The 56,845-nt window shown below is 61.4% G+C and carries 52 protein-coding genes (1 of these 52 running past the window's edge); 27 read left to right on the forward strand and 25 right to left on the reverse strand.

What is annotated here, in order from left to right:
- Positions 1-191, reverse strand: a 191-nt coding sequence (locus tag BLT00_RS00605; RefSeq protein ID WP_039012768.1) for a hypothetical protein, incomplete at its 3' end; no start/stop codon positions are given.
- Between the two features lie 194 nt (positions 192-385).
- Here BLT00_RS00605 and BLT00_RS00610 point away from each other — a divergent pair.
- Positions 386-1,015: a glutathione S-transferase family protein gene (locus BLT00_RS00610; RefSeq protein ID WP_092145492.1), complete on the forward strand. Its 630-nt coding sequence runs from the start codon at positions 386-388 to the stop codon at positions 1,013-1,015.
- A gap of 1 nt (position 1,016) precedes the next feature.
- Here BLT00_RS00610 and BLT00_RS00615 read toward each other — a convergent pair whose 3' ends face one another.
- The 5 genes from BLT00_RS00615 to BLT00_RS00635 form a co-directional block, all read right to left on the reverse strand.
- Positions 1,017-1,553 (reverse strand): PqiC family protein, encoded by a 537-nt coding sequence (locus tag BLT00_RS00615; RefSeq protein ID WP_092145494.1) that lies wholly within the window; start codon positions 1,551-1,553, stop codon positions 1,017-1,019.
- Positions 1,554-1,570: 17 nt separating this feature from the next.
- On the reverse strand, positions 1,571-3,229 hold the full coding sequence (locus tag BLT00_RS00620; RefSeq protein WP_092145496.1) for a PqiB family protein: 1,659 nt from the start codon (positions 3,227-3,229) through the stop codon (positions 1,571-1,573).
- Positions 3,210-3,854 carry a paraquat-inducible protein A gene (locus tag BLT00_RS00625; protein ID WP_063325133.1) on the reverse strand — a complete coding sequence of 215 codons (645 nt, stop codon included), beginning with the start codon at positions 3,852-3,854 and terminating at the stop codon, positions 3,210-3,212. Before BLT00_RS00625 ends, BLT00_RS00620 begins: the two co-directional genes overlap by 20 nt.
- Before the next feature lie 11 nt (positions 3,855-3,865).
- Entirely contained in the window at positions 3,866-4,462 is a 597-nt protein-coding gene (locus tag BLT00_RS00630; RefSeq protein WP_092145498.1) for a paraquat-inducible protein A, read from the reverse strand.
- A gap of 69 nt (positions 4,463-4,531) precedes the next feature.
- The gene (locus BLT00_RS00635) at positions 4,532-4,972 is read right to left on the reverse strand and encodes a CBS domain-containing protein (protein WP_072349035.1); all 441 of its coding nucleotides are present in this window, start codon (positions 4,970-4,972) and stop codon (positions 4,532-4,534) included.
- Positions 4,973-5,294: 322 nt separating this feature from the next.
- Here BLT00_RS00635 and BLT00_RS00640 point away from each other — a divergent pair, with 322 nt between their 5' ends.
- Complete coding sequence (locus tag BLT00_RS00640; protein ID WP_092145500.1) at positions 5,295-7,658, forward strand: DNA polymerase II; 2,364 nt, start codon at positions 5,295-5,297, stop codon at positions 7,656-7,658.
- A gap of 132 nt (positions 7,659-7,790) precedes the next feature.
- On the opposite strand, the gene BLT00_RS00645 is transcribed toward BLT00_RS00640, so the two are convergent.
- Positions 7,791-8,612, reverse strand: a complete 822-nt coding sequence (locus BLT00_RS00645; protein WP_092145502.1) for an aldo/keto reductase — start codon at positions 8,610-8,612, stop codon at positions 7,791-7,793.
- A 101-nt stretch (positions 8,613-8,713) separates the two neighbouring features.
- The gene (locus tag BLT00_RS00650) at positions 8,714-9,865 is read right to left on the reverse strand and encodes an aldose epimerase family protein (protein ID WP_092145504.1); all 1,152 of its coding nucleotides are present in this window, start codon (positions 9,863-9,865) and stop codon (positions 8,714-8,716) included.
- Positions 9,866-10,162: 297 nt separating this feature from the next.
- Here BLT00_RS00650 and BLT00_RS00655 point away from each other — a divergent pair, with 297 nt between their 5' ends.
- From BLT00_RS00655 to BLT00_RS00665, 3 genes are all read left to right on the forward strand, one after another.
- The gene (locus BLT00_RS00655) at positions 10,163-10,912 is read left to right on the forward strand and encodes a hypothetical protein (RefSeq protein WP_057447798.1); all 750 of its coding nucleotides are present in this window, start codon (positions 10,163-10,165) and stop codon (positions 10,910-10,912) included.
- 107 nt (positions 10,913-11,019) lie between these two features.
- The gene (locus tag BLT00_RS00660) at positions 11,020-11,805 is read left to right on the forward strand and encodes a sulfite exporter TauE/SafE family protein (protein WP_063322060.1); all 786 of its coding nucleotides are present in this window, start codon (positions 11,020-11,022) and stop codon (positions 11,803-11,805) included.
- Between the two features lie 270 nt (positions 11,806-12,075).
- The gene (locus BLT00_RS00665) at positions 12,076-12,624 is read left to right on the forward strand and encodes a DUF4174 domain-containing protein (protein WP_063322059.1); all 549 of its coding nucleotides are present in this window, start codon (positions 12,076-12,078) and stop codon (positions 12,622-12,624) included.
- A 155-nt stretch (positions 12,625-12,779) separates the two neighbouring features.
- Here the strand turns inward: BLT00_RS00665 and ampC are convergent, their stop codons facing one another.
- Entirely contained in the window at positions 12,780-13,928 is a 1,149-nt protein-coding gene (gene ampC, locus BLT00_RS00670; RefSeq protein ID WP_092145506.1) for a class C beta-lactamase, read from the reverse strand.
- Between the two features lie 228 nt (positions 13,929-14,156).
- Here ampC and BLT00_RS00675 point away from each other — a divergent pair, with 228 nt between their 5' ends.
- Both BLT00_RS00675 and BLT00_RS00680 read left to right on the forward strand, forming a co-directional pair.
- Entirely contained in the window at positions 14,157-15,035 is an 879-nt protein-coding gene (locus BLT00_RS00675; protein WP_072348903.1) for a Dyp-type peroxidase, read from the forward strand.
- Between the two features lie 79 nt (positions 15,036-15,114).
- Entirely contained in the window at positions 15,115-15,861 is a 747-nt protein-coding gene (locus BLT00_RS00680; protein ID WP_063322056.1) for an SDR family oxidoreductase, read from the forward strand.
- Between the two features lie 109 nt (positions 15,862-15,970).
- Here BLT00_RS00680 and mapR read toward each other — a convergent pair whose 3' ends face one another.
- The 3 genes from mapR to BLT00_RS00695 all read right to left on the reverse strand — a co-directional run bounded on the left by mapR (position 15,971) and on the right by BLT00_RS00695 (position 19,514).
- Positions 15,971-17,380: a GntR family transcriptional regulator MpaR gene (gene mapR, locus BLT00_RS00685; RefSeq protein ID WP_092145508.1), complete on the reverse strand. Its 1,410-nt coding sequence runs from the start codon at positions 17,378-17,380 to the stop codon at positions 15,971-15,973.
- A gap of 130 nt (positions 17,381-17,510) precedes the next feature.
- Entirely contained in the window at positions 17,511-18,923 is a 1,413-nt protein-coding gene (gene ccoG, locus BLT00_RS00690) for a cytochrome c oxidase accessory protein CcoG (protein ID WP_092145510.1), read from the reverse strand.
- 354 nt (positions 18,924-19,277) lie between these two features.
- Positions 19,278-19,514, reverse strand: coding sequence for a DUF3203 family protein (locus BLT00_RS00695; RefSeq protein ID WP_092145512.1), 237 nt, complete (start codon positions 19,512-19,514; stop codon positions 19,278-19,280).
- A gap of 137 nt (positions 19,515-19,651) precedes the next feature.
- On the opposite strand from BLT00_RS00695, the gene BLT00_RS00700 reads away from it, so the two are divergent.
- On the forward strand, positions 19,652-20,152 hold the full coding sequence (locus BLT00_RS00700; protein WP_092145514.1) for an MgtC/SapB family protein: 501 nt from the start codon (positions 19,652-19,654) through the stop codon (positions 20,150-20,152).
- A gap of 76 nt (positions 20,153-20,228) precedes the next feature.
- Here BLT00_RS00700 and BLT00_RS31745 read toward each other — a convergent pair whose 3' ends face one another.
- On the reverse strand, positions 20,229-20,393 hold the full coding sequence (locus BLT00_RS31745; RefSeq protein ID WP_170842385.1) for a hypothetical protein: 165 nt from the start codon (positions 20,391-20,393) through the stop codon (positions 20,229-20,231).
- Positions 20,394-20,604: 211 nt separating this feature from the next.
- Here BLT00_RS31745 and BLT00_RS00705 point away from each other — a divergent pair, with 211 nt between their 5' ends.
- From BLT00_RS00705 to glgB, 3 genes are all read left to right on the forward strand, one after another.
- Complete coding sequence (locus tag BLT00_RS00705; RefSeq protein WP_092145516.1) at positions 20,605-22,602, forward strand: alpha-1,4-glucan--maltose-1-phosphate maltosyltransferase; 1,998 nt, start codon at positions 20,605-20,607, stop codon at positions 22,600-22,602.
- 225 nt (positions 22,603-22,827) lie between these two features.
- Positions 22,828-26,172, forward strand: a complete 3,345-nt coding sequence (gene treS, locus BLT00_RS00710) for a maltose alpha-D-glucosyltransferase (protein ID WP_063322047.1) — start codon at positions 22,828-22,830, stop codon at positions 26,170-26,172.
- Positions 26,173-26,183: 11 nt separating this feature from the next.
- Positions 26,184-28,418: a 1,4-alpha-glucan branching protein GlgB gene (gene glgB, locus BLT00_RS00715; protein WP_072348887.1), complete on the forward strand. Its 2,235-nt coding sequence runs from the start codon at positions 26,184-26,186 to the stop codon at positions 28,416-28,418.
- A gap of 196 nt (positions 28,419-28,614) precedes the next feature.
- Here glgB and gudD read toward each other — a convergent pair whose 3' ends face one another.
- Entirely contained in the window at positions 28,615-29,958 is a 1,344-nt protein-coding gene (gene gudD / locus BLT00_RS00720; RefSeq protein ID WP_092145518.1) for a glucarate dehydratase, read from the reverse strand.
- A gap of 19 nt (positions 29,959-29,977) precedes the next feature.
- Positions 29,978-31,327 carry an MFS transporter gene (locus tag BLT00_RS00725; RefSeq protein WP_092145713.1) on the reverse strand — a complete coding sequence of 450 codons (1,350 nt, stop codon included), beginning with the start codon at positions 31,325-31,327 and terminating at the stop codon, positions 29,978-29,980.
- A 337-nt stretch (positions 31,328-31,664) separates the two neighbouring features.
- Between BLT00_RS00725 and BLT00_RS00730 the strand changes: the two genes are divergently transcribed.
- Positions 31,665-32,375, forward strand: a complete 711-nt coding sequence (locus BLT00_RS00730; protein ID WP_063322044.1) for a FadR/GntR family transcriptional regulator — start codon at positions 31,665-31,667, stop codon at positions 32,373-32,375.
- A 795-nt stretch (positions 32,376-33,170) separates the two neighbouring features.
- On the opposite strand, the gene BLT00_RS00735 is transcribed toward BLT00_RS00730, so the two are convergent.
- Genes BLT00_RS00735 through BLT00_RS00745 form a run of 3 tightly spaced genes read right to left on the reverse strand, consistent with a single transcriptional unit; the run spans position 33,171 to position 35,763 of the window.
- A complete protein-coding gene (locus BLT00_RS00735; RefSeq protein WP_092145523.1) occupies positions 33,171-34,352 on the reverse strand; it encodes an acetyl-CoA C-acetyltransferase in 1,182 nt (393 codons plus the stop codon).
- An 11-nt stretch (positions 34,353-34,363) separates the two neighbouring features.
- On the reverse strand, positions 34,364-35,029 hold the full coding sequence (locus tag BLT00_RS00740; protein WP_003180355.1) for a CoA transferase subunit B: 666 nt from the start codon (positions 35,027-35,029) through the stop codon (positions 34,364-34,366).
- 35 nt (positions 35,030-35,064) lie between these two features.
- Complete coding sequence (locus tag BLT00_RS00745) at positions 35,065-35,763, reverse strand: CoA transferase subunit A (protein WP_063322042.1); 699 nt, start codon at positions 35,761-35,763, stop codon at positions 35,065-35,067.
- 168 nt (positions 35,764-35,931) lie between these two features.
- On the opposite strand from BLT00_RS00745, the gene BLT00_RS00750 reads away from it, so the two are divergent.
- A complete protein-coding gene (locus BLT00_RS00750; protein WP_092145526.1) occupies positions 35,932-36,837 on the forward strand; it encodes a LysR family transcriptional regulator in 906 nt (301 codons plus the stop codon).
- A gap of 19 nt (positions 36,838-36,856) precedes the next feature.
- Here the strand turns inward: BLT00_RS00750 and BLT00_RS00755 are convergent, their stop codons facing one another.
- Positions 36,857-37,696, reverse strand: a complete 840-nt coding sequence (locus tag BLT00_RS00755) for an NAD-dependent protein deacetylase (protein ID WP_092145528.1) — start codon at positions 37,694-37,696, stop codon at positions 36,857-36,859.
- 193 nt (positions 37,697-37,889) lie between these two features.
- Here BLT00_RS00755 and BLT00_RS00760 point away from each other — a divergent pair, with 193 nt between their 5' ends.
- The 8 genes from BLT00_RS00760 (at position 37,890) to BLT00_RS00795 (ending at position 44,225) form a co-directional block, all read left to right on the forward strand.
- Complete coding sequence (locus BLT00_RS00760) at positions 37,890-38,399, forward strand: ferritin-like domain-containing protein (RefSeq protein WP_092145531.1); 510 nt, start codon at positions 37,890-37,892, stop codon at positions 38,397-38,399.
- A gap of 73 nt (positions 38,400-38,472) precedes the next feature.
- Complete coding sequence (locus tag BLT00_RS00765) at positions 38,473-38,745, forward strand: hypothetical protein (protein WP_092145533.1); 273 nt, start codon at positions 38,473-38,475, stop codon at positions 38,743-38,745.
- A gap of 33 nt (positions 38,746-38,778) precedes the next feature.
- Entirely contained in the window at positions 38,779-39,027 is a 249-nt protein-coding gene (locus BLT00_RS00770) for a metallothionein (RefSeq protein WP_092145535.1), read from the forward strand.
- A 423-nt stretch (positions 39,028-39,450) separates the two neighbouring features.
- Positions 39,451-39,828, forward strand: coding sequence for a con-10 family general stress protein (locus tag BLT00_RS00775; RefSeq protein ID WP_092145537.1), 378 nt, complete (start codon positions 39,451-39,453; stop codon positions 39,826-39,828).
- 264 nt (positions 39,829-40,092) lie between these two features.
- Positions 40,093-40,974: a manganese catalase family protein gene (locus tag BLT00_RS00780; protein WP_072347677.1), complete on the forward strand. Its 882-nt coding sequence runs from the start codon at positions 40,093-40,095 to the stop codon at positions 40,972-40,974.
- A 104-nt stretch (positions 40,975-41,078) separates the two neighbouring features.
- Complete coding sequence (locus BLT00_RS00785) at positions 41,079-42,008, forward strand: ZIP family metal transporter (protein WP_092145539.1); 930 nt, start codon at positions 41,079-41,081, stop codon at positions 42,006-42,008.
- Between the two features lie 177 nt (positions 42,009-42,185).
- A complete protein-coding gene (locus tag BLT00_RS00790) occupies positions 42,186-42,686 on the forward strand; it encodes a YciE/YciF ferroxidase family protein (protein WP_072407072.1) in 501 nt (166 codons plus the stop codon).
- Positions 42,687-42,818: 132 nt separating this feature from the next.
- Positions 42,819-44,225 carry a saccharopine dehydrogenase NADP-binding domain-containing protein gene (locus tag BLT00_RS00795; RefSeq protein ID WP_092145541.1) on the forward strand — a complete coding sequence of 469 codons (1,407 nt, stop codon included), beginning with the start codon at positions 42,819-42,821 and terminating at the stop codon, positions 44,223-44,225.
- Here the strand turns inward: BLT00_RS00795 and BLT00_RS00800 are convergent.
- Positions 44,212-44,619 (reverse strand): YkvA family protein, encoded by a 408-nt coding sequence (locus BLT00_RS00800; protein ID WP_092145543.1) that lies wholly within the window; start codon positions 44,617-44,619, stop codon positions 44,212-44,214. The genes BLT00_RS00795 and BLT00_RS00800 overlap by 14 nt on opposite strands.
- A 140-nt stretch (positions 44,620-44,759) precedes the next feature.
- Here BLT00_RS00800 and BLT00_RS00805 point away from each other — a divergent pair, with 140 nt between their 5' ends.
- On the forward strand, positions 44,760-45,779 hold the full coding sequence (locus BLT00_RS00805) for a hypothetical protein (protein WP_092145545.1): 1,020 nt from the start codon (positions 44,760-44,762) through the stop codon (positions 45,777-45,779).
- A gap of 9 nt (positions 45,780-45,788) precedes the next feature.
- Here BLT00_RS00805 and BLT00_RS00810 read toward each other — a convergent pair whose 3' ends face one another.
- Entirely contained in the window at positions 45,789-45,983 is a 195-nt protein-coding gene (locus tag BLT00_RS00810; RefSeq protein WP_092145547.1) for a hypothetical protein, read from the reverse strand.
- A gap of 288 nt (positions 45,984-46,271) precedes the next feature.
- Between BLT00_RS00810 and glsB the strand changes: the two genes are divergently transcribed.
- Positions 46,272-47,180: a glutaminase B gene (glsB, locus tag BLT00_RS00815; protein WP_092145549.1), complete on the forward strand. Its 909-nt coding sequence runs from the start codon at positions 46,272-46,274 to the stop codon at positions 47,178-47,180.
- A gap of 62 nt (positions 47,181-47,242) precedes the next feature.
- On the opposite strand, the gene BLT00_RS00820 is transcribed toward glsB, so the two are convergent.
- The gene (locus tag BLT00_RS00820; protein ID WP_063322033.1) at positions 47,243-47,572 is read right to left on the reverse strand and encodes a hypothetical protein; all 330 of its coding nucleotides are present in this window, start codon (positions 47,570-47,572) and stop codon (positions 47,243-47,245) included.
- Between the two features lie 672 nt (positions 47,573-48,244).
- On the reverse strand, positions 48,245-50,191 hold the full coding sequence (locus BLT00_RS00825) for a DNA topoisomerase III (protein ID WP_092145551.1): 1,947 nt from the start codon (positions 50,189-50,191) through the stop codon (positions 48,245-48,247).
- Between the two features lie 242 nt (positions 50,192-50,433).
- Between BLT00_RS00825 and BLT00_RS00830 the strand changes: the two genes are divergently transcribed.
- The 4 genes from BLT00_RS00830 to BLT00_RS00845 all read left to right on the forward strand — a co-directional run bounded on the left by BLT00_RS00830 (position 50,434) and on the right by BLT00_RS00845 (position 55,008).
- Entirely contained in the window at positions 50,434-50,841 is a 408-nt protein-coding gene (locus BLT00_RS00830) for a response regulator (protein ID WP_063322031.1), read from the forward strand.
- A 114-nt stretch (positions 50,842-50,955) separates the two neighbouring features.
- A complete protein-coding gene (locus BLT00_RS00835) occupies positions 50,956-51,477 on the forward strand; it encodes a sigma-70 family RNA polymerase sigma factor (RefSeq protein ID WP_092145553.1) in 522 nt (173 codons plus the stop codon).
- Complete coding sequence (locus BLT00_RS00840; protein WP_092145555.1) at positions 51,474-52,433, forward strand: FecR domain-containing protein; 960 nt, start codon at positions 51,474-51,476, stop codon at positions 52,431-52,433. The genes BLT00_RS00835 and BLT00_RS00840 overlap by 4 nt, the downstream gene beginning before the upstream one ends.
- Positions 52,434-52,530: 97 nt before the next feature.
- Positions 52,531-55,008, forward strand: a complete 2,478-nt coding sequence (locus tag BLT00_RS00845) for a TonB-dependent siderophore receptor (protein ID WP_092145557.1) — start codon at positions 52,531-52,533, stop codon at positions 55,006-55,008.
- 41 nt (positions 55,009-55,049) lie between these two features.
- Here BLT00_RS00845 and BLT00_RS00850 read toward each other — a convergent pair whose 3' ends face one another.
- Positions 55,050-56,672: an MFS transporter gene (locus BLT00_RS00850; protein ID WP_092145559.1), complete on the reverse strand. Its 1,623-nt coding sequence runs from the start codon at positions 56,670-56,672 to the stop codon at positions 55,050-55,052.
- Between the two features lie 135 nt (positions 56,673-56,807).
- Positions 56,808-56,845, reverse strand: partial view of a GMC family oxidoreductase gene (locus tag BLT00_RS00855; RefSeq protein ID WP_092145561.1) — the 3' portion only. It continues 1,606 nt past the right edge of the window; only the last 38 of its 1,644 coding nucleotides appear in the window; the start codon falls outside the window, past its right edge; it ends in the stop codon at positions 56,808-56,810.

Consider the following 56,845-nt stretch of genomic DNA (forward strand, 5'->3'; position numbering starts at 1 on the left):
TTTTCGATCAGGCGATCGGAGCCACCTTCGGCGACACGACGTTCCAGCAGGCGATCGGCACCGCCTTCGGCGACGCGGTTTTCGATCAGGCGATCAGAACCGCCTTCGGCGACGACAGGTTGGGAGGAGGCGGCAAATACGTTGGCGGCCAGTACAGAGAAAGCGAGGCTGAGGATGACTTGGCGTTTCATGATGGTGTGCTCCGGGGGTGCAGTGGTTTGTGTGGGGCCATTGTTGTCCCGGGTGATCATCAAGAGAACTTCATTGACATGATGGTGAACATCGATGGCAGTGATAGCTCGTTGGCCCGCTACCGGTCAGCTCGATGGAACACTGATGGGCTCGCGGGCTCTACCGGCATAACGCTTATGCAGGAGGTACGTTCATGTATCAGTTATTCGGTTGCAGGCAATCGGGCTCTTCGGCGGTGGAGGTTGCCCTGTGTCTCTGTGAGGTGGCTTATCGGCGGGTCGACGCCTATTCGACGCAAGACAACGATGCGGCGAAAGAGCTTGAGACACTCAATCCTCTGAAGCAGGTGCCGACCTTGCAGTTGCCGGACGGTTCGGTGCTGACTGAAGCGGCGGCGATCCTGATTCACCTCGGGTTGACCTTCCCAGCCTCGAAGCTGCTCCCGCAAGACCCGGCCCAGTGTGCCCAGGCCATACGGGGCCTGGTCTACATCGCGGCCAATTGCTACACGCCCATCGGCATTATCGATTTTCCGGAACGCTGGCTGGACGAGGCGGACGAAGCGACTCGACAGCGATTGATATCCGGCACGCAGCAACGGCTGTATCGCAATTGGGCGCTGTTTGCCGACCAGTTCCCGGCCCGACCTTTTCTAGGCGGTGACGAACCCGGAGCGCTGGATATCCTGGCGGCCGTGATCACGAAGTGGAGAAATACGCGGGAGGCGATGCTGAGCGCCCGTCCAGCGTTCCATGAGCTGTTGGAGCGCATTGACCACCATCCGCGCGTTGCGCCGGTGCTGTCGCTGCATTGGCCTGAGTGAATCAAGGACACGCCTTGCGTGCAGCCGCTTGCTCGACAAGGCCGGCAAATTGCCGGACATTCTCCTGATGCGCCGTCACCAGTTCGTCGATACTGGCGCCCGCCGGCGTTTGCAGGCTGCTGCGGCACGTGATGGGACGGGCGTCATTGCCCGGGTTGCGCAGTCGCCATTGCACGTCCATGCGGGCATAGCGGCCAGGGATCGAGTCAAAGCGTTGCACCTCTACCCGCAGCAATGATTTGGGGGCGCCAGGGTTGCTCAGTTGTTCGTCCAGGCTGCTGTGCAGTTCATCGGCCAGGCTGGCGCCCCACCATTCGGTTTCCATGATCGCCAACCCGCTGTTGCCTTGGCGAATGACCATCTGGGTGCGATCCACTTGGGGTGGGACACTGACCTGTTCGATCTGGATGTCCACGCTGGAGCGCGATTGGCCTGCCGGTTGGGCCGGGCTCAACGTGTGATAGTGGATCGGATCGCTGCGGCAGGCGCCGAGCAGCAACGCCACGGCAACCAGGGTGAGTTTCAGCGTCAGTGGCATGGGGCGGGCTCCTGTGATCATTCTTTCACCGGCAATGTGAGGTTCTGCGCCGGTGCGTCCTTGGGACGCCCGCGAAGCAGCGATTCGGGATGGCGGCTCAGGTAGTCCGACAGTTCGCGCAGCGAGCGCGACATGCGCCCCAGGTCGTCCAGGGTCTGGGTCAGTTGTTCGCGCTGCGGTGAATCTTCGGCCAGGGTCGAGTTAGCCGATTGCAGGGTCTTGCTGACGTCTTGCAAGGTGCTTTGCACGCCCGGCAGGGTCTTGCTGTTGAACTGGGCCAGGCCTTTGCGCAGCTCCACCAGGTTGCCATCCAGGTTGCCGGCAATGCTCTCCAGTGGCAGTTTGTTGATCCGCTCGATCATCGCCTGCAGTTGTTCCTGCAGTTGCTGGAGACTGCCTGGGATGGTTGGAATGCGCACGGGCCGGGCGCTTGGGTCGAAGGCGACTTTTTCAGCCTTGGGGTAGAAGTCCAGCGAGATGTACAACTGCCCGGTCAGCAGGTTGCCGCTACGGGCCTGGGCACGCAGCCCGCGCTCGACGAAGCTGCCCATCAGGCGGGCACTGGCGGCTTCGTCTTCGGGGTCGTGGTTGAGCGACTTGAGCAGTTTTTCATGGGCCTTGCCCAGGCGCTGAGGGTAGATCACCACGCCGACGTTAACCGGAAAGCTGCGTTGCTTCTCATCGAAATCGAGGTTGATGGCCACCACCCTGCCGATTTCCACGCCGAGGAACTCCACCGGCGCACCGACGCGTAACCCGCGCAGGGCCTGGTCGAAACGCAGGGCCAGGTATTGGCCCTTGCCATCGGGCGGGGCGAGGGCGCTCTGCTGGTCGGCAAACAGCTCGAAGGTCTTGTCTTCGCTGGCGGCGGTGTCGTTGGGGCTGTACTCCGGTGCCCGGAACGCGATGCCACCCAAGAGCAAGGCCGAGAGCGATTCGGTCTTGACGGCGAAACCGTTGGCGCCGACGTTCACGTCGACGCCGCTGACGTTCCAGAACCGGGTGTTTTCGGTGACATACACATCGTTGGGCGCGTTGATGAACACGTCGATGTTGACGCCTTTGCCGTCGGCGTCCAGGGCGTAGGACACGACTTGGCCCACCGGGATCTTGCGCAGGTACACCGGCGAGCCGATGTCCAGTGAACCGAGGTCCTGGGAGTGCAGGGTGAAGCGCTTGCCTGGTTCGCCGTAGGTGATGGGCGGCGGGTTCTCCAGGCCCGTGAAGGACTTGGCGCGCACTTTCGACTGACCGGCGTCGGCCCCAATGAAATCCCCCGACAGCAAGGTGTCGATCCCCGAAATACCGCCGGCCCCGATGCGTGGCCGTACGACCCAGAACACCGAATCTTCGTGAGTGAAGGTGTCGGCAGTCTTGGCGAGCTTGACCGTGGCGGTGACGTTCTTCTGGTCCTCGCTCAGTTGCACATCGGTGACCTGGCCGATGACCACGTTGCGATATTTCACCTGGGTCTTGTTGGCGGTCAGGCCCTGGCCGGTCTTGAAGGTGATGGTGATGGTCGGGCCTTCCTGCAGCCAGTTGTGGACCACCAGGGACAGCCCCACCAGGACCGCGATGATCGGCACGATCCACACCAGCGACACCGTCCAGCGGCGGGTGGTGACGTGGGCGCGGCCGGGTGCGGGTTGCTGCCCGTCAGTGGCTTGCGACTTCATCCATGACCTCCTCGGATGGTTGAGTGTCCCAGATCAGCCGGGGGTCGAAACTCATGGCCGACAGCATGGTGAACAGCACCACGAGGCCGAAGAACAGGATGCCCGGTCGTGGTTCGATGTCGCTCAATGCCTGGAACTTGACCAGTGCCGCCACCAGGGCCACCACCAGCACATCGAGCATTGACCAGTAGCCGATGACTTCCACCAGCCGGTACAGCTTCGCCCGCTGGACTTGGGCCCAGGTGCTGCGCCGCTGTGCGGTCACCAGCAACAGGGTCAGCACCACGAACTTGATGCCGGGCACCGCAATGCTGGCGATGAAGATAATCAGGGCGATGTCCCAGGCGCCGCTTTGCCAGAACTCGATGACGCCGCTGATGATGGTGCTGTCGGCGCCTTCACCGAGCATCTGGGTATTCATGACCGGTAGCAGGTTGGCCGGGATGTAGAACACCAGCGCGGCCAGCATGTAGGCCCAGGTGCGGGTGATGGCGTCGGGTTTGCGTCGATGCAGGGCGGCGTCGCAGCGGGGGCAGGTTTCGGGCTCGTCGGTCATGTCGCAGGCCAGGCCACAGCTGTGGCACAGGCACAGGCCCAGGTCGCGGGCCTCTGGCGGGGTGTCCAGCGGCTGGCCGTTCACAGGCTGTCCCAAAGGTCGCGGACATCGCGCCCGGCAATGCGGATCATCAGCAGGCTCAAAGCCGCCAGGGCGAACAGGCCGATGCCCGGGAGCACGTCCAGCAGGCCGGCGAGCTTGATCACCGCCACCAGCGCGCCCAGCAGGCACACCTCCAGCATGCTCCAGGGCCGCAGGGTTTCCAGGCTGCGCATGCACAGGTTGAACCCCGGCGCCCGCTGCTGGAGGTAGGCATGGCCCAGTACCCAGAGCAGCAGCGCCAATTGAAAGGCTGGTGCAATGATGATCGCCACCGCTGTCACCAGGGCGATGAAGGCGATCGGCCCCTGGTTCAGCGCCACGATGGAATCCCATAACGTCGCGCTGTTGCTCAGGCCCTGGAGGCGGATGCTCATGATCGGGTAGATGTTGGCGAAGGCCCACAGCACCGCCGCGGTCACGCTCAAGGCCAGGCGCTGCTCGATGGTCAGGCCGTTGTAGCGCTGGATCACCGCGTGGCAGCGCACGCACGAGGCTTTCTGGTGCGCAGCGAGCATCACCGGTTCGTACACCGCATCGCAATGTTCACAAATGATCAATCGGTCGGTGTCGGCCATCGGGATGCTCGCAGGAACAACCCCTTCAATATAGAAGTGCCTTGGAAATGAGCAACCCGACCGAACGGATCATTCCCCGCGAATGTATTGCTCCAGTTGTTTGATCAGATCGGCCTGTTCGGCGATGGCTTCCTTGACCAGGTCGCCGATGGACAGCAGGCCGACCAGTTTGCCGTCCTCCACCACTGGCAAATGCCGCAGATGTTTTTCGGTCATGATGCTCAGGCAGGTCTCGACGTTCTGGTGCGGGTCAATGGTGATCACGGGGGAGACCATGATGTCACTGACCTTCGTGCCCACCGATGAGCGACCGCGCAAGACCATTTTGCGAGCATAGTCGCGCTCGCTGATGATCCCCAGCACTTCATCGTTCTTCACCACCAGCAAGGCACCGACATTCTTCTCGGCCATGCGCATCAGGGCCTGCAATACCATGTCGTCCGGTGAGATGGTGTGCACTTGCTGGTTCTTCTCGTCTTTTAGCCGGAGCAACTGCGCGACGGTTTTCATGGTGGGCCTCGGGTGTTGTTTTTGCTGGTTGTTAAAGCATCGTAGACCCAACGGCGCAGAGCAAGCGGTAAAGCGGCGGCCAGTCGTCCAAAAGCGTCATTGCCCGGGGATTTCCCTCAATCCCGTGGCCAGGCGCCGTTATGGCGAGGGAGCTTGCTCCCGCTCGATCGCGCAGCGATCGCAAAAAGGGGCCGCTGCGCAGCCCAGCGGGAGCAAGCTCCCTCGCCACAAAAAAAGCGGGTGGGTGGTGTGTCAGTTGGGCAGGTGAAGTTCCCTCGCCACAGGTAGAATCGTCGCCTACGCAAAATTCGAGGTTGCAGCGGTGGATTTACAGCAGGGCTTCGTCCTGACCCGGCATTGGCGCGATACCCCGGCCGGCACCGAAGTCGAGTTCTGGCTGGCGACCGACGCCGGTCCCCGGCGCGTGCGCTTGCCGGTGCAGACGTCGGTGGCCTTCGTGCCGCAGATCCAGCGCGGCCAGGCCGAAGCGCTGCTGCAAGGGGAGAAGGACGTTGAGTTGCGTCCCCTGGACCTGCTGGATTTCGAGCATCGTCCGGTGCTGGGGCTGTATTGCCAGCAACACGCCCAACTGATGCGCCTGGACACCACCTTGCGCCGCGCTGGCGTGGAGGTGTTCGAAGCAGACATCCGGCCGCCGGAGCGCTACCTGATGGAGCGTTTCATCACCGCCCCGGTGTGGTTCGGCGGTACGCCGGCCGCCGATGGCCTGCTGGTGGATGTCCAGATGAAACCGGCGCCCGAATACCGCCCACCGTTGCGCCTGGTGTCCCTGGACATCGAAACCACCGCCCAGGGCGAATTGTATTCCGTCGCCCTGGAAGGCTGCGGCGAGCGCCAGGTCTACATGCTCGGGCCAGCCAATGGCGACGATACCGGCGTGGATTTCCAGCTGGAATACTGCGAATCGCGCACGCTGCTGCTGAAGAAACTCAACGATTGGTTCGCCCGTTTCGACCCCGACGCGATCATTGGCTGGAACCTGGTGCAGTTCGACCTGCGGGTACTGCATGAACACGCCCGGCGCCTGGCGGTGCCGTTGCGCCTGGGGCGTGGTGGGGAAGAGATGCAATGGCGCGAGCACGGAGCGCGCAACAACCACTTCTTCGCCTCGGCCGCTGGCCGGTTGATCATCGACGGTATCGAGTCCCTGCGTTCGGCGACCTGGAGTTTTCCCTCGTTCAGCCTGGAAAACGTCGCCCAGACGCTGCTGGGGGAGGGCAAGTCCATCGATAACCCGTACCAGCGCATGGACGAGATCAACCGCATGTTCGCCGAGGACAAACCGGCCCTGGCCCGCTACAACCTCAAGGACTGCGAGCTGGTGACGCGGATCTTCGCCAAGACCGAACTGCTCAAGTTCCTCCTGGAGCGGGCCAGCGTCACCGGCCTGCCAGCGGACCGCAGCGGCGGTTCGGTGGCGGCCTTCACGCACCTGTACATGCCGCTGATGCACCGCCAGGGGTTTGTTGCCCCCAATCTCGGCCAGCGTCCGCCCGAGGCCAGCCCGGGTGGATTTGTCATGGACTCCCAGCCGGGGCTCTACGAGTCGGTGCTGGTGCTGGACTACAAGAGCCTGTATCCATCGATCATCCGCACTTTCCTGATTGACCCGGTGGGCTTGATCGAAGGGCTGCGCCACCCGGCTGACCAGGAGTCGGTGCCAGGCTTTCGCGGGGCGCGTTTCTCCCGTACCCGCCATTGCCTGCCGGCCATCGTGGCGCGGGTCTCCGAAGGCCGGGAAACCGCCAAGCGCGAGCACAATGCGCCGCTGTCCCAAGCATTGAAAATCATCATGAACGCCTTTTATGGCGTGCTCGGTTCCAGCGGCTGTCGCTTCTTCGATCCACGCCTGGCCTCGTCCATCACCCTGCGCGGCCACCAGATCATGCAGCGCACCCGCCAGTTGATCGAAGCCCAGGGGCATGTGGTGATTTATGGCGATACCGATTCCACGTTCGTCTGGCTGCGTCGTGCCCATGGCCAGGAGGAAGCGGCCAGGATCGGTCGCGAGTTGGTCGCCCACGTCAACCAATGGTGGCGTGAGCAGGTGCGCGATGAGTTCGGCCTGGAGAGTGCGCTGGAGCTGCAGTTCGAAACCCATTTCAAGCGCTTTCTGATGCCGACTATCCGCGGCGCCGAGGAGGGCAGCAAGAAACGCTACGCCGGATTGGTCACCCGTGCCGATGGCAGCGACGAAATCGTCTACAAGGGCCTGGAAACCGTGCGCACCGACTGGTCGCCGCTGGCACGGCAATTCCAGCAGGAGCTGTACGGGCGGATCTTCCACCGCCAGCCCTATCAGGATTATGTGCGCGATTATGTGCAGCAGACCCTGGCCGGTGCGTTCGATGATCGGTTGGTCTACCGCAAGCGTCTGCGTCGGCCCCTGGAAGACTACGAACGCAACGTCCCACCCCATGTGCGGGCTGCGCGGCTGGCCGATGAGTTCAACCAGCGCCAGGGCCGGCCACGGCAATACCAGAATGGCGGCTGGATCAGCTACGTCATCACCGTCGCCGGCCCCGAGCCGCTGGAAGTCCGCAGCGCGCCGATTGATTACGACCATTACGTGAGCAAACAACTGCAACCGGTGGCGGATGCGATCCTGCCGTTTGTGGACGATGATTTCTCGACGTTGGTGGGGGGGCAGATGGGGTTGTTCTGATGACGAGGGTCAAGGTTCCTGTGGCGAGGGAGCTTGCTCCCGCTGGGCTGCGCAGCGGCCCCTTTTGCGACCGCTTCGCGATCGAGCGGGAGCAAGCTCCCTCGCCACAAAAAGCTGCCAGGCCCGGGGAAACTAGACCATCGCCAACCGCTGCTTCCCCCGGGGCTGGGGAAATATCAGGTCGAGGGCGGCCAGGTCCTGCGGTTCCAGCTTGAGGTTGGCCGCTTCGGCATTCAAACGCACATGCTCAGGCTTCACGGCCTTGGGAATGGCAATCACATTGTCCTGGCGCAACAGCCAGGCCAGTGCGATCTGTGCCGGTGTGGCGCGATGGCGTTCGGCGATCTGTCCCAGGGTGTGATCCTTGAGCAGGTGCCCGCCCTGGCCGACCGGGCAGTAGGCCATGATCGGCATGGGCCGTTGCTGGCACCAGGGCAGCAGGTCGAATTCGATGCCGCGTTCCTGCAGGTTGTACAGCACCTGGTTGGTGGCGCAGGCAGGCGAGGCCAGCTCCTCGAGGTCATCGACGTCAAAGTTCGACACACCCCAGCGGCCGATCTTGCCTTCTTCGCGCAGGCGTTCGAACGCTTCGACGGTTTCTGCCAACGGGTACTGCCCGCGCCAGTGCAACAGATAAAGGTCGATGTAATCGGTGTCGAGCCGGCGCAAGCTGCGTTCGCAGGCCAGGGGAATGCCTTTGCGACTGGCGTTGTGAGGGTAGACTTTGCTCACTAGGAAAACCTGGTCCCGCAGGCCAGTGATCGCCTCGCCAACGACGGTCTCCGCACCGCCTTCGGCATACATCTCCGCCGTGTCGATCAGGGTCATGCCCAGTTCGATCCCCAACCGCAGGGCCGCGACTTCTTTCTTGTGATGGGACGGTTCCTCACCCATGCGCCAGGTGCCCTGGCCAATGACCGGTACGGACACACCCGCCAATTCCAGCGTCCTCATGCCTATCTCCTGTTTTTTGCTTTGACGTGTGGCAGCAGGATAGACCAAGTGTTCAGTGTTGATCGTTCCCACGCGAGCATGGGAACGATTCGGCGGGGGCGTTACTTCGCGGAGAACTTCAACACCATGGTCTGGGTGTAGGTCTGGCCCGGATCAAGCCGCGTCGAAGGGAAGTTCGGCTGGTTGGGCGAGTCGGGGTAGTGCTGGGTTTCCAGGGTGAACGCGCCCCAATGTGGATAGACCTTGCCTTGCTTGCCCTTGACCGTGCCGTCGAGGAAGTTGCTGGTGTAGAACTGCACGCCAGGCTCGGTGGTGTAGAGCTGCAGGCGGCGTCCGGAGTCCGTGTCATACACTTCTGCGGCCAGTTTGCTCACGTCACCCTTGGCGTCCAGCGCCCAGTTGAAATCGAAACCGCCCTGTTTCGGTTCGGCGAACTTGAGTTGTGGGTGATCGGCCTTGATATGGGTGCCGATGGCGGTGGGTTGGGTGAAGTCCATCGGTGTACCGGCCACGGGGGCCAGTTCGCCGGTGGGAATGAGCTTGCCGGTGACCGGCGTGTAGTGGGCTGCGTGCAGGGTGGCGAGCTGATCGAGGATGTCGCCGTTACCGGCCCCGGCCAGGTTGAAATAGCTGTGGTTGGTCAGGTTCAGCACCGTGGGTTTGTCGGTGGTGGCTTTGTACTCAATGCGCAACTCGTTCTGTTCGTTGAGGCTGTAGGTGACGTCGGTTTTCAACGTGCCGGGAAAGCCCATCTCACCATCCGGTGACACGTAGGTCAGGGTGACGCCCACCGAGTCCTTGCCGTCATGGGGCTGGGCCTTCCAGACGCGCTTATCGAACCCTTGCGGTCCGCCGTGCAAGGAGTTGCCATGGTCGTTCTGCGGCACCTGGTAACGCTTGCCGTCCAGCTCGAAGGCGCCGTCGGCCAGGCGATTGCCGAAGCGGCCGATGGTCGCGCCGAAATACACGCTGCCGTTCTTCTGGTAACCCTGCACGTCGTCGAAGCCGAGCACGATGTCGGCGGCCTTGCCGTTTTTGTCCGGCACGCTCAATGACTGGAGGATGCCGCCGTAGGTGATGACCGTGGCCTCCATGCCGTGACTGTTGCGCAGCACGAATTTTTCCACCGCCGTGCCGTCGTCGGTTTTGCCGAACGCACCGCGTTCATTGGTCAGGCCGGCAGCGTGGGAAGCCGAGGTGGCGATCATCAGAGACACTCCGAGGGCCGTGAGCAGTTGTCTGGATTCAAGCATGGTATGACCTTCCTTCCTGTTGTTTTGTTGTTGTTTTGAACGCGGGGCGAGTCCGCTACTGGTCGGACAGCGCTGAAGGTTTTTCTGGTTAGTAGTCTTTCTATTTGGTGGGTGAGAAGGGATTTATAGCCATTAATGGGGATTTATCAATTAAAAAGTAAGACTAATTGCGTGATTGGGTCGTTGCTGAAGACCGAGGGTTTTCTCCAGGTACTGCACTTTTGTGATTTTTGCCGCTCTATCCATGGCCTGGAAGCGACGACCCCCATCGCTTCCCCATGCCCAGACCGAGATTCGATGGCCGGTGTTTTTTATCCTGTGACGAGATTGCGCCGCTGCTGCCTGGCATTGTTGGTCGGTGTGTCGATGCTGTTCAGCGGCGGCTGCAGCCATCAGCAGGGACAGGACATGGTCACGCAGTTCAGCAACGCCAAGCCCCAGGAGTTCTTGCAGACCAGCGTCGACCGCATGGCCACGTTGTCGATGCACGACAACTTGCAAAGCCTCTATCTGCTGATGAACAAGCTGTACCTGCGCAACCCCGAGGAGCTGCGCAAGTCCGGCTTTCTCGACGCTCGCACTGCGGAAAAACAGGTGCGCATGGCCATCGAGCAGCAACAGCCTTTGCCGACCTTGGGTGGCAAGAAGGACCTGGCGGCCCTGAGCTACGCCATGAGCCCGGAGTTTCTCGGCGATCGGGTAGGGGCGTTCATCTATGCCATCGGCAGCATGCTGGTCACCGCGCACGGCAATCGCCTCGAGTTCTACATGACCGACACCATCGACCCGCGTTTTGTCAGCAACGCGGCGCGCAATATCGAAAAAGCCACCTGGCTGCTGAGTCAGCGGCAGAACAAGGACGGCAAGCTGTTGCTGTTTTCCAATGAGATCTCGGAGGAGGGCAGCAACCTGAGTTTCGCCGTGGAGTTTGGAAAAATCGTCGCCCGATTGGACCTGCTGACCCAGATGCTCGATGAGCGCTACCGGCGGATTGGCTTGAATTACGCCCAGAGCCTGCTGTTCCTCAATTTCCTGCCGGTCCAGTGAAATGACGGAAAAGGAATAAAGATAGATCACATCGATATAGGGGGTTATAAGAAAAATCGCTATGCTCGCGGCCAGATTTTTCATGCGGTCGTGCTGAGACGGGTTTAATGGATTTCGGTAATGTCGGTTTAGTCGTTGCAGGCCTGGTGGTCGGCTTCATCGTTGGGATGACCGGCGTCGGCGGTGGTTCGCTGATGACCCCGATCCTGTTGTGGTTTGGTATCAACCCTGCGACGGCGGTGGGTACGGACCTGCTGTACGCAGCCATTACCAAGTCTGGCGGTGTCCTGGTTCATGCAAAAAATCGCAACATCGACTGGGCTATCACTGGCTGGCTGACGTTGGGCAGTGTGCCGGCAGTCGGCTTGACGCTGTGGTTTCTCAGCAGCCTGCACAGCTCCCCCGACGCCATGAACGCGGTGATCAAGCAAGCCTTGGGCTTTGTGTTGTTCGCCACTGCCTTGGCGATCCTGTTCAAGAAGCGTTTGCTGCAATTCGCCCATGACCGTGCCGGCGGGCACTACAACCCCACTGGCACGCGCCTCAATGTGCTCACGGTCATCACCGGCCTCGTGCTGGGCACCATGGTCGCCTTGACCTCCATCGGCGCTGGCGCCCTGGGCACCGTTGCGCTGTTCATCCTCTACCCGTTCCTGGTCACCAAGCGCCTGGTGGGCACCGAGATCGCCCACGCCGTGCCGCTGACCCTGGTGGCTGGCCTGGGCCATGCGAGCATGGGCAACATGGATTGGCACATCCTGGGTTTCCTGCTGATCGGTTCGTTGCCGGGGATCTACCTGGGCAGTCATTTGTCGGGACGCATCTCCGACGAGTTGCTGCGCCCTTGTCTGGCGGTGATGCTGGCGATGATCGGGTTCAAGCTGGCGTTCTAGAACGATCACCCTGGTCCAATGTGGGAGCGAGCTTGATCGCGATAGCGATCGAACCGTCGACTTCGATGTTGACTGTCAAGCCGCTATCGCGAGCAAGCTCGCTCCCACAGTGGTCCCCGCTCCAACTCTCGCGCCACACTCTCCTTGCGGTTGCGCAATGACCCCCCTGGCCTAAGCTTCAAGTCAGGCAGGCGCAGTATTGAGCGACTCTCGCGGAACAATCGCCGCCCTGTGCAATCAGTACAGCGTAAATATCAAAAGGAGAGGCGCATGCTCATTCGGTCGTTGACCTTCGCTACCTTGCTGGCCATCGCCGGCCCCCTGTTCGCTGCCGATGGCGACTCACCCCTGGTGGCGGATGCAGGCAGGGCACGCCCCCTGATCGTTATCGCGCCGAGTACGGTCGACCCGGCCTGGGTCAGCCTGAAAAAGGCCTTGGATGAACCAGCAGGCAAGCAGGGTTTTTCCGAGCGCAACATGGTGCTCTACACCGTGCTCAATACCATTGGGCAGCGCGATGGCAAGGACCTGGACCCGCAAAGCACCATGGCGCTGATCCGCTCCCTCAAGCTGGGCGCCGGGGCTCAGACCAAGATCATCCTGGTGGGCAAGGACGGGGAAAAGAAGCTTGAGCATTCCGGGGCGATCGAACTGAAAGACCTCTTCGACACCGTCGATAAACTCCCCGCCGCGGAAAAAGAAGCGACGCCCCCGGCGCCACCTCCCGCGCCGGAGCCCGCACCGGCCAAGGATGCGAAAGGCGCCAAGGCTGGCAAGGCAGTCAAGCCGCCGGCTGCGGTGAAGCCGTTGGACGATTGATAGTCCCGTGGCGAGGGAGCTTGCTCCCGCTGGGTCGCGAAGCGACCCCCCAGCCCCCCAGCTTATCGGTCGACGAACCATGCTAAAAAGCATAGGGCTGCTTCACGCAGCCCAGCGGGAGCAAGCTCCCTCGCCACAGTGACTTACTCAACCTTCTACTGCGCTTCCAGCGCCGTCAGGATCCGGTGCGCCGCCTTCACCCGCTCCTCAATCGGATAATTCTTGTTCGCCAACAGCACGATGCCCATGTTTTTACCGGGCACGAAAGCCGCGTAGGCACCAAACCCGTTGGTCGAGCCGGTCTTGTTGATCCAGGCGCCGTCCGGCGCCGGGTGGGGCGGGTCGAGAGGTTCGGCTTTTTGTGGGGCCAGGGCCATCTGCGGTGTGTTGCCAGCGAGCAGGTCATCCAAGGTGAACGGGGCGGGGTAGAACTCCCAGCCCAGCCCCTGATTCATCCCGCCAACCTTGTAGAACCCCATATGCGTCGTGGCGATGGCTTGCTTCAGGTCTGCGTCCAGTTTTTCAGGTCGCAGGTTGGCCTCGACGAAACGAATCAGGTCCGTTGAACTGGTCTTGACCCCATAGGCTTCGGAATCCAGTGCGCCGGCACCGACTCGCACGGGTTTGCCGTCCTTTGCATAGCCTTGGGCGTATCGGCCCATCTGATCCTGCGGCACCCGCACATAGCTGTGCTTGAGGCCCAGTCCTGGCATCAGCGTGCGCTCCATCACCTCATCAAATGGCTGCCCCAGGCTGCGGGCCGCCAGATAGCCGAACAGGCCGATGCTCGGGTTTGAGTAGAGCCGCTGGGTGCCGGCCGGGTAGAGCGGTTTCCAGTTCCTGTAGTAACTGAACATCCGGTCCGGATGGTCCGCCTCGTCGGGAAACTGCAATGGCAGGCCGCCAGCGGTGTAGGTGGCAAGGTCGAGCAGGCGGGTGCTCTCCATGGCGCTGCTACGCAGCTCGGGCGCAAAGCGACTGGCCGGATCCTCTAGGGACAGTTTGCCCTGGGCCTGGGCATAGGCGCCGAGGGTGGCGGTGAAGGTCTTGCTGACCGAGCCGATTTCGAAAAGGGTCTGGTCGGTGACCGGCTTTTTCGTATCCTTGGCGGCGACGCCAAAACTGAAAAACTGCCGTTGGCCGTTGTGCGTGATCGCTACCGCCATGCCCGCGATGTCCTGCTGTTTCATCAAGGGCTGGATGACGGCATTGACCGTGTCTTCAATGCGTTCCTGGGCAAAGCTTACGGGCGTTCCGCAGACCAGGAAAAAAATCCCGGCGAGTATCGATCTGGCAATTGGCATGGTGCAGCATTCTCGTTGACCTTCCTGGAGGGGGCTCAATCTAGGGCGTTTTTGGCGGCCCGGCAATCCGAGGTTATCGGGCCGAGGCGCGTTTTCTGAGTCGTCTGACGGGGCTGCGGGAACCTTCCCACAAAACGGTCGGGTTATCCGACGCGACCGGACCTCAAGCCAAACCACACAAAGCGGCAGCCGCCGGGTAAACTCGCGGCTCTTTCTAAAGGAGTTCACATGAGTTACTACCAGCCCGGCATTCTCGCCACCCCTGTTCCGCCTCAGGCCCGTCATTTGTTTTTTGCCCTGGAATCGGTCGAGGCATTGCCGGCTGCGCTAGACAAACTCCGGTTGTTGCTCGATAACCGTGCCGTGATCGGCTTTGGTGAATCGCTGGTCCAGGCGTTGGGCGCCCAGGTCGAGGGCCTGCGGGCTTTTCCGGCGCTGGCCGGCGTGGGTGTGGACAACCCCTCGACCCAACACGCGTTGTGGTGCTGGCTGCACGGCGAAGACCGTGGCGAGCTGATGCACCGCAGTCGCGCCATCGAGGCGGCGCTGGCCCCGGCGCTGCGCCTGGTACAGATGAACGAAACCTTCCGCCATATGACCGGCCATGACCTGACCGGCTACGAAGATGGCACCGAAAACCCGCACGACGAGGCTGCCATCGCTGCCGCCCTGGCCCAGGGCGCCGATGGGGTGCGCGGTGGCAGTTTCGCCGCGATCCAGCAATGGCAGCACGATCTGGACGGTTTCGCGGCGATGCAACCCCATGAGCGCGACAACATCATGGGCCGTCGCCTGAGCGACAACGAAGAAATCGATGACGCGCCGGAATCGGCCCACGTCAAGCGCACCGCCCAGGAAAGCTTCGCCCCGGAGGCGTTCGTGGTCCGTCGCTCCATGCCGTGGATCGAAGGCGACCGTGCGGGGCTGATGTTCCTGGCGTTCGGTTTCTCCCTCGATGCTTTCGAGGCACAACTGCGCCGCATGAGTGGCCTGGAAGACGGTATCACCGATGGCCTGTATCGCATGAGCCGGCCCATCACCGGCGGCTATTACTGGTGCCCGCCGCTGTTGGACGGACGCCTGGATCTGCGCGCCCTGGCCCGGTAAGCACAGCGGTTTGTGCAAAGTGTGACGCGAACGCTATTCTTGGCAGCGCACGTCTATCCGTGGAATGGGGGAAGCAAACGTGGATAAAGTCATCGTCATCACCGGTGGCGGCCGCGGAATCGGGGCGGCCACGGCGCTGTTGGCTGCCGAGTTGGGTTATCGGATCTGCATCAATTACCAGTCCGACGAAAGTGCCGCGCAGGATGTGCTCGAACAGGTCCGGGCCAAGGGCGCGCAGGCGATTGCCGTGCGGGCCGACGTGAGCATCGAAGACGAAGTGATCGGCCTGTTCGACCGGGTGGACGCCGAGCTTGGCCGTGTCACCGCCCTGGTGAACAACGCCGGCACGGTCGCGCAGAAATCCCGGCTCGATGAAATGTCCGAATTCCGCATTCTCAAGATCATGAAGACCAATGTGCTGGGGCCGATTCTTTGCGCCAAGCACGCGGTGCTGCGCATGTCGCCCAGGCACGGCGGGCAGGGTGGCAGCATCGTCAACGTCTCGTCGGTGGCCGCGCGCTTGGGCGCACCGGGGGAGTACGTCGATTACGCGGCCTCCAAGGGCGCGCTGGACACCTTCACCATCGGCTTGTCCAAGGAAGTGGCCGGCGAAGGCATTCGCGTCAACGCGGTGCGTCCCGGCTACATCTACACCGATTTCCATGCCCTGAGTGGCGACCCGGACCGGGTCAGCAAGCTGGAATCAGCGATCCCCATGGCTCGGGGCGGGCGTCCGGATGAAGTGGCCGAAGCGATTATCTGGCTGCTGTCGGACAAGGCTTCGTATGCGACCGGGACGTTTGTGGATCTGGGGGGTGGGCGCTGAGTCCTGGGGAGCTATTCTGGCCCCATCGCGAGCAAGCTCGCTCCCACATTGGACACGGTCTCCTGTGGGTGAGCTCGTTCGTGATGGCGGTCTGACAGACAACCCAAATTCAAAACGATCGAATAATCCGCCCCAACGTCTCCATGGCTTTTTCCGAGGCCTCGGTCCACGGGCTGCCATAGTTCAAGCGGATGCAATTCCTGAAACGCCGGGTCGGTGAAAAGATCGGTCCCGGCGCGATGCTGATGCCCTGGGCCAGGGCCATCTGGAACAATTTCAGTGAGTCCATCTGCTCCGGCAGCTCCAGCCACAGGAAGTAACCCCCCGCCGGTTGGCTGACCCGGGTCTGGGCGGGGAAGTAGCGGGCGATGGCGGCGAGCATCGCGCTTTGCTGTTCCTCCAGGGCATAGCGCAGTTTGCGCAGGTGGCGGTCGTAGCCGCCATGTTGCAGGTAGTCGGCGATGGCGGCCTGGGCCGGCATCGAGGCGCACAACGAGGTCATGAGCTTGAGTCGTTCGATCTTCTGTGCGTAGCGCCCAGCGGCGACCCAGCCGATGCGATAACCCGGCGCCAGGCTCTTGGCGAACGAGCCGCAATGCATCACCAAGCCTTCGGTGTCGAACGCCTTGGCGGGCTTGGGGGCCTGCTGGCCGTAATAGAGTTCGGCGTACACGTCGTCCTCGATCAGCGGCACCTGATGACGGCTCAGCAACTCTACCAGCGCCTGTTTGCGCTCCTCGGGCATGGTCGCGCCCATGGGGTTCTGGAAGCTGGTCATGCACCAGCAGGCCTTGATCGGATAGCGTTCCAGTGTTTGCGCCAGCACGTCCAGGTCGATGCCGTCGCGTGGGTGGACGGGAATTTCCACGGCCTTGAGCTTCAGGCGCTCCAACACTTGCAGGCTGGCGTAGAACGCTGGTGCTTCGATCGCCACCAGGTCGCCGGGCTCGGTCACGGCTTGCAGGCACAGGTTCAACGCTTCCAGGGCACCGTTGGTGACCAGCAGTTCCTCCATGGGCAGCATCAACCCGCCGACCATGTAGCGCAGGGCGATCTGTCGTCGCAGTTGCGGGTTGCCTGGCGACATGTCCGTGACCACCATTCGCGGGTCCATGTCCCGTGTCGCGCTGGACAGTGAACGGGACAGCCGTTGCAGTGGGAACAGTGTCGGGCTGGGGAATGCCGAGCCGAACGGTATGGTGGCCGGGTCCTTGATCGAGTCGAGGACCGAAAATACCAGCTCACTGACGTCGACTTCGGTGGACTCGTGCACCTGGCTGCTGATCGCGGGCTCCGAAAACGGGCTCGGCGCGTGGGTATTGACGAAGTAGCCGGAGCGCGGCCGGGCCCGGATCATGCCGCGTCGTTCCAGCAGGTAATAGGCCTGGAATACGGTGGACGGGCTGACACCGTAGGTCTGGCTGGCGTAGCGTACCGACGGCACGCGCTGACCTGGCCCCAGCATGCCCGAGCGGATCAGTTCGGCGATGTCGTCGGCAAATTTCTCGTAGCGTTTCATGGAGGGACCAGTCTCGAGTGACATTTGTGGACTTAGCTGTGGGAGCGAGCTTGCTCGCGATGACGGTGACATATGACCCACCGCTATCGCGAGCCAGCTCGCTCCCACAGGTGTCCGGCATCTTAAAGCTTCAACGATTCATTGGTGCGACAAAACGGCTCTTGGCGATGCTGTAGATGCCCGGTTCGTCACTGTCGACGACCTTGAACGTCATTGCCTGGGAGCCTTTACCGGGCCGTTCGCTGAGCATCGCCACCGACACCGGCACATCGACGATTTCCCCCGGGGCCAGGCTCAGTTGGGTCTTGCCTTGCAGGATGAAGCCGTCGCCGTCCACCAGGGACAGCTGATAGTCCTGGCGCTGTTGGGTCTTGTTGATGATTTTCAGGCTGTAGATGTTCTCGATCTGGCCTGCGCTGTTTTCGCGGAACAGGCCACGGTCCTTGCTGACATCCAGCGACACCATGGGTCGTTGCATCAGCGCCACGACCAGCGCGCCGATCATCACCAGCAGCACGGTGGTATAGCCGATCAGCCGAGGTCGCAGCAGGTGAGTCTTGCCGCCCTGCAACTGATGTTCGGAGGTGTATTTGATCAGGCCACGGGCGTAGCCCATCTTGTCCATGATCGAATCGCAGGCATCGATGCAGGCCGCGCAGCCGATGCATTCCATCTGCAGGCCGTCGCGGATGTCGATGCCGGTGGGGCAGACCTGCACGCACATCTGGCAGTCGATGCAGTCGCCCAGGCCAATATTGGCCGGGTTTGCCTCGCGTTTGCGTGGGCCGCGGATTTCACCACGGGCCGCGTCGTAGGAAATAGTCAGCGTGTCCTTGTCGAACATCACGCTCTGAAAGCGTGCATAGGGGCACATATGCATGCACACCGCCTCACGCAGCCAGCCGGCGTTGAGGTAGGTGGCTGCGGTAAAGAAAAGCACCCAGAACAGGCTCACGCCGGCCATTTGCAGGGTCAGCAGTTCTTCGGCCAGGGGACGGATCGGCGTGAAGTACCCCACGAACGTCAGGCCGGTGAGCAGGCTGATGGCCAGCCACAGTGTGTGCTTGGCGCTGCGGCGCAAGAGTTTGTTCAGGCCCCAGGGCGCGGCCTGCAGCTTGATCCGCTGGTTGCGTTCGCCTTCGGTGATTTTCTCGCACCACATGAAGATCCAGGTCCAGGAACTCTGCGGGCAGGTGTAGCCGCACCACACGCGACCGGCAAACACGGTGATCGCAAACAGGCCGAAGGCGGCAATGATCAGCAAAGCCGACAGCAGGATGAAATCCTGGGGCCAGAAGGTCGCGCCAAAGATGTGGAATTTGCTTTCGGAAAGGTCCCAGAGCACCGCTTGGCGGCCGCCCCAGTCCAACCACACCGTGCCGAAGAACAGCAGGAACAGAACCCCCGCACCGCTGATGCGCAAGGTGCGGAACAAACCGGTGAAGCTGCGGGTGTGGATCAGGTTATCGGTGGTCCTGGCCTTGATTTTCGACGGCGCGGGTTCGAAGGTCTGTATCAACTGGACGGGGATTCTATCGCTCATGGTCGGTCGCTCATCAGCCTCTATCTGGCCGGCGCACTATGACCATGGAACTGTTTGCATAACAGACTCAGGTGTTTCGATAAAAACCGGATCAGATGCCGCAAAGCCCAGGCCCTGCGACACTTTGATGCACCCAGGAAGTGCCGAACATATTACGGTGGCGAGAGGGATTTACTGTGGCACGGGAATTTACTGTGGCGAGGGGATTTATCCCCGTTGGGGCGCAAAGCGCCCCCAGGTCAGTGCACCCGGTATACCGGACAGACCCGGTCGAGGGTCTTTAGGGTTGCTTCGCAACCCAGCGGGGATAAATCCCCTCGCCACAAATCGCATCTGTTGCCTGTGGATCGGGATTCAGATCACCGAGCCGCTGTCGGTAGCCTTCAGGTGCTTGCGCTTATCGGTCGCGCCGGCCACGGTCAGGGCATCCACTTCGGCTTCGGTGAGATGGACCAGGTCACCATTGACTTCCACGGCTGACATGGCCTTGTCCGGGTCAGTGATGATGACCAGCTCACTGGCGGGGCGCAGCTTCGTTCCGTTGGCGGTTTTGATGTGGCAGGTATTGTCTTTGTCGATTTGCTCAAGCATGACGTCGCTCCTTCCTGAATGTCCTGAGTATTAGGTCTCGCTCGCTGGCCAGGGTTCGTCGTGGCTGATCAGCGGTCGGGCGCACCTCTGGCTTCGCTTGCGGTCCATCGTTTATCCAATGAGAAAGAGGACGGTCCATGGACGCCTGGTGGCATGAAGTCTGGATAACCCTGCAGGCGGAATTCGCCGACATCACCGATGCCCAGCAGATGACCCGGGTCACGGTGCGCCTGCTGATGGCCGCGCTGCTGGGCGGCATCCTGGGTTTCGAGCGCGAACACAAGGGCAAGGCTGCCGGCGTGCGAACCCACATGCTCGTGGCCCTGGGGGCGGCGCTGTTCGTCTTGGTGCCACAGATGTCTGGCTCCCAGGCCGACGCCATGAGCCGGGTGATCCAGGGCGTCGTCGCGGGCATTGGTTTTCTCGGCGCGGGCACCATCCTGAAAAACACCGACGGCGACGAAGGTCATGTCAAAGGCCTGACCACCGCCGCCGGCCTGTGGATGACCGCCGCCATTGGTGTCGCCGCCGGGTTGGGACGGGAAGCGACAGCTGTGTTGAGTACGATATTGGCGCTGGCTATTTTCAGTGTGATGCCGGTGATTGTCCGGGCGTTGGAGAAGGACGGCAGGCCGTGACGCAGCTATGCCTGCAAATACAACCTGTGGGAGCGAGCAGGCTCGCTCCCACAGGTTTTTTATTACTACGCTTGAATCAAACCCGCTCCGGCGGTGCCTCGCTCGGCGGGTCACCCAGCGGCGGTTGTGGGGCGAGCGGCGGGTCTTTCTCTGGAATAGGCTCGGGATCAGGGCCGGGCGGTGGCAAGGTGGGATCATCGATGTTCGGATCGGGTGTTTCGGCCGGGATGGGAATATTCATCAGGACGGGTCTCCGTGACGCACATGGCTTGAGTCGTGCTTATTGTTGTTGACCTCCTTGCACCGGCTTTGATCCCCGGGATGCATAGGGGCAAATCCCTCTGAACTTTTAGTCGTTGATTCGGTTCGGAGTTTAAGTGAGTTTTTTCAGGGACCCGTTGGGCCTTTACCGCCACAAGCGCGTCCATGGGGCGTAAAAGGAGCGATGCTCGATGACTGCCGAACACCCGACTGAACTGGCCTACAACCCGCATTTGCCGCTGTCTCAAGCCTTGCTGTTGCCGCGTATCGCTATTGAAAACACCATGCCGGTGATCGACGGCGGACAATTCGCCGCCAAGGCCGTGGCTGGGCAGGACGTGACAGTGACCAGCAAAGTCTTCGCCGATGGACATGACAAGTTGGCCGTGCGCATTCGCTGGCGTTCGCTGCAGGATGAGGTATGGAACAGCGAGATCATGAGCGACCTGGGCAACAACGGCTGGCGCGGCCAGTTCAATGTGCCGGAGCAAGGTCGCTATGTCTTCTGCATCGAGGCCTGGATCGATCAGTTCGCCAGTTTTCGCTACGAGCTGGAGAAGAAATTCGGTGCAGGGGTGCCGATCAGCCTGGAGCTGCAGGAAGGACGCAACCAGGTGCAAATGGCCGTCGAGCGCAGCACAGGGGAGCTGAGCGAGCAACTGGCGGCCTTGCACCACGAGCTCTCCGGCTTGTTGCCGACGGAACAGGTGGCGCTGTTCCTGGCACCGCGCAGTGCCGATCTGATGTCCCGGGCCGATCATCGCCCGTACTTGAGCATCAGCCCCGAGTATCCGCTGGATGTGGAGCGCAAGCTGTCTGAGTTTGCCAGCTGGTATGAGCTGTTTCCCCGCTCGATCACCGACGATCCTGCGCGCCATGGCACCTTCAACGATGTGCACTCGCGCCTGGCGGTGATCCAGGACATGGGCTTCGACGTGCTGTACTTCCCGCCGATCCACCCCATCGGTCGCAGTTTCCGCAAAGGCCCGAACAATTCCCTCACCGCCGGTCCCGACGACCCGGGCAGCCCGTATGCCATTGGCAGCGAGGAGGGTGGGCACGAGGCCATTCACCCGCAATTGGGTAGCCGCGAGGACTTCCGGCGCCTGGTGGCGGCGGCCGCTGACCACGGCCTGGAGATCGCCCTGGACTTTGCGATCCAGTGTTCCCAGGATCACCCCTGGCTCAAGCAGCACCCGGGCTGGTTCAGCTGGCGACCGGACGGCACGATCAAATATGCGGAAAACCCGCCGAAGAAATACCAGGACATCGTCAACGTCGATTTCTACGCGGCCGATGCGATTCCCAGCCTGTGGACGGAACTGCGGGACATCGTGGTGGGCTGGGTCAAGGAAGGCGTGAAGATATTCCGCGTCGACAACCCTCACACCAAGCCGTTGCCGTTCTGGCAATGGCTGATCGCCGATGTGCGGGCGCAATACCCTGAAGTGATCTTCCTGGCTGAAGCATTCACCACGCCGGCCATGATGGCGCGGCTGGGCAAGGTCGGTTACTCCCAGAGCTACACCTATTTCACCTGGCGCAATACCAAGGCTGAGCTGGCGACCTACTTCAGTGAACTCAATGAATCGCCGTGGCGTGAATGCTACCGGCCGAATTTTTTCGTCAACACGCCAGACATCAACCCGGCCTTTCTCCATGAGTCGGGGCGCGCCGGTTTTTTGATCCGCGCGGCCCTGGCAACCATGGGCTCAGGCCTGTGGGGCATGTATTCGGGCTTCGAGCTGTGTGAGTCGGCACCGGTGCCGGGCAAGGAGGAATACCTCGATTCGGAGAAATACGAGATCCGCCCCCGAGACTTCACCGCGCCGGGCAACATCATTGCCGAGATCGCCCAGCTCAATCGTATCCGTCGACAGAACCCTGCGTTGCATACGCACTTGGGCCTGAAGGTCTACAACGCCTGGAATGACAACATCCTGTACTTCGGCAAGCGCACCGCCGACGGCAGCAACTTCATTCTGGTGGCGGTGAGTCTTGATCCGCACAACCCGCAGGAAGCCAGTTTTGAGTTGCCGCTGTGGGAGATGGGCCTGCCCGACGACGCCCAGACCCAGGGCGAGGATCTGATGAATGGCCATCGCTGGAGCTGGTATGGCAAGTACCAGTTCATGCGCATTGACCCGGCTTACCAGCCCTTTGGAATCTGGCGGATCAGCGTGGCGTGACAGGCGCGATGCCGAGAAAGCGCTGTTGTGTCGAGTGAGCTGTTGTGTGGCGAGGGAGCTTGCTCCCGCTGGGTCGCGCAGCGGCCCCAAAAAAGCGATGAGTGCTGCGCACTCAAGCGGGAGCAAGCTCCCTCGCCACACAACAGCTTCCTGCAACAGCGCCCTTGCCACATAGACCTCACAAGCTTGCTCCAGCGGCTTTATTGAATTCATCAGGAGTTGCAAATGGCGAAGAAACCCCGGTCTGCCACCTTCATCAAAGATCCGCTCTGGTACAAGGATGCGGTGATTTACCAGGTCCACGTAAAATCCTATTTCGACTCCAATAACGACGGGATCGGTGACTTTCCCGGCCTGATCGAAAAGCTCGATTACATCGCCGACCTGGGTGTCAACACCATCTGGCTGCTGCCGTTCTATCCTTCGCCCAGGCGCGACGACGGCTACGACATTGCCGAATACCGTGGCGTCAGCGCCGACTACGGCACTATGGCCGATGCGCGGCGGTTCATTGCCGAAGCCCATAAGCGCAACCTGCGGGTAATCACCGAGCTGGTCATCAACCACACCTCGGACCAGCACCCCTGGTTCCAGCGTGCGCGCAAGGCCAAGCCGGGTTCGAAGGCGCGGGACTTCTACGTTTGGTCCGATGACGACCACAAATACGACGGCACGCGAATCATTTTCCTCGACACCGAGAAGTCCAACTGGACCTGGGACCCGGTGGCGGGCCAGTATTTCTGGCACCGCTTCTATTCCCACCAGCCCGACCTCAACTTCGATAACCCGCAGGTCATCAAGGCCGTGTTGTCGGTGATGCGCTACTGGCTGGACATGGGCATCGACGGCCTGCGCCTGGACGCCATCCCGTACTTGATCGAGCGCGACGGCACCAACAACGAAAACCTGCCCGAGACCCATGACGTCCTGAAGTTGATCCGCGCCGAGATCGACGCCAACTACCCCGACCGCATGTTGCTGGCCGAAGCCAACCAGTGGCCGGAAGACACCCAGTTGTACTTTGGCGATGTCGACGCCCAGGGGATGAACGGTGACGAATGCCACATGGCTTTCCACTTCCCGCTGATGCCGCGCATGTACATGGCGCTGGCCCAGGAAGATCGCTTCCCTATCACCGATATCCTGCGCCAGACCCCGGAGATCCCCGCCAATTGCCAGTGGGCGATTTTCCTGCGCAACCACGATGAGTTGACTCTGGAGATGGTCACCGACAAGGAGCGTGACTACCTGTGGAACTACTACGCCGCCGACCGTCGGGCGCGTATCAACCTGGGCATTCGTCGGCGCCTGGCGCCGTTGGTGGAGCGCGACCGTCGTCGCGTCGAGTTGCTCAACAGCCTGCTGCTGTCGATGCCCGGCACGCCGACGCTGTACTACGGCGATGAAATCGGCATGGGCGACAACATCTACTTGGGCGACCGTGATGGCGTGCGTACACCGATGCAGTGGTCCATCGACCGCAATGGCGGTTTCTCCCGCGCCGACCCGGCCAGCCTGGTGCTGCCACCGATCATGGATCCGCAGTACGGCTACCAGTCGGTCAACGTCGAGACCCAGGCGGGCGATCCGCACTCGCTGCTCAACTGGACACGGCGGATGCTGGCGGTGCGCAAGCAGTCCAAGGCCTTCGGCCGTGGCACGTTGAAGATGCTCTCGCCGAGCAACCGCCGGATCCTGGCCTATACCCGCGAATACACCGGGCCTGACGGCAAGCACGAAATCATCCTCTGTGTGGCCAACGTGTCCCGCAGCGCCCAGGCTGCTGAACTGGATCTGTCGACCTACGCCGGCATGGTCCCGGTGGAGATGCTCGGCGGCAACGCCTTCCCACCCATCGGCCAACTGAATTTCCTGCTGACCCTGGCGCCGTACGGCTTCTATTGGTTCGCCCTGGCAACAGAGAACCAGATGCCGAGCTGGCACGTGGAACCGGCCCAGAGCCTGCCGGACTTCACCACCCTGGTGCTGAAAAAACGCCTGGAAGAATTGCTCGAAGCGCCATCGCGCACCACGCTGGAGCAAACCATCCTGCCGAGCTGGCTGCAGAACCGGCGCTGGTTCGCCGGCAAGGACAGTGCGATCGAGAAGGTCGAGATTGTCTATGGCGTGCGCTTTGGTGACCCGCAGCACCCGGTGCTGCTCAGCGAAATCGATGTCACCAGTGGCGGTCAGACCCTGCGTTATCAGCTGCCGTTCGGCCTGCTCGCCGAAGACCAGGTCGGTGCGGCGTTGCCGCAGCAACTGGCGTTGTCGCGGGTGCGTCGGGTGCGTCAGGTGGGCCTGATCACCGATGCATTCAGCCTGGAAAGCTTCGTGCGAGCCGTGCTGCACAGCATGCAGGCCGCCACGGTGCTGCCGTTTGCCGAAGGTGAGTTGCGCTTCGAACCCACCGAAGGCCTGGCCGCGCTGAACCTGGGAGACGAACCAGAGGTACGTTACTTGTCCGCCGAGCAGTCCAACAGTTCGGTGGTGGTGGGCAGCAGCCTCGTGCTCAAGCTGATTCGCAAGGTCGCCTCGGGTGTGCACCCGGAACTGGAAATGAGCGCCTACCTGACTGCTGCCGGTTTCGGCAATATTTCACCGTTGCTGGGTTCGGTGGTTCGCCGCGACGCCCAGGGTGAAGATGCGCTGCTGATGATCGCCCAGGGCTACTTGAGCAATCAGGGCGACGCCTGGGAATGGACCCAGAACAACCTCGAACGCGCCCTGCGCGATGAGCTGGCGGACGCGGTGTCCGAGCAGGAGCAGCATTACAACGCCCTGGGCGAACTGAAGGATTTCGCCGGCATGCTCGGCCAGCGCCTGGGGGAAATGCACCAGGTATTGGCCCAGGCTACCGACGATCCGGACTTCGCGCCGCAGGCCACCAACGCCAAGCAAGCCCAGGCCATCGGCAAGGACGTGGCTGCCCAAGTGGAAAACGCCTTGCGCCTGCTCAAGCAGAACCAAGGCCAATTGAACCCGGCGGACCAGGCCATGGTCGCACGTTTGCTGGAGCACAAGAAAACCGTCCTGGCCCATGTCCAGGCACTGGCTGGCAAGGCTGAAGGAGGCTTGCGCATTCGCGTCCATGGCGACCTGCACCTGGGGCAGGTATTGGTGATCAAGGGCGACGCCTACCTGATCGACTTCGAAGGTGAGCCGGCGCGACCATTGCATGAACGACGGGGCAAGCACAGCCCTTATAAGGACGTCAGCGGCGTGTTGCGTTCCTTCGATTATGCCGCGGCCATGGCGATTCACTTGCACACCGTCGACAGTACGGCTGATGCCGATGCGGCGCGGCAACGGGTCGCTGATCGTTATCTGAAAGAGGCTCGCCAGGCATTTGTCGAGGCATATCGGCTGGCGGCAGCTAGTCTTGCCCATGAGTGGAAGGATGCTGAAGGCGAAGACGCCGCACTGGCGTTGTTCGGCCTGGAGAAGGCGGCCTATGAAGTGGCCTATGAAGCCGAGAATCGCCCCACCTGGCTGCCCGTGCCGTTGCACGGTCTGGTCGGGTTATTGAGTGGGCTGCAACCCTTTTCCGACGTAGCCGGACCGATTTAGTGGAGAGAATCATGAGTGTCTCGAACAAAGAACCACAGGGGCAGGCCAAAGAGTCGTTGCTGCCGGCGCCCCATGACATCGACGCGCTGGTGCGCGCCGAACACCACGACCCGTTTTCCATCCTGGGACCTCATGGCGACGGCGCCGGCGGCCAATTCATTCGCGCGTATCTGCCCGGTGCCCTGAGCGTGCATGTGCTGGCCCGCGATGGCGGCGAAGAGCTGGGGGAACTGCAACCCACCGCAACCCCGGGGCTGTTCGTCGGCCATTTCGACCGTGCCCAGGCGTACTTGCTGCGCACCCGTTGGGCCGGTGGCGAGCAAGTTGCCGAAGACCCCTATAGCTTCGGTCCGTTGTTGGGGGAGATGGACCTTTACCTGTTTGGCGAGGGCAATCACCGCGACCTCAGTTCCTGCCTCGGTGCGCAACTGACCACCGTCGATGGCATCGACGGCGTGCGGTTCGCTGTCTGGGCGCCGAATGCCCGGCGCGTTTCGGTGGTCGGGGATTTCAACGTCTGGGACGGGCGTCGGCATCCGATGCGCATCCGTTATCCGTCCGGCGTATGGGAGATATTCATCCCGAGGCTGGGTGCCGGTGAGGGTTACAAGTATGAAATCCTCGGTGCCCACGGCATCTTGCCACTCAAGGCCGACCCAGTGGCCCTGGCCACCCAGATGCCGCCAGACACGGCGTCGAAAGTTGCCTCCCCCCTGAAGATCGAGTGGCAGGACGACGAGTGGATGCAGCACCGTCGCGAGCGGCAGCTCCCGGGTGCGCCGCTGTCGATCTACGAATTGCACGCCGGCTCCTGGCAGTGCGAAATCGACGAGGCGGGGGAGGTGGCCCGGCAATACAACTGGCATGAAATGGCCGAGCGGCTGATCCCATATGTCAAGGACCTGGGCTTCACCCATATCGAGCTGATGCCGATCATGGAGCACCCATTCGGCGGCTCCTGGGGCTATCAGCCGCTGTCGCAATTCGCGCCAACGGCACGCTTTGGTTCGCCGGACGATTTCGCGGCATTCGTCAACGCCTGCCACCAGGCCAGTATCGGGGTCATCCTCGACTGGGTGCCGGCGCATTTTCCCACCGACACCCACGGCCTGGCCCAGTTCGACGGCACCGCGCTGTACGAATACGGCAACCCGCTGGAAGGCTTCCACCAGGATTGGGACACGCTGATCTACAACCTGGGTCGCACTGAAGTGCACGGCTTCATGCTGGCGTCGGCGCTGCACTGGCTCAAGCATTTCCACGTCGATGGCCTGCGAGTGGATGCCGTGGCCTCGATGTTGTACCGCGACTATTCGCGCAAGGCCGGCGAGTGGGTGCCTAATCGCCATGGCGGACGGGAAAACCTGGAAGCCATCGATTTTTTGCGGCACCTCAACGACGTGGTGGCCTTGGAAACCCCCGGTGCGCTGGTCATTGCCGAAGAATCCACGGCTTGGCCGGGCGTCAGCCAGAGCACCCAGCAGGGCGGCCTGGGCTTCGCCTACAAGTGGAACATGGGCTGGATGCACGATTCGTTGCACTACATCCAGCAAGACCCGGTGTACCGCGCCCATCACCATAACGAACTGAGCTTCGGCCTGGTGTATGCCTGGTCCGAGCGCTTCGTCCTGCCGATTTCCCATGACGAAGTGGTTCATGGCAAACGCTCGCTGATCGACAAGATGCCCGGTGACCGCTGGCAGAAATTCGCCAACCTGAGGGCCTACCTCAGCTTCATGTGGGGCCATCCCGGCAAGAAGCTGTTGTTCATGGGGTGTGAGTTCGGCCAATGGCGCGAGTGGAACCACGACCAGCAATTGGACTGGTACCTGCTGCAATACCCTGAGCACCGTGGCGTGCAGAAACTGGTGAGCGATCTGAACCGTCTGTATCGCGAAGAACCGGCGCTGCATGACCAGGATGATGCGCCCCAGGGTTTCCAGTGGTTGATTGGTGACGATGCGCTCAACAGCGTCTACGCTTGGCTGCGCTGGAGCAAGGAGGGCCGGCCGGTGCTGGTGGTCGCCAACTTCACGCCGGTGCCGCGCGAGGCCTATCGGGTCGGCGTACCGTTCGCCGGGCGCTGGGTCGAATTACTCAACAGCGATGCCGACACCTACGCCGGTTCCAACTATGGCAATGGCGGTGGTGCCTCCACCGAAGAAGTGCCCAGCCATGGCCAGGCCCTGTCGTTGGAACTCAACTTGCCGCCGTTGGCGGTGTTGATCCTGCGGCCGGAGGGTTAGATTTCACAAAAGCCTGAAGGTAAATGATGACTGTGGCGAGGGAGCTTGCTCCCGCTGGGCTGCGCAGCAGGCCCCTTCGGGCGGTTGCTGCGCAACCGAGCGGGAGCAAGCTCCCTCGCCACAAGAGTTTGCGGTGGTCATAAAATCCAAGACCACCCCATTGGATGTGCCCACCTGAAGGAGTTTTATGATTCCTTCAGCGCACCAGGCACGGCCGCTTGTTGTTGAACGTCCAGCCTGGAATCAGGTATTGCATCGCCACCGCATCGTCCCGCGCCCCCAGGCCCATGCCTTTGTACAACTCATGGGCCTTGGCCAACTGATCCGTGTCCAGCTCAATCCCCAGCCCTGGCTTTTTCGGCACCTGCACGCAGCCACCCTGGATCTGCAACGGTGCCTTGGTCAGGCGCTGGCCGTCCTGCCAGATCCAGTGCGTGTCGATCGCCGTGATCTCGCCCGGTGCCGCAGCGGCCACGTGGGTGAACATCGCCAGGGAAATGTCGAAGTGGTTGTTGGAGTGCGAGCCCCAGGTCAGGCCCCATTCATTGCACATCTGCGCCACCCGTACCGAACCCTGCATGGTCCAGAAGTGTGGGTCGGCCAGGGGAATGTCCACCGATTGCAAGGTGATGGCGTGGCCCATCTCGCGCCAGTCGGTGGCAATCATGTTGGTGGCGGTCTTGAGGCCTGTGGCGCGACGGAATTCGGCCATGACCTCACGACCGGAATAGCCGTTCTCGGCGCCGCAAGGGTCTTCGGCATAGGCCAGCACCTTGTGCTGGTCGCGGCACAGGCGAATGGCCTCTTTCAGTGACCAGGCACCGTTCGGGTCCAGGGTGATGCGGGCCTGGGGAAAACGCTCGGCCAATGCGCTGACCGCTTCGATCTCCGCGTCGCCTTGGAGCACGCCGCCCTTGAGCTTGAAGTCCTGGAAGCCGTAGCGCGAATGGGCCGCTTCGGCCAGGCGCACCACGGCGTCGGCGTCCAGGGCTTTTTCGTGGCGTACACGGAACCAGTCGTTGTCGGCGTCCGGCTCGCTGCGGTAAGGCAGGTCGGTCTGTTGGCGATCGCCCACATAAAACAGATAGCCGAGCATCTTCACTTCATCGCGTTGCTGGCCTTCGCCGAGCAGGGCGGCGACCGGTACGTCCAGGTGTTGGCCGAGCAGGTCCAACAGCGCCGCTTCCAGGCCGGTCACCGCGTGGATGGTGATGCGCAGGTCGAAGGTCTGCAGGCCACGGCCGCCGGCGTCGCGGTCGGCGAACGCCTGACGCACGGTATTGAGAATCTTCTGGTACGTACCGATGGGGCTGCCGACCACCAGCGAACGGGCGTCTTCAAGGGTCTGGCGAATGCGTTCGCCACCGGGCACTTCGCCCACGCCGGTGTGGCCGGCGTTGTCCTTGAGAATAACGATATTGCGGGTGAAAAACGGACCATGGGCGCCACTGAGGTTCAGCAGCATGCCGTCGTGACCGGCCACGGGGACGATCTGCATGCTGGTGATGATCGGGGCTTTGCTGGCTTCTGGGGTGGTCATGTGCGCTTATCCTTGATGATCAGGCGTGACTGGCGGCAGGAGGATTGGCCGGCGTCGTTGCAGATTTGGGTTTAGGCGTATTGCGTGCGGCGAACACAATGATCGCGGCGATGATCGAGGTGGCCGCCAGGCCATAGAGGCCGCCTTGGATAGACCCGGTGTGTTCTTCCAGCAGGCCGAAGGTGGTGGGGGCGACGAACCCGCCGAGGTTGCCCACGGAGTTGATCAGCGCAATCACCCCGGCGGCGATCCGGGCGTCCAGGTAGGCCTGGGGAATTGGCCAGAACAGCGACGACGCGGATTTGAAGCCCAGGGCCGCGAAGCAGATGGCGACGAAGGCGAAGATCGGCCCGCCGGTGGTGGACATGAACATCCCGGCTGCGGCTATCAGCAAGGCGGTTGCGACCCAGGCCTGCTGGAACTTCCATTTGGCCGACAGCGAGGCGAAGGCATACATGCCGACGATCGATAGCAACCACGGGATCGAGTTGAACATCCCGACCTGGATATCGCTGAGCTCGCCCATCTTCTTGATGATGCTGGGCAGCCAGAAGGTGGCGGCATAGATCGTCAGCTGGATGAAGAAGTAGATCAGGCAGAACAGGATGATCTGGCGGTCCTTGAGCAGTTGGCCGATGGACAGTTTGATCGGCGAAGCGGCTTCTCGTGCGCGTTGTTCATCGTCGATGGTCTTGACCAGCACGTCTTGTTCTTCACGGCTCAACCATTTGGCATCGTGGGGCTTGGAGTCCAGCCAGAACCAGACGAAGACGCACAGGCAGACGGAGAACATCCCTTCGATGAAGTACATCCACTGCCAGCCGTGCATGCCCAGGCCGTTGATTTGCAGGAGCAACCCCGACAGCGGGCCGGAGATCAGCGATGCGATGGCCGAGCCGCTGAGGAAGATGGCGATGGCTTTGCCGCGTTCAACCCCTGGCAACCAGCGGGTGAAGTAATAGATCACCCCAGGGAAGAAACCGGCCTCGGCCACGCCCAACAGGAAACGCAGGATGTAGAAGTGGGTTTCGTTCTGGATGAAGGCCATGGCCGCCGCCACCAGGCCCCAGGTGAGCATGATGCGAGTCAGCCAGATACGCGCGCCGATTCGTTGCAGCAGGATATTGGACGGGACTTCGAACAGCGCGTAGCCGATGAAGAACAGGCCGGCACCTAAGCCGTAGGCGGCGGCACCGATCCCCAGGTCGTGCTCCATATGGGCACGGACGAAGCCGATGTTCACACGGTCGATGTAGTTGACGATAAACATGATGACGAACAGCGGCAGGATGTGGCGCTTGACCTTGGCAATGGCCGACAGCAGCACCGGATCCGCTCCGGCATTCGCCTTGAGGCTGGATGTGTTCACTTGGTTTTTCTCCCACTCGTTATTTTTATGCGGGGCATCGTGCAGGTGCCGATGTTGATAGACATCATACAACTTGAATTTTTTCGATGACAAGGGGTTTTTGATGACAAATGGAAAGGAATGCTGGATTTTTTATGCCGTAATTGTTGGGTTATTCGGTGGGTTTTTGGGATTTATGATGCGAAGCGGCTGCGGGAAGTGATGGTTGTGCTGGGTCAGTTATGGATGGGATTTCGCTCTAACTTGAGTGTTGTCATACAAGTTAAGCGTTCACGATGATCATTTCCGGGCCCGCTGATGGTAGGATTGCTTAGCCTGTTTTCGAGGAACCCTGGCGATGCAAGACACTGAAGCCCCGCTGCGCAAGCGCACCCACAACCTGGCCCATGACTTGGTGGCGAAGCTCAGCCAGAGCATTCTGCTGGGGCAACTGAAACCGGGGGAGAAACTGCCATCGGAAGGGGCCATCGTGCAGGAGCATGGGGTCAGTCGTACGGTGGTGCGCGAGGCGATTTCCAAGCTGCAAGCCTCGGGACTGGTGGAGACCCGCCACGGCATCGGCACCTTTGTGCTGGAGCAGAGCGACGAGCCCGGGCTGCGCCTCAATGTCGACACCGCTGCCGGTGTGCGGGGCATCCTGGAGTTGCGCCTGGGCCTGGAAACCCAGGCGGCCGCCTTGGCGGCCCAGCGTCGTAGCGAGCGCCAGTTGCAGCAGATGCGCCAGGCGCTGGATGACTATCAGCGGTTGTTCAGCAACAACGACAGTTGCGTCGAAGCCGATCGGCGTTTTCATCTGCTTATCGCCGAGGCCACGGACAACACCTGTTTCGTCGAAATCATGCAGCACCTGGGCAGTGCGATGATCCCCAGGACCCGAGTGAACGTGGCCGAGCGCGGCCAGGCTGACCTGGGCAAGCTGGCACAACTGGCCAATCTCGAGCACGAAGCGATCTTCAATGCCATCAAGCGCCAAGACCCCGACGCCGCCCGAGCCGCCATGTGGCTGCACCTGACCAATAGCCGTGATCGGTTTGGTGCGCGGACCTGACAGTTCACCGTCGCCTGAGCCACCGCCATCGCGAGCAGGCTCGCTCCCACCTGTGGCCTGCACGAATCTGCCAATCGACACCGATCCCTTGTGGCGAGGGAGCTTGCTCCCGCTGGGCTGCGCAGCAGACCCAAGCCTTTGCCTGAGACACCGAGCCGTCAGGCTTCAGGGCCGCTTCGCGCCCCAGCGGGAGCAAGCTCCCTCGCCACGGGATGTGGCTGCACCTGACCAACAGCCGTGATCGGTTTGGTGCGCGGACCTGACAATTCGCCGTCGCCTGAGCCACCGCCATCGCGAGCAGGCTCGCTTCCACCGTGGAATGGTGGCCGGCACGAATCTGCCAATCGACACCGATCCCTCGCCACGGGATGTGGCTGCACCTGACCAACAGCCGTGATCGGTTTGGTGCGCGGACCTGACAAACAGTTTTCTGCTAAAAACAGTTCGGCAATCTGTCCTGGTTAGGCGAGCACCTACCTCTGTGGCGAGGGGATTTATCCCCGTTGGGCTGCGAAGCGGCCCCAAACCAAGCAACTCGGTGTGTCAGGAAGGTTGAGTTCACTGCTTTCGGGCCGCTCCACAGCCCAGCGGGGATAAATCCCCTCGCCACAATGGACCGCTCCGTCAGGTACACCGATGTTGACGACATGAAGGGCACCAGAGTCCGATCCGGCCAGTCATGCGCAAAACCAACAGGCAAAAAAAACCGGCGCAACCGAAGTTACGCCGGTGGTGTTGCCAGTGATTGCGCGGATGTTCGTGGGTCCGAGCAACCACCGTTGAACGCTTCGCCGGTCAGGCCCGTTCCAGTGCCAGGGCCACGCCCTGGCCGCCGCCGATGCACAGGGTGGCGAGGCCTTTCTTGGCGTCGCGCTTGATCATTTCATGCAGCAGCGACACCAGCACGCGGCAGCCCGACGCACCGATGGGGTGACCCAGGGCGATGGCGCCGCCGTTGACGTTGACCTTGTCCATGTCCCATTTCAGTTCCCGGGCTACCGCCAGCGATTGGGCGGCGAAGGCTTCGTTGGCTTCGATCAGGTCCAGTTGGTCCAACGACCAGCCGGCCTTGTCCAGGCAGCGACGGGTGGCCGAGACCGGGCCAATGCCCATGATGGCCGGGTCGACGCCGGCATTGGCGTAGGCACTGATTTTCGCCAGCACCGGCAGGCCCAGGGCCTTGGCTTTTTCGGCGCTCATCAGGATCACTGCGGCGGCGCCATCATTGAGCGAGGACGCATTGCCCGCAGTGACGCTGCCGTCCTTCTTGAAGGCCGGCTTGAGCTTGCCCAGGGATTCGGCGGTGGTGCCGGCGCGCGGTTGCTCGTCGGTGGCGAACGCCACGGGATCGCCCTTGCGCTGGGGGATCAGGATCGGTGTGATCTCATCGGCGAAGCGGCCGCCCTCGATGGCGGCGACGGCTTTCTGCTGGGACGCGGCGGCAAAGGCATCCTGTTCTTCACGGCTGATGCCGTACTTGTCCACCAGGTTCTCGGCGGTGATGCCCATGTGGTAATCGTTGAACGCATCCCACAGGCCATCGGTGATCATGCTGTCGATCATTTTCGCGTGGCCCATGCGCAGGCCGGTGCGGGCGGCCGGTAACACGTACGGGGCCAGGCTCATGTTCTCCATGCCACCGGCAATGATCACTTCGGCGTCGCCACAACGAATCGCCTGGGCGCCCAGGTGCAACGCCTTGAGTCCCGAGCCGCAGACCTTGTTCAGGGTCAACGCCGGCACCGCATGCGGCAGGCCAGCGAGGATCGACGCCTGGCGAGCCGGGTTTTGCCCGGAGCCCGCCGTCAGCACCTGGCCGAGGATCACTTCATCGACCTGCTCACCGGACAGGCCGGTTTGCTCCAGCAGGCGCCGAATCACCGCTGCACCGAGTTCCGGCGCGGGAATGGAAGCCAGCGAACCCTGGAAACTGCCGATGGCGGTACGGGTAGCGGCGACAATCACGACTTCTTGCATCGAATCTCTCCTCACTGGGCAGCGAACTGCATTTCAGGCACGTGGTCCGGCACGATCAATTTGCCGGCGGTCTTGGCGACGATTTCCTCGACGCTGACGCCTGGGGCACGTTCTTTCAAAATGAAGGCGCCATCCTGGATTTCCAGGTAGGCCAGGTCGGTCAGCACCCGCTTGATGCACCCGGCGCCGGTCAGTGGCAGGCTGCAACGCGGCAGCAGTTTCGACTCGCCGTCCTTGGACGCATGGGTCATGGTGACAATGATGTTCTCGGCGCCGGCCACCAGGTCCATCGCGCCACCCATGCCCTTGACCAGCTTGCCGGGGATCATCCACGAGGCAATGTTACCTTCGACATCCACCTCGAACGCACCCAGTACGGTCAGGTCGATGTGGCCGCCGCGGATCATGGCAAACGATTCGGCCGAGGAAAAGATCGACGCGCCAATGCGCGCGGTGACGGTTTGCTTGCCGGCGTTGATCATGTCGGCATCGACTTCGGCTTCGGTGGGAAATGCGCCCATGCCGAGCAAGCCGTTTTCCGATTGCAGCATGACTTCCATGCCTTCGGGAATGTAGTTGGCGACCAGGGTCGGAATGCCGATGCCCAGGTTCACGTAGTAGCCGTCCTGCATTTCGCGGGCGACGCGTTGAGCCATTTGTTCGCGGGAAAGTGCCATGGTGTTATTCCTTCATTCGGGCCGGGGGCAGGGGATCACTTGCGCACGGTGCGCTGTTCGATGCGTTTTTCGAACGTGCCGCAAATGACCCGGTCGACGTAGATGCCAGGGGTGTGGATCTGCGTCGGGTCCAGCTCGCCGGGCTCGACGATTTCTTCGACTTCCACCACCGTGATCTTGCCCGCCGTGGCGGCCAGCGGATTGAAGTTCTGCGCGGTGTGGCGATAGATGACATTGCCGAAATGGTCGGCCTTCCAGCCCTTGACGATGGCGAAGTCGCCGGTGATGGATTCTTCCATCAGGTACTGGCGGCCATGGAATTCACGCACTTCCTTGCCTTCGGCCACCGGCGTGCCGACGCCCGTGGCGGTGAAGAACGCCGGGATGCCGGCGCCGCCGGCGCGCATTTTTTCAGCGAGGGTGCCTTGTGGGGTGAGCACGACTTCGATTTCGCCGCTCAGCAGTTGCTGCTCGAAGAGGGCGTTTTCGCCCACGTAGGAGGCGACCACCTTGCGGATTTGCCGGTCTTCCAGCAGTACGCCGAGGCCGAAGCCGTCGACGCCGCAGTTGTTGGACACCACGGTGAGGTCGCGGATGCCCTTGCGCTTGATCTCGGCGATCAGGTTTTCCGGGATACCGCACAGGCCAAAGCCGCCGGCGATGACGGTCATGCCGTCTTTCAAGCCTTCCAACGCTTCTTCATAAGAACTCACGCGTTTGTCGAAACCTGCCATAGACACCTCTTTTATTCTTGATGGGGTCGCAATGGAGTGCAGTGTTGCGCTAAGTCATATATTTGTTAAGTTGATTTTTAGGTTGGATTGATTGATAAAACTCAACAGTCGCCGCCATCCACTGGCGGCTCGAAACTTACGGCTTGCCCCTGGAGCGAAGCGATCCCCATGACCCTCAAGCAGATCCGAGCCTTCCTCGCGGTGGCCCAGAGCCTGAGCTTTGCCGTGGCCTGCGAACGGCTGCACCTGTCCCAGTCGGCCCTTAGCCTGACCATCAAGGCCTTGGAAGAAGGCCTCGGCGGTCGTTTGTTCAGCCGTAATACCCGCAACGTGGCGCTGACGCCCGAAGGTGAGTCCTTGTTGCCACTGGCCCGACGGCTAGTTGCCGATTGGGACAATGCCGAAGACGAAATGCGTCAACGCTTCACCTTGCAGCGTGGTCGCGTGACGTTGGCGGCAATGCCTTCGTTCGCTGGCAACCTGCTGCCACCGATCCTCAAGACCTTCCGCGCCCGCTTTCCGAATGTCAACGTCACGGTCAACGATGTGATCAACGAACAGGTGCTGGAAATGGTCCGCGATCGTCATGTCGAATTGGGTGTGGCGTTCGAGCCGATGCAGGGTGCGTCATTGGCGTTCACACCTTTGTATCTCGATCGCTTCGTCGCGGTAGTGCCGCTGGACTCACCGCTTGCCCAGCGCGACGAAATCCACTGGGAAACCCTGCTGGAACAGCCCTTCATCACGCTGCAACGGCCATCCACCGTACGGGTGATGCTGGAGGAGCATTTGCAGGCCCGGGGCATGAAACTGCCTGTGGAGTTCGAGAGCCACCAGTTGGCGACCGTCGGGCGGATGGTCGCCAGCGGGCTGGGGGTGAGTGCCGTGCCGGCGCTGTGCGTCGGGCAGATGCATGAGCTGGGTGCCCGCTGCATCACCTTGAGTGATCCGGTGATCGAGCGAGCCATCGGGGTGCTGACCAAACCGGGGCATGAACTGTCGGCGGCGGCGCAGGCGTTGTTCGATACGCTCAGGGATCAGGAGTTGGGCTCGTTGACCACAGGCCAACACTGACCCTGTGGGAGTGGTGTGGTTAGCGCGGGTGTTGCGCCAGCAATGGCAGTAATTGCTCACACGGCTCTTCAAGCTTGAGGTCCAGCAACTCATCGGCCCGGGTCTTGCCCCGGTTGATCACCAGCAACGGCTTGCCCTGGTCCTTGATGGCCCGGCACAGGCGAAACGCCGAATACGCCATCAGCGACGAGCCCACCACCAGCAGGCCGTCGGCTTGCTCGACGGCTTGCATGGCGCGGGTCGCGGTGAGGGGGGCGACGTTCTCGCCGAAAAACACCACGTCGGGCTTCAACCGCTCGCCGCCGCAATGGGGGCAATTGGGCACTTGAAAGCGCGCCTCGAACGCCGGGTCCAGCAGGGTATCGCCGTCGGGCGCCTGCACGGCGTCGACACCGGCCAGGTAAGGATTCTGCGCTTCCATCGACAACTGGATCTGCTGCCGCTCGCTGCGCTGGCCACAATCCAGGCACAACACACGGTGCAGGCTGCCGTGAAGTTCAATGACGTCCTGGCTGCCGGCCTGGTCATGCAGCGTATCGACATTCTGCGTGATCAACCCGGTGATGCGCTGCTGCGCCTGCAGTTGGGCCAAGGCGTCATGGGCCACGTTCGGCCTGGCCTGCCTCACCCGTGGCCAGCCCAGCATCGCCCGCGCCCAGTAGCGCCGTCGTGCTTCGGCCTGGGCGAGGAACTCCTGGTACATCATAGGCTGTCGACCCCGTCGTACGCCGTCGCTGTCGCGGTAGTCGGGAATCCCCGAAGGCGTGCTGATGCCGGCGCCGGTGAGCACCAGGAAACGACGCCCGGCCATGTGCTCCAGTAACCGATCGAACGGTGCAAGGTGAAGGTCGTCGGGCATTGGGTGTCTCCGTGGGCCTGGAGCCGTTGAGATTAGCACTGCAATTGCGCAGGAAAACGGTCCCAGCGCCTTTCGTCGCCCTGGCCCGTGGTCTTTTCAAACTTTCCCCGACGCCGCGCTATCCACTTTTATGTGCGGTACTTCAGAACCGTCGCGCTGCGTTGCAGTAGCGACCACGGCTAAGGAGAAGGAAATGGCAACGCCTAAAGAGAACCTGCTGGACTGGCTCAACGATGCCCATGCCATGGAGCAGCAAGCGGAAAAAATGCTCAAGGCCCAGGCCGAGCGCTTGGAGCATTATCCGGTGCTCAAGGCCCGGATCGAGGAGCACTTGCAGGAAACCCTCGGCCAACAAAAGTTGGTCGAACAATGCATCCAACGCCTGGGCGGCAGTACGTCGACGCTCAAGGACCTGGCCGGCAAGCTCATGGCCTTTGGTCAGGCGGTGGGCGGCATGACAATGAGCGACGAAGTGGTCAAGGGGGCCATGAGCGGCTATGTGTTCGAGAACCTTGAAATCGCCTCCTACACCGTGCTGATCGAGGCGGCGAAAGTAGCCGGGGATGTGGAAACGCAACGGGCGTGCGAACAGATCCTGCCCCAGGAAATCGCCATGGCCGAGTGGTTGCGCGACCACTTGCCGGAAATTACCCAGGCGTTCCTGGAGCGTTCGGCCAATCCGCACACCGAAGCCAAGCGCTGAATACGGCTGAGTGTTAAAGAGCGACCGGATGGCGTGTCGAGTGCTCCTTGAAGCGGCCGAGAAGAGGAAACGTATGAAGCAGACCACGGGTGAAGTACGGGCCATCAATCGACAGAGCGCAATGGTGGGGGTGTATGTGGCGCAAGAGGACGGCCATACCGTGCTCGAGCTGAGTTCGGCCAACGACATCGATATTGGCGACATCCTTGAATGGAACAGCGGCACGGCCTTGGGCACGCAGTCCTATCACAACCTGACCAAGGGCTGGACTGCTGATGTGTACGTGGCCAAACACGGCGTTGCGGCGGCGAATCTCGAAGTCCAGCTGATGGTCGGGTCTTCCTGACGGCGCCTCGACCCCTATCCCGGGAGAAAGAGCATGAGCGAATTAAAGTGCGGTTGCCCCGATTGCCAGTGTGAGATAGATCCGCAACGGGTTTTCAATCATGACGGCGAAGCCTACTGCAGCCAGGCCTGCGCCGAACAACACCCCAACGGTGAACCGTGTCCGGCGCCAGACTGCCATTGCGAACGCAGTGGCAAGGTGGGCGAGCGGGACGTCACCAATAAGCAGCTGGACGACGCGCTGGAGGAGACGTTTCCGGCAAGCGATCCGATTTCACCCTGAGCATTCTTGAATCCGGGTATCGGCGACAGGGTATCCGGACGCCGCAAGCCGGTCAGTGCGGTGGTGCAGGACAACACCGGCAGCCCGCGAGTTTTGGCTTCCTGGAACGGCGCGAGGCCAGGGTGACGAGACCGGTGCAGTAGGGTGCCGGCGCCGCCCGACCTTTGGCGGACAGCGTGGAAAGACACGCACTGCTTTCAATTGAATGTAATAACTAGCTGCTAAGGTGTTTAAGATAATTTATGACTCATCGCTTGTTTGATAGCGAGTTGTAATGCTCAGCAGTTGAATGGATTTGAATTTTCGCCTTCTGACCGTTCGTCGCCGTTCGCTGAATTTCTTTCAAACCTTGGCGAAGTCCAATTCTCATAGTACATACGAGCCAGCGAGGCTCGTTAAACACTAACTAACGAGGTGAATGAAATGGCTAATACAGGAAATAACAATCCTGGCAATTTCGCTAACGATCGTGAGAAGGCATCGGAAGCCGGGAAAAAAGGTGGACAAGCGTCCGGTGGCAACTTTGCCAATAACCCGGAACGCGCCTCCGAAGCAGGTCGCAAGGGGGGGCAGGCATCGGGCGGTAACTTTGCCAACGACCCTGGACGCGCTGCGGAGGCTGGCCGCAAAGGCGGGCAGGCATCGGGCGGTAATTTCGCCAACGATCCTGAGCGCGCCTCGGAAGCGGGCCGCAAGGGTGGCCAGGCTTCGGGCGGCAATTTTGCCAATGACCGGGAAAAGGCCTCCGAAGCCGGTAGGAAGGGCGGCGAAAACAGCCGTGGCGGCGGTCGTGACTCGTAATGCCCGCTGAACAGACAGGCCCCGTGCCCATGGCATGGGGCCCCATGGGCGGCAATAATTGAATGCGGATATAAAGTTTCGCCTGGCTTTACAAGCTTTCCTTTTTATTCGAAATGAGATGTGCGGTATTGTTTTTTCATTACCGTTCATCTTATTTATCGAATAAAAAATAAAATCAAATTCTCTTAACTTTTTCTGATGTCTTGTGGGCCTGTTATTGCTGACAGTGTCTCCATGGTTTATGTCTGATCGAGGGGTTTTATCATGTTTTTACATAATAAAAGACTGCAATACACCGTGCGTGTCGCCGAACCTAATCCCGGGCTTGCCAACTTGCTGCTTGAACAGTTCGGTGGTGCCCAGGGTGAGCTGGCGGCGGCGTCGCGCTACTTCACCCAGGCCTTGTCCGAGGACGATCCAGGCCGTAAGGATTTGCTGATGGACATCGCCACCGAGGAGCTCAGTCACTTGGAAGTCATCGGTTCGATCATCGTGATGTTGAACAAAGGTGCCAAGGGCAAGATGGCCGAGGGCGTGGAAAAGGAGGGCCAGTTGTACCGGGACATCAACGGTGCCGGCAATGATTCCCACATCACCAGCCTCCTGTATGGCGCCGGTTCGCCGTTGACCAACTCCGCCGGTGTGCCCTGGACCGCCGCCTATGTGGACACCATCGGCGAGCCGACAGCGGACATGCGTTCCAATATCGCGGCCGAGGCGCGGGCGAAAATCGTCTATGAGCGCTTGATGAATGTCACTGACGATCCCGGTGTGAAGGAAGCGCTGGGCTTTTTGATGACCCGCGAAATCGCCCACCAATTGTCGTTCGAAAAAGCCCTGCATTCGATCCAGCCCAATTTCCCCCAAGGCAAATTGCCGGGCATGCCGGAGTTCACCAACGTGTACTTCAATATGTCCCAAGGCGAACCTACCGTGCGCGGCCCATGGAATCAGGGCGACGATTGGGAGTTCGTCGAAAATCCAGCGCCGGCGGTGGATGGCGGCGATGGCCTGGCCAGCGTCCAGCTCAGTGAAAAGGACGAAGCGCTGCTGATGGACATGAAGGCACGGACGATGTCCAACCCGGAAAGCAACCCCACCACAGGTGCCGACTTGGGTTCAGGGATGCAAGGTGACAAACTGTAAACAACGGCGAGGGAGGAGACTCCCTCGCCTGAACCTTTGCGTCTGAGCGTTCCCGCCATGCAACGCTCAGACTGGTTATGCCCACAGAGCATTAAGGACATTCGATGGACCAGCCCACTTCCCGGATCCGATCCCCCTGGCGCACCTGGCTGGGTCCTGTACAAGACAATCTGCTGTTGGGCGTGAGTTTCTGGCTGGGGCTTGCGGTGATCACCGCATTGTTACTCTACAGCGGCTATAACGCCTTGGTCGGCGCTGATCGGCACAATCTGGGCTACGCGGTCCTGGGCGGAACGTCCGGTTTCGCCGCCACGGCCTTGGGCGCATTGATGGCGGTGGTGCTGCGCGATATCTCGTCACGCACCCAGGACATCATGCTGGGTTTCGCCGCCGGCATGATGCTCGCCGCCAGCTCTTTCTCTCTGATTCTGCCGGGCATCGAAGCCGCGCAGGTGATTTGTGGCAATCAGTTGCTGGCCGCGTTTGTCGTCGTGCTTGGCCTGGGCTTGGGTGTAGCCCTGATGATCGGCCTCGACCGCTTCGTGCCCCACGAACACGAATTGAGCGGGCGGCGCGGTCCCGAGGTCAAGCGCATTAATCGTGTGTGGCTGTTCGTGCTCGCCATCACCTTGCACAACCTGCCGGAAGGCATGGCCATCGGCGTCAGTTTTGCCGACGGCGATTTCAAGGTCGGCTTGCCCCTGACCACTGCCATCGCCATCCAGGACATCCCCGAAGGACTGGCCATTGCGATGGCGCTGCGGGTCACGGGCATCAGCACCTTGCGTGCTGCGCTGATTGCAGTGGGGTCCGGGCTGATGGAACCGTTGGGATCGGTGATTGGCCTGGGCATGTCATCGGGTGTGGCGGTTGCCTACCCCATCAGCCTCGGGCTGGCGGCAGGGGCGATGATCTTCGTGGTGTCCCACGAAGTGATTCCCGAGACCCACCGTAACGGCCATGAAACGCCGGCGACGCTGGGCCTGATGATGGGGTTTGCGGTGATGATGTTTCTCGACACGGCGCTCGGCTGAAGGCTGCTCGACCGTCTCGATACCCTCCGTCCACGCTTCGAAAAATTTCTTGAACATCTGAAATTTTCTTCGGGTCAGTGTTGATGACAGGTGAAGCAGCGGATGCCGGCTCCACCCTCATCTACCCTTTGAGGCCCGCCAATGCGGCGCCTTTTCTTGACCGGAGGATGATTGAAAATGGCCAGGAAAACAGTGACCGACCTGTTCATTCACGAACTGTCCGATATCTACAGCGCCGAGAAGCAGATCACCCGCGCATTGCCCCGCATGGCCAGGGCTGCGACCAACCCTTTGCTGGCGCAAGCCTTCAACGATCACTTGGAAGAAACCCAAGGCCAGATCGAACGCATCGACACCCTCATCGAAGTGGCCGGCATCAAGCTCAAGCGCATGAAGTGCGTAGCCATGGAAGGGTTGGTGGAAGAGTCCAAGGAACTGCTCGAGGAAATCGAGAAAGGGGCGGTACTCGATGCCGGGTTGATCGGCGCGGCGCAAAAAGTCGAGCATTACGAGATCGCCAGTTACGGCACCCTGATTGCCATGGCCAAGCACTTGAACCTCGGCGATGAAGTGGTCGGGCTGTTGCTGGCGACGCTCAAGGAAGAAAAGGCCACCGACGAGAAACTGTCCAAGATCGCCGAGCAGGGCGGTAACCAGGCCGCGACGATGGACTCTTGACGACCGGCCAGTCGGGGGCTGGCGCAGGATCGACAAGGCCTGCGCCAAGCGCCTGTCGACTCTGACAGTAGCCAAAGACTCGATGCCGGTATCTCATGGCTCCATTGTTTGCGTTCTCCCCGGAGGCAGCTCATGGAACACCGGGTCCCATTCACCGGGCATCTGATCTTCATCGGGTTCGGTTCAATCACCCGGGCAACCTTGCCGTTGCTATTGGGACAGGATCATGTCCCGGTCCAGCACATCACGGTCATTGCGCCTGTTATCGAGAAGCACATCTGGTTCAAGGAGCGAGGCATCAGTTTCGTTCCCAAGGCGCTGACTGAGTCGACCTTCGAGCAAATCCTGGATCGCTTCGTCAGGCGCGGCGACTTCATCGTCAACCTGTCGGTGGCGGTCAGTTCGCTGGCGCTGATGGCCTATGCCTTCGAGAAGGGCGCGCTGTACCTCGATACCTGCGTCGAGCCTTGGGCGGGCGGCTACGACGATCCGCAGTTGAGCCTATCGCGTCGTACCAACTACGCCTTGCGCCATCAGGTCCTGGATTTGCGAAAAAAACTGGGCGAGGGGCCGACGGCGGTGGTGGCCCATGGCGCCAATCCCGGCCTGATCACCCATTTGCTCAAGGCCGGGCTGGTGGAGCTGGCGGTGCAACTGAATCATCCGCTGCCACACAATAGCAAGGGTGTGGATTGGGCCCGGTTGTGCATGGAGACGGGCATCAGAGTGATCCATTTTGCCGAGCGTGATACTCAGTGCTCCAAGCAAATAAAGCAGGACGATGAGTTTGTGAACACATGGTCGGTGGAAGGATTCATCAGTGAGGGCTGCCAACCGGCGGAGTTGGCCTGGGGCACCCACGAGCGCAGTTGGCCGTCGTCTGCCAGGCGCCATCGCTTCGGGAGTCGCAACGCCATTTACCTGGAACGGCCGAGCGCGAGCGTACGGGTCAAGACCTGGACACCGTTGGGCGGGCCCTGCCTGGGCCTGATGATCACCCATCACGAAACGGCCTCGACCGCCGACCTGCTGACCGTGAAAGATCAACGCCAGTTGATCTACAGGCCGACCCTGTATTACGCCTACCATCCGTGCAACGATGCCTTGTTATCGATGCACGAGCTGATCGGGCACGGCTGGCAGGGCCAGCCCCGGCAACGCATCCTCAACGGTGAAATCGACGGCGGCGGCGTCGATGCGCTGGGTGTCCTGCTGATGGGGCACGAACTGAATGCCTACTGGTTCGGCTCGGTGTTGAGCATCGATGAGGCACGCGCGCTGTTGCCCTTCAACAATGCCACCAGCCTGCAGGTGGCTGCGGGCGTGCTGGCGGGAATCGTGTGGGCGGTGGAGCATCCGGATCGCGGTATCGTCGAGCCGGAGCAGATGGACCATGAGCGTGTACTGGAAGTGGCCAGGCCTTACCTCGGCACCCTGGTGGGCAAGTGCACCGACTGGCGACCAACCGGCACCCTCTACGAAGCTCTCCGCAACCGGGCTGCGTTCGAGTGGCAGTTCGAGCAGTTCACCCGTTTTTGACCCGGGCCCCTGAAAACCACCACGCCGTGGCCGCCAGCGCTGCCACCCATGCCAGCACGATCAGTGCCGCTGCCATCTTGTTCACCGGGCGTTGACCGTCGTTCTCCTGCCACTGTCGGGCCTTGGCTTCACACTCGGCCAGTATGGCCGGCGGCATCAATCGAATGGCCAGCCAGATGCCCATCGGTAACAGGATCACGTCATCCAGATAACCCAGCACCGGGATGAAATCCGGAATCAGGTCGATAGGACTCAGGGCGTAGGCCACCACGATGATTGCGATCCATTTGGGCAGCCATGGCGTCTGCTGATGGCGATAGCAGAACCACAGCGTGATGGTCTGGCGCTTCAGGGCCGTGGCCCAGTGGCGAAGACGTTCGAGGAGCGTTGCCATTCAATAAACCTGCTAAGACCGAGATACCAGGCCAGGGTAACCGCAAACGCCGGATAAGCCTGCCTTGGCCCGCAGGTTTTGCTGCTCTGCACCTATACTCAATCCCGTGGTGAATGACATGAATCCGGGGTGGCGCGATCGTGCTGCGTTCGCTGATGTTGGCCGTTGTGCTCGTTCTGGCGGGGTGCGCCACGTCACAGCGCGGTCAACAGGCTGCCACGGTGACGATTGACCAGGCCACTTGGCGACAGGTGGACCAGCAGATCATCGCAGCATCGAAAAGCGCCGTAGAACAGGCGGCACTTTACGCCCGTGGGTCGATGGAGCATTGGCGCACGTTGGTCTATAAGCGCACCGAGGTTGAATTCATTCCCTGGTTCAGCAGCTATTGGACCCAGGAGTGGCTGGCGGTGAAGGTCAGTTGGTACGCCGCCAGCGCCGAGGGCGAGACGGATTCTTCGGCCAGGCGCCTGGCGGTTTACCTGCAGGAACAATATCGCGAGCAGGTGCTGGAACCGGTGGCAGTGGAAATCGATCCCGAGGCGATCAGGGCCAACGCCATAGGCTACTACCTGCGCCAGCTCAATCAGCAGGTCCAGGTCATCGCCCTGCGGCATCGCATCCCGAACGAACTGATGAACCGGCGCTTGCACGGCATCCCGGCCATCCGCCTAGGTCCGCCCGCGGCGCGTGATGCTTCGTTGTACGAGATGGTTCACACCGAACCGTTGAACACCCTGCCGGCCTATGCGGCGCTGATCGATCACGTCAACAAGGCCGCTGCCACGGGTGCCGGACCCTCTGAGGCGGTGATCGCCACGGTGGCGCAGCGTACCAGCGAAAAAATCGAGGCCCAGTTCGCCACGCGAGGGGCAACCGGTGCAGCGGCGGCCGTTGCCGGGAAGGCGGCCGGGGCGTTGATCTCGGTGGGCGTGGCGGGCATTCGTGCGATCATCCACGAGGGCGAGCGGCCGGAAATGGAGGCGCAGATCCGCAAAAGCCTGAGTGCTGCGTTCGATGAGGCGTGGTTCAAGTCGCTCAAGCATCCCCTCAGCGGGGTGATGGCGCCGGTGTACTACCTGGACGAGGAAATAGAAGGCAACCTGGTGGAGGCGGACTTGGCCAATCGAGCGGTGGCATTGCCGGACATCAAGCCGTGACGGGCTGGCTCATTCTGACCCAAGGGTGACGCGACACCCCTTGCGCTGGCGGATCTGTTCGTCCGTGGGACGCTCTTTTACGAATTCGAAGCGCGGCTCGCCTTCGCTGTAGATCACCAGCCAGCCCCATTCCAGCTCGCTTTCATCCTGCCCGGGCCTGGGCGGCGAGGCCCACCAGGGTTCTTTTTGCACGATCTGACGCATGGCGTTCCTCCTATCGGTTGATCCCCTCAACTATAGACCGCTTGATTTCGCGATAAGCGTTGGTGAAAACCCAGCATCTTGTGGCGAGGGAGCTTGCTCCCGCTGGGCTGTGAAACAGCCCCATCAAGGGAATGCAGTGGCTGGGTCAGGGGTCGCTTCGTGCCCCAGCGGGAGCAAGCTCCCTCGCCACGGGATTTTGCGGGCAATTCAGTGTGCTCTGACGCCGCCCACCAGCGTCTAGCGTCTGTATCCCCGCACTCGAACGGGGAATGACTGGACCCCGCGCATATGCAAGCACTGTTGAACGAGATCCTCGATGCGGTTCGCCCCCTGATCGGTCAGGGCAAGGTGGCCGATTACATTCCGGCCCTGGGCACTGTGGCGCCTAACCAGTTGGGTATTGCCGTGTATGGCAACGACGGCGAGTTGTACTGCGCCGGCGACGCCGAAACAGCGTTTTCGGTGCAGAGTATTTCCAAGGTGTTCAGCCTGGTGCAGGCCATCGGGCATTCCGGCGAAGCGATCTGGGAGCGCCTGGGCCATGAGCCGTCCGGCCAACCGTTCAATTCCCTGGTGCAGCTGGAATTCGAACGTGGTCGACCACGCAACCCGTTCATCAACGCCGGCGCGTTGGTGATCTGCGATATCAACCAGTCGCGTTTCGCCGCCCCGGCGTTGTCGATGCGCGATTTCGTGCGGCGTTTATCAGGCAACCCGCAAGTGATGGTGGACGGCAAGGTGGCCGAGTCGGAATACCAGCACCGCGCTCGCAACGCAGCGATGGCGTACCTGATGCAATCGTTCGGCAACTTCCATAACGACGTGGAAGCGGTGCTGCGCAGTTATTTCAGCCACTGCGCCCTGCGGATGAGTTGTGTCGACCTGGCGCGGGCGTTCTGCTTCCTGGCCAACGACGGGTTCTGCAAGCACAGCGGCGAGCAGATCCTCAGCGCCCGGCAGACCCAGCAGGTCAACTCCATCATGGCCACCAGCGGCTTGTACGATGAGGCCGGCAATTTCGCCTATCGCGTCGGCCTGCCGGGCAAGAGCGGGGTCGGTGGCGGGATTGTCGCCGTGGTGCCGGGGCGGTTCACCGTATGCGTCTGGTCGCCTGAACTCAACGCCGCCGGCAACTCCCTGGCCGGCATGGCGGCGCTGGAATTGATGAGTCAGCGGATTGGCTGGTCGGTGTTCTAGTTTCCTGCCGCACAAAAAAGGCCCGCTCCTGATTCAGGAGCGGGCCTTCTTGTCAGGGGATATCAGCAGAGGCGGTCGATGACCCGGACCTCGGAAGTGTTCTGCATCGACTGCCAGGCCTGGGTCAGCGTTTGCAACACGCGACCGATGAAGTCTTTGTCGGCCGCAGCCTTCTTGCCAACATAGCCCTGGCCACGGCGGTACATCTTCAGCCGGGCACCCAGCTCATGCGTGTTCTTTTCGAACTCGTCTTCGCGGGTGTAGGGCGACAGGCAGTCCATATGCACCTGGCCAGTCTTGCTGATCCACAGGATATGGCTGTCGAGCGTGTCTTTGTGTGCTGCGAATATGCGAGCCAGTTCATCAATAGATGGTTGATTATTCAGATTCATGTGTAAGCCCCTTGACCATTTGGTTGATCTGTCTGGTGGTTCGCAAAAACTTCGCTACTCGGTAAGTACCTGCCTGCTACCGAAACCAGGCCGTCAGCATGCTTCCGTCGAACTTCGACGGGGTCGTGCATCGGTTGTGTAGTGTTATCGAAGGGCTGCTACGCAAATGCGCTACAACGAAGAGAAACAGCGAAGAATCTTCAGTCAGTGTCAACTTTCGAGGGTTGAACCACGTGCGTCATGAGGATCTTCACCGACGTTTCTCGTCCTTGTTACCGGACGGTCAGGCCAGGTCAGCACCTTCAATCTGCCTTGTGGGCAGTCCCTTATCCAAAAAACAGCTCGGCGGTCAGACGAGCTTGCTCAAACAGTTGCCTGTACTCCCGATCGGGGAGACGTCTGCATCATGCAAGGGCAAATCGGAGGCGTCAACGGTTTTGTAGTGATTATTTTTGGTCACTACATATTGTCGGACAAAATGGTTTGGGTATGAGCAATTGGGCTTGAGCCGAGCCCTGTGGCGAGGGAGCTTGCTCCCGCTGGGCTGCGTAGCGGCCCTCTGTCAAATCCCCTCGATTACCCTGATCCACCGTGCCGCCAGGTTTAGGGCCGCTTCGCGCCCCAGCGGGAGCAAGCTCCCTCGCCACAGGGTCTGTGTTTGGCATCATAGGCTCAGGTGGCCTTGGCCTTGCTCGCCTTGCGCGGTGCACCGGCTGCCTTGCGCTTGGCCGGCTTGCGCTTGTTCTTCCACGGGGTTGCGCCACGCCCGGCGGGGCTGGCCGGGCCGCTGATGGTCAGGCTCATGCCCTGGCAGCGGGCGACGTGCTTGCTCATCCAGGCGGCTTGACGGGTCACGAATTCTTCCAGGCTCATTTCGCCGCTTTGCACCATGTCCAGGGCCTGCTCCCAGATGGCCGTGGTGCCCGGGTCGGCGATGGCCCGGGGCACGGCGTCGATCAGGCTGAAGGCCGTCGGGGTGGCCGACAGGGCCTTGCCGTTCTTCACCAGGTAACCGCGGTCGAGCAGCCCCTGGATGATCGAGGCTCGGGTCGCTTCGGTGCCGATGCCGGTGGTGTCCTTGAGCTTCTGCTTGAGCAGCGGGTCCTCCACCAGTTTGGCGACGTTCTTCATCGCCTTGATCAGGTCGCCTTCAGTGAAGGGCTTGGGCGGCTGGGTCCACAGGTCCTTGGGTTTCACCTCGTCCACCGTGCAATCGCGACCTTCGGCCAGTGCCGGCAAGGTTTGCGGTGCCGGCGCTTCACGGCCCTTTGCCGGCGCCAGTGCTTCGGGCAGGGCGCGTTTCCAGCCGGGTTCGACGATCTGCTTGCCCACGGCGCGCAGCGCCTGGCCGGCACAGTCGAAGTCGGCCTGGGTCCGGTCGTATTCGTGGTTGGGCAGGAACTGCGCTAGGTAGCGTGCGCGAATCAGCGTATAGACCGCACGCTGCTTGCCGGCGAGTTTGTCGAGGTTCTTGGCGGCGGCGGTGGGAATAATGCCGTGGTGGGCACTGACCTTGGCGTCGTTCCAGGCTCGGGATTTACGCTGCGGCTGCAGGTGCTCGCGCAGCGGCGCGAGGCTGGGGTCGACCTGGGCGAGGGCGGCCAGGATGGCCGGTGCTTCGCTGTGCTGGCTCAAGGGCAGGAAACCGCAATCGCTGCGAGGGTAGGTGATGAGCTTGTAGGTCTCGTAGAGCGACTGGGCAATGTCCAGGGTTTCCTGGGCGCCGAGGCCGAGCTTCTTCGAGCAGACTTCTTGCAGGGTGCCCAGGTCGAAGGGCAACGGCGCCGCTTCGCGCAGGCGCTCGGTACGCACCTTCAGTGTCCGGGCAGTGGCGGCGTTGCGCATGGCCTGGGCCGCGTCTCGGGCCAGGGCCTGGTTCAGGCAGCGTTCCTGATCGTCGCAGGCATCCGGGTCGGCGCGCCACTGGGCGGTGAAGGCCATGCCTTCGTGACTGAGCTGCACGTCGATGGCCCAATAGGCGACCGGTACGAAGTCGGCGATGCTGCGGTCGCGATCCACCACCAGGCGTAGCGTCGGTGTTTGCACGCGGCCCACCGGCAGCACGCCCTGGTAGCCGGACTGACGCCCCAGCAGGGTGAACAGGCGACTCATGTTCATGCCTATCAGCCAGTCGGCCCGGGAACGGCCCAGCGCCGAGTGATACAGGTTGAAGGTTTCGACTCCCGGCTTGAGGGCGGCCAGGGCCTTGCGGATCGACGCTTCGTCCAGGGCCGACAGCCATAACCGCCGGATCGGTCCGCGATAACGGCAATGTTCCACCAGCTCCCGGGCGATCATTTCGCCTTCGCGGTCGGCGTCGGTGGCGATCACCAATTCCTTCGCTTCCCCCAGCAGGCGCTTGACCGCCTTGTACTGGCTGGCGGTTTTCGGCTTGACGGTCATTTTCCATTGCGCCGGCACAATGGGCAGGTCGGTCAGTACCCAGCGCTTGTAGCGCGCATCGTAGGCGTCGGGCGGGGCGGTTTCCAGCAGGTGGCCGATGCACCAGGTGACCGTGATGCCAGGGCCCAGCCAGCAACCGTCGCCACGGCGCGTGGCACCGAGCACGGCGGCGATGTCCTTGGCCTGGGACGGTTTTTCACACAGGTACAGCTGCATAGCGCCCTTTTCCTGAGCAGATTTCATGGGGCTGTAGCATGGTCATGGATGCGCGCAAGGGCAAGTTTTATCTGTATGGATATACAGATAAAAAGCGTTGCGCTGCGTTGCCAAGGGGTGTCTGGCATGACATTCGGCGGCCTGTTGGCACGCAGAATGAATTTCTCGCAGGGGGATGGCTCATAACTTCAAGGCGGTTGCTACCGCAAAGAAGGTTTATGAGGTCAAGGAGTGTCACTTTCATGAATTCGATGCCAAATGGCAACGGCCAGGCGACTACACGTTTGATTCTCGTTGTGGAAGATGATCCCACCATCCTGGAGTTCCTCTGTGAAATCCTCGAGGAGGAAGGGTTTGTCGTGGAGCCTCGGGAAAGCGCCGACGCAGCGCTGACATTTCTGGAGGAGAGCGCGGATTACGTCGATCTGCTGCTCACCGATATCACCATGCCCGGCAAGATCGATGGCGCGGACCTGGCCAACCTGACCGGAGACCGCTGGCCGCAGATACCGCTGCTGATCATGTCCGGTTTCGAGACGCCGGAAAGCGCCGGGATCAAGCACCACGCGTCCTTCATCGCCAAGCCTTGGGCGTTGGGACAGATGCTGGATCTGGTGGAAAGTACGGTGAAAAGCCACTCTCTGCACTGATCGATCCCAGAACGACGGGTTGTGATCGACCCGTCGCACTCATGTTTGGGTTGCAAGCGGCGATGGCTCCCATGACAATGCGAGTCATTATCAGTCGCGAATTATTCCATTGCCATGTCCGCCAACGATCTGTCCTTACGCAGTGCCGTCGACGTTCTGTACAGCGATCATCACAGTTGGCTCCAGGGCTGGTTGCGCAAGCGCCTGGGCAACGCCTTCGATGCAGCGGACCTCACCCAGGACACCTTCGTGCGCGTCCTCAAGGCTCGCTCCGCGTTGGACATTCGTGAACCGCGACCGTACCTGTCGATGATCGCCAAAGGGCTGTTGATCGATCTGTTCCGCCGCCGTTCACTGGAACAGTCCTATCTCGAAGCATTGGCCGCCATGCCGCAAGAGCAGCACCCATCGCTGGAAGACCAAGCCATCCTGCTCCAGGCCTTGATGGAAATCGACCGCTTGCTGCTGGGGTTGGGGCCGCGTATCAGGCAGGCGTTCATCCTGTCGCAGTTCGATGGCCTGACGTATCCGCAAATTGCCGAGCGCTTGGGCGTCAGTGTCCGCACGGTCAATAACCACATGGCCAAGGCCATGGAACATTGCTGCCTGATGCAAATTCAATTGCAGCTGTCATGAACCTGCCGCCCGAAGAGTTGAGGGCCATTCGTGCCGCCGCGCAGTGGTACGCCAAGCTGCATTCGGGCATCACGACCGACGCGGATCGGGCCGGGTGGAATGCCTGGCTGAGCGCCGATCCGTTGCATGGCCAGGCCTGGCAAAGAATGACGGCGGTGGCCGAACAGATGGCGAGTGTGCCGGGTGCACTGGCGGCGCCGACCTTGAGTGATAACCACAACCGATCCCGTCGCCAGGTATTGCGCAGCGTGTTACTGCTGACGTCCGCCAGTGGCCTGGGGTGGTTGGGCTGGCGCAGCCAGGCGACTCAGAATCTGTTTTGCGATTACCGCACCACGGTGGGCGAGCGCCGTGAGTTTCAACTGGCGGACGGCAGCACGCTACTGCTCAACACCGACACATCGGTCAATGTTCGTTTCGATGCAAACCAGCGGCGACTGGAGCTGTTGCGGGGGGAGATTCTCGTGACGACGGCGGTTGATCCCTTGCGGCGTCCTTTCAAGGTGGCCACGGGGCCTGTCGAAGTACTGGCGTTGGGGACGCGTTTTATCGTCCGTGGCCAGGCGCGGGGCGGCGAGGTGGCGGTGTTGGAGAAAGCGGTCGAGGTCAGTCTGCCGGCGATCGGATCAAGGCGGCGGGTCGAAGCCGGCCAACGCCTGGACTTCAATGATCGGTCGCTGGGTACGCTGCGTGGTAACGATGTGTCGGTGGGTGCCTGGCAGAAGGGAAGCATCATTGCCATTGACCGTCCCCTGGCGGCGCTGCTGGAGGAGCTTTCGCGTTACCGCAACGGTGTGCTGCGTTGTGATCCGGCCATTGGCGACTTGAAGGTGTCGGGTGTGTTTCCCGTCGATGACACGGACCTCGCCCTGGCGGCACTGGAGAGTGGTTTTTCGTTGCGAGTGACCCGATACAGCCGTTTCTGGGTCCAGGTATCGAGTGGCGACCGACGCTGACGCTACGGCGCGATAAAAAAAATGTTCTGCACTTTTCATCCGCATCGTTCGGCTCTTCCTCAGTGAGTTTTTAACGACCGTTTTGGGGAGGGGAAGCATGTCTTGGGTGAGCGCGCCAGGTCGTCTGGTGTTTGCAGTAAAAATCGGCCTGCTGGCAGCCGCTACGGGCAGCGCCGGGGCCGTGAATGCCAGCCCGGTTCCAGAGGCTTCGGCGCAGCAGCGTTGGGTGCAGGTCTACGATATCGGAGCCGGCAGCCTGGTGGATGTCCTGACCCGTTTTTCCAGCGCTGCCGGGGTCGCCATTTCGTTCGATGCCCGGCAACTCCAGGGCCTGCGATCGCCTGGCCTGAGCGGTTCGTTTGGCGTGGTTGACGGATTTGCGCGCATTCTGGGTGGCAGCGGCCTGCAAGCCGACTTCCAGGCCAACGGTACGTATGTGCTGCGCCCCGTGCCCGGCAATGGTTCGGCCATGGAACTGGGCGTCACCACCATCGACGGACAGAGGCTCGGCGCGACCACCGAGAACAGTGGCTCCTACACGACAGGGGCGGTCACCATTGGCAAAGGCGAGCACTCGCTGCGCGAAACGCCACAATCGGTGACGGTGATCACCCGCAAGATGCTCGATGACCAAAACCTGAACACCATCGATCAAGTGATGGAAAAGACGCCCGGCATTACCGTCTACGACTCGACCATGGGCGGAAAATATTTCTATTCCCGTGGGTTCCGGATGTCCGGCCAGTATCAATATGACGGCGTTCCGCTGGACATGGGCAACAGCTATGTCCAGGCCGATAGTTTCAGCAGTGACATGGCGTATTACGACCGTGTCGAAGTCCTGCGCGGTGCGGCCGGGATGATGAAGGGCTCGGGCGGCACCTCCGGCGGCGTCAATTTCGTCCGCAAACGCGGCCTGGCCACGGCCCAGACCGAACTCAGCCTCTCGGGCGGTACTTGGGACAACTACCGTGGGCAGGTCGACACCGGTGGCCCACTGAATGATTCCGGTACTGTGCGGGGCAGGGCGGTGATCGCCGAGCAGAGCCGGCATTATTTTTATGACGATGCCCGTCGCAAGGACCAGATCTATTACGGCGCGCTCGACTTCGACCTGAGCCCCGATACGACGCTCGGCCTGGGCGTTGCCTATGAAGACGTCGATGCAAGCCCCTGCTGGGGCGGGCTGCCTCGCTACAGGGATGGCAGCGATCTGAAGCTCAGCCGCTCCACTTGCCTGGATCCGTCGTGGAATACCTGGCGTAGCCAGCGGACCACGGTATTCGGCGATCTCAAGCATCAGCTTAACGACGACTGGGCCGTGAAGGTGGCCGGTGTCTATACGAAAAACACCCAGGACATCAAATACGCGTTTGCATCGGGCTCGGTGACGCCAGGCATCTCGACCACCAACATGCTGGGCAGCATGTACGATTACGACCAGGTCGATTACGGCCTCGATGCGTATCTGGACGGCAAGTTCGATGCCTTTGGGCAGCAGCACGAATGGGTCATCGGCTTCAACGCCAGTCGCTCGGACAAAGATGACTTTTTCTCGGTGGCATTGCTGCCAGAGAAACAGAATGTGTTCGATCCGGATCGTCATATTCCCGAACCGGACGACAGTTACTTCATCGAAAACTCGACGCGCGGTGGTCCGGTCAAGACCGTTACCGAGCAGCAAGGGATGTATTCGACCCTGCGCCTGAAGCTGGCGGATCCCTTGACGTTCGTGGTGGGCAGCCGGGTAAGCTGGTACAGCTCCAAGACCGACTCGGTGTTCCTCACCGGCGGTTCGGAACACGCCAAGAGCACGGAGACGGGCCAGGTCACTCCGTTTGCCGCCGTGTTGCTGGACCTCAACGAACACCTGACGGCCTACGCCAGTTACTCGGACATTTTCACGCCCCAAGGCAACTACCGCTCCGAAAGCGGTTCGGCACTCAAGCCCCTGGTGGGTGAAAGCTACGAACTGGGGATCAAGGGCGAATGGTTCGAGGGGCGCCTGAACAGCGCCTTCAACCTGTTCCGCACGCTGCAGAAGGACCAGGCCCAGACCGACTACATCTCAAGCTGTTCGTCCTCGGACGGTTTCTGCTATGAGAACGCCGGCAAGGTCCGCGCCCAAGGTTTCGAAGCCGAGATCAGCGGTGAAGTCATCGAGCGCCTGCAACTGCTGGCCGGCTACACCTACACCCAGACCAAGACCCTCGAAGACATTGACACCAGCCTCAACGGTGGTTCGTTCAACAGCTATGTGCCGCGCCATGTGCTGCGGCTGTGGGGCGATTATGCCCTCGGCGGGGCATTGGAACGGTTCAGCGTCGGCGCAGGCGTCAACGCACAAAGCGACAACTTCCGAGTGTCGCCAGCGACGGGCGAGAAGATCACCCAGGCCGGCTATGCGGTGTGGAACGGTCGCCTCGGCTACCGCATCGATGACACCTGGTCGTTGGCACTCAATGGCAACAACCTGTTCGACAAGCGCTACTACGCCACCATCGGGACCGAGGGCTTTGGTAACTATTATGGCGAGCCGCGCAACTTCACCCTGTCCATGAAAGCGCGCTTCTGATCCGGTGGCGAGGGCGCAAGCGCCCTCGCCACGGTTTCTCCTCAGTTCTTGTCCAGGTCCACGCTCCGGGTTTCCCGCAGGCAGATCATGCCCACCACCAGGCTCACCCCGGTGATCACCACCGGGTACCACAGCCCATAGAAAATATCCCCAGTGTAGACCACCAGGGCGAACGATACGGTGGGCAGGAAACCGCCGAACCAGCCGTTGCCGATGTGATAGGGCAGGGACATGGAGGTGTAGCGAATGCGGGTCGGGAACAGTTCGACCATCAACGCTGCCAGCGGTCCGTAGCACATCGCCGAGATGATGATCAGCGCCACGATCAAGGCGACGATCATCGGCCGGTTGATCTGCTGGGCGTCGGCCTGTTGCGGATAGCCTGCCAGGGTCACCGCGCCGCGCAGGGCGGCTTCGTCGTAACCTTCGAGTTTCACGTCACCGACGCTGACCTGCACCGTGCTGCCGGCTGGGGCGGCGACGCTGCTGTAGGGCAGGCCTTGCTTGACCAGGAAGGTCTTGACTTTGTCGCACGGGCTGTCGAAACGCGCCTTGCCCACCGGGTCGAACTGGAAGGTGCAGGTGGCCGGGTCGGCGATCACGGTGATCGGTGCCTGGCGGCTTGCCTGGTCGATGGCCGGGTTGGCGTAATGGGCCAGAGTCTTGAAGATCGGGAAGTACAGCGCCGTCGCCAGCAGCAGGCCGATCATCAGCACCGGTTTGCGCCCGACCTTGTCCGACAGCCAGCCAAAGAAGATGAAGAACGGTGCGCCGATCACCACGCTGACAATCAGCAGGCTGTTGGCCAGGGCCGGGTCCATCTTCAGGAACTGGGTGAGGAAAAACAGCACGTAGAACTGTGCGGCATAGAAGGTCACCGCTTGCCCGGCGTTGATGCTGAACAGGGCGATCAGCACCACTTTCAGGTTTTCCCACTTGCCGAAGGATTCGCGAATCGGCGCCTTGCAGCTCTTGCCTTCTTCTTTCATTTTCAGGAAGGCCGGCGACTCATGCAGGCTCAGGCGAATCCAGGTGGAGATACCCAGCAGCAGGATCGACAACAGGAACGGAATGCGCCAGCCCCAGACTTCGAACTGATCACCGGTGAAGTAGCGGCAGCCCAGTACTACCAGCAGCGACAGCAACAGCCCGAGGGTGGCCGTGGACTGAATCCAGCTGGTATGAAAACCGCGCTTGCCCATTGGCGCGTGCTCGGCAACGTAGGTCGCCGCGCCGCCGTACTCACCGCCCAGGGCCAGGCCCTGGAGCATGCGCAGCACCACCAGGATGATCGGCGCGGCAATGCCGATGCTGGCGTAGTTGGGCAGCAGGCCGACGCAGAACGTCGCCACGCCCATGAGGATGATGGTCGCCAGGAATGTGTACTTGCGCCCGATCATGTCCCCCAACCGACCGAACACCAATGCCCCGAACGGCCGCACGATGAAACCGGCGGCGAAGGCCATCAGGGCGAAGATGAATGCTGTGGTGTCGTTGACCCCGGCGAAGAACTGCTTGCTGATCACCGCCGCCAGGGCGCCGTAGAGGAAAAAGTCGTACCACTCGAACACCGTCCCCAGGGACGAGGCGAAGATGACTTTCTGGGTTTCCTGGCTGGTGCCGACGCTGCGCGTGGCTTCCAGGGGCTGAACATGCTCGGACATAGCGGTATCCCTCACAGTGATTGTTTTTGTTGTTCCACTGCGACGCCGGGGTGGCGTCTCCTGATTTGACACACTTTCCTTGAATCGACTCCTCACCTTGTGGGAGCTCGCTCCCACAGGTGTTTCTGTTGTTCTTCAGACCGTAGCAGGTGCTTTTTCGACGTCGGTATTCC

The organism is Pseudomonas sp. NFACC51 (assembly GCF_900103575.1).
In the GTDB taxonomy this organism is placed as follows: Bacteria; Pseudomonadota; Gammaproteobacteria; order Pseudomonadales; family Pseudomonadaceae; genus Aquipseudomonas; species Aquipseudomonas fluorescens_Q.

What these genes read in the sequence shown, in the direction of transcription:
- BLT00_RS00750 (WP_092145526.1), top strand. Translation starts at nt 35,932, where the DNA reads ATGACCCTCAAGCAGATCCGAGCCTTCCTCGCGGTGGCCCAGAGCCTG.
- BLT00_RS00650 (WP_092145504.1), bottom strand. Translation starts at nt 9,865, where the DNA reads ATGCTTGAATCCAGACAACTGCTCACGGCCCTCGGAGTGTCTCTGATG.
- treS (WP_063322047.1), top strand. Translation starts at nt 22,828, where the DNA reads ATGGCGAAGAAACCCCGGTCTGCCACCTTCATCAAAGATCCGCTCTGG.
- BLT00_RS00610 (WP_092145492.1), top strand. Translation starts at nt 386, where the DNA reads ATGTATCAGTTATTCGGTTGCAGGCAATCGGGCTCTTCGGCGGTGGAG.
- BLT00_RS00810 (WP_092145547.1), bottom strand. Translation starts at nt 45,983, where the DNA reads ATGCGTCAGATCGTGCAAAAAGAACCCTGGTGGGCCTCGCCGCCCAGG.
- BLT00_RS00800 (WP_092145543.1), bottom strand. Translation starts at nt 44,619, where the DNA reads ATGGCAACGCTCCTCGAACGTCTTCGCCACTGGGCCACGGCCCTGAAG.
- BLT00_RS00645 (WP_092145502.1), bottom strand. Translation starts at nt 8,612, where the DNA reads ATGAGGACGCTGGAATTGGCGGGTGTGTCCGTACCGGTCATTGGCCAG.
- BLT00_RS00765 (WP_092145533.1), top strand. Translation starts at nt 38,473, where the DNA reads ATGAAGCAGACCACGGGTGAAGTACGGGCCATCAATCGACAGAGCGCA.
- BLT00_RS00695 (WP_092145512.1), bottom strand. Translation starts at nt 19,514, where the DNA reads ATGCTTGAGCAAATCGACAAAGACAATACCTGCCACATCAAAACCGCC.
- BLT00_RS00850 (WP_092145559.1), bottom strand. Translation starts at nt 56,672, where the DNA reads ATGTCCGAGCATGTTCAGCCCCTGGAAGCCACGCGCAGCGTCGGCACC.
- BLT00_RS00755 (WP_092145528.1), bottom strand. Translation starts at nt 37,696, where the DNA reads ATGCCCGACGACCTTCACCTTGCACCGTTCGATCGGTTACTGGAGCAC.
- BLT00_RS31745 (WP_170842385.1), bottom strand. Translation starts at nt 20,393, where the DNA reads ATGAATATTCCCATCCCGGCCGAAACACCCGATCCGAACATCGATGAT.
- BLT00_RS00795 (WP_092145541.1), top strand. Translation starts at nt 42,819, where the DNA reads ATGGAACACCGGGTCCCATTCACCGGGCATCTGATCTTCATCGGGTTC.
- BLT00_RS00845 (WP_092145557.1), top strand. Translation starts at nt 52,531, where the DNA reads ATGTCTTGGGTGAGCGCGCCAGGTCGTCTGGTGTTTGCAGTAAAAATC.
- BLT00_RS00745 (WP_063322042.1), bottom strand. Translation starts at nt 35,763, where the DNA reads ATGGCAGGTTTCGACAAACGCGTGAGTTCTTATGAAGAAGCGTTGGAA.
- BLT00_RS00740 (WP_003180355.1), bottom strand. Translation starts at nt 35,029, where the DNA reads ATGGCACTTTCCCGCGAACAAATGGCTCAACGCGTCGCCCGCGAAATG.
- ampC (WP_092145506.1), bottom strand. Translation starts at nt 13,928, where the DNA reads ATGCCAATTGCCAGATCGATACTCGCCGGGATTTTTTTCCTGGTCTGC.
- BLT00_RS00630 (WP_092145498.1), bottom strand. Translation starts at nt 4,462, where the DNA reads ATGGCCGACACCGACCGATTGATCATTTGTGAACATTGCGATGCGGTG.
- BLT00_RS00780 (WP_072347677.1), top strand. Translation starts at nt 40,093, where the DNA reads ATGTTTTTACATAATAAAAGACTGCAATACACCGTGCGTGTCGCCGAA.
- BLT00_RS00635 (WP_072349035.1), bottom strand. Translation starts at nt 4,972, where the DNA reads ATGAAAACCGTCGCGCAGTTGCTCCGGCTAAAAGACGAGAAGAACCAG.
- BLT00_RS00665 (WP_063322059.1), top strand. Translation starts at nt 12,076, where the DNA reads ATGCTCATTCGGTCGTTGACCTTCGCTACCTTGCTGGCCATCGCCGGC.
- BLT00_RS00825 (WP_092145551.1), bottom strand. Translation starts at nt 50,191, where the DNA reads ATGCAGCTGTACCTGTGTGAAAAACCGTCCCAGGCCAAGGACATCGCC.
- BLT00_RS00730 (WP_063322044.1), top strand. Translation starts at nt 31,665, where the DNA reads ATGCAAGACACTGAAGCCCCGCTGCGCAAGCGCACCCACAACCTGGCC.
- BLT00_RS00620 (WP_092145496.1), bottom strand. Translation starts at nt 3,229, where the DNA reads ATGAAGTCGCAAGCCACTGACGGGCAGCAACCCGCACCCGGCCGCGCC.
- BLT00_RS00790 (WP_072407072.1), top strand. Translation starts at nt 42,186, where the DNA reads ATGGCCAGGAAAACAGTGACCGACCTGTTCATTCACGAACTGTCCGAT.
- BLT00_RS00675 (WP_072348903.1), top strand. Translation starts at nt 14,157, where the DNA reads ATGAGTTACTACCAGCCCGGCATTCTCGCCACCCCTGTTCCGCCTCAG.
- BLT00_RS00830 (WP_063322031.1), top strand. Translation starts at nt 50,434, where the DNA reads ATGAATTCGATGCCAAATGGCAACGGCCAGGCGACTACACGTTTGATT.
- BLT00_RS00735 (WP_092145523.1), bottom strand. Translation starts at nt 34,352, where the DNA reads ATGCAAGAAGTCGTGATTGTCGCCGCTACCCGTACCGCCATCGGCAGT.
- BLT00_RS00820 (WP_063322033.1), bottom strand. Translation starts at nt 47,572, where the DNA reads ATGAATCTGAATAATCAACCATCTATTGATGAACTGGCTCGCATATTC.
- gudD (WP_092145518.1), bottom strand. Translation starts at nt 29,958, where the DNA reads ATGACCACCCCAGAAGCCAGCAAAGCCCCGATCATCACCAGCATGCAG.
- BLT00_RS00760 (WP_092145531.1), top strand. Translation starts at nt 37,890, where the DNA reads ATGGCAACGCCTAAAGAGAACCTGCTGGACTGGCTCAACGATGCCCAT.
- BLT00_RS00705 (WP_092145516.1), top strand. Translation starts at nt 20,605, where the DNA reads ATGACTGCCGAACACCCGACTGAACTGGCCTACAACCCGCATTTGCCG.
- BLT00_RS00700 (WP_092145514.1), top strand. Translation starts at nt 19,652, where the DNA reads ATGGACGCCTGGTGGCATGAAGTCTGGATAACCCTGCAGGCGGAATTC.
- glgB (WP_072348887.1), top strand. Translation starts at nt 26,184, where the DNA reads ATGAGTGTCTCGAACAAAGAACCACAGGGGCAGGCCAAAGAGTCGTTG.
- ccoG (WP_092145510.1), bottom strand. Translation starts at nt 18,923, where the DNA reads ATGAGCGATAGAATCCCCGTCCAGTTGATACAGACCTTCGAACCCGCG.
- mapR (WP_092145508.1), bottom strand. Translation starts at nt 17,380, where the DNA reads ATGAAACGCTACGAGAAATTTGCCGACGACATCGCCGAACTGATCCGC.
- BLT00_RS00770 (WP_092145535.1), top strand. Translation starts at nt 38,779, where the DNA reads ATGAGCGAATTAAAGTGCGGTTGCCCCGATTGCCAGTGTGAGATAGAT.
- BLT00_RS00840 (WP_092145555.1), top strand. Translation starts at nt 51,474, where the DNA reads ATGAACCTGCCGCCCGAAGAGTTGAGGGCCATTCGTGCCGCCGCGCAG.
- BLT00_RS00615 (WP_092145494.1), bottom strand. Translation starts at nt 1,553, where the DNA reads ATGCCACTGACGCTGAAACTCACCCTGGTTGCCGTGGCGTTGCTGCTC.
- BLT00_RS00775 (WP_092145537.1), top strand. Translation starts at nt 39,451, where the DNA reads ATGGCTAATACAGGAAATAACAATCCTGGCAATTTCGCTAACGATCGT.
- BLT00_RS00660 (WP_063322060.1), top strand. Translation starts at nt 11,020, where the DNA reads ATGGATTTCGGTAATGTCGGTTTAGTCGTTGCAGGCCTGGTGGTCGGC.
- BLT00_RS00835 (WP_092145553.1), top strand. Translation starts at nt 50,956, where the DNA reads ATGTCCGCCAACGATCTGTCCTTACGCAGTGCCGTCGACGTTCTGTAC.
- BLT00_RS00785 (WP_092145539.1), top strand. Translation starts at nt 41,079, where the DNA reads ATGGACCAGCCCACTTCCCGGATCCGATCCCCCTGGCGCACCTGGCTG.
- BLT00_RS00655 (WP_057447798.1), top strand. Translation starts at nt 10,163, where the DNA reads ATGGCCGGTGTTTTTTATCCTGTGACGAGATTGCGCCGCTGCTGCCTG.
- glsB (WP_092145549.1), top strand. Translation starts at nt 46,272, where the DNA reads ATGCAAGCACTGTTGAACGAGATCCTCGATGCGGTTCGCCCCCTGATC.